54 protein-coding genes, 9 tRNA genes, 2 rRNA genes and 1 riboswitch (1 of these 66 only partly in view) are annotated in these 51606 nt (G+C 36.9%); of the genes, 27 read left to right on the forward strand and 38 right to left on the reverse strand.

What is annotated here, in order from left to right; translation table 11 throughout:
* From KHA96_RS17330 to KHA96_RS17350, 5 genes are all read right to left on the reverse strand, one after another.
* On the reverse strand, window positions 1-92 hold the 5' portion of the coding sequence (locus tag KHA96_RS17330) for a hypothetical protein (protein WP_213130555.1). Its footprint begins 49 nt before the window's first position; only the first 92 of its 141 coding nucleotides appear in the window; it begins with the start codon at window positions 90-92; its stop codon lies off the left edge, out of view.
* A 462-nt stretch (window positions 93-554) separates the two neighbouring features.
* On the reverse strand, window positions 555-1286 hold the full coding sequence (locus KHA96_RS17335) for a DUF1385 domain-containing protein (RefSeq protein WP_213130556.1): 732 nt from the start codon (window positions 1284-1286) through the stop codon (window positions 555-557).
* A 254-nt stretch (window positions 1287-1540) separates the two neighbouring features.
* Entirely contained in the window at window positions 1541-1876 is a 336-nt protein-coding gene (locus KHA96_RS17340; protein WP_213130557.1) for a hypothetical protein, read from the reverse strand.
* A 24-nt stretch (window positions 1877-1900) separates the two neighbouring features.
* Window positions 1901-2167, reverse strand: coding sequence for a helix-turn-helix domain-containing protein (locus KHA96_RS17345; RefSeq protein WP_213130558.1), 267 nt, complete (start codon window positions 2165-2167; stop codon window positions 1901-1903).
* Between the two features lie 398 nt (window positions 2168-2565).
* On the reverse strand, window positions 2566-2961 hold the full coding sequence (locus KHA96_RS17350; RefSeq protein WP_249315671.1) for a hypothetical protein: 396 nt from the start codon (window positions 2959-2961) through the stop codon (window positions 2566-2568).
* A gap of 955 nt (window positions 2962-3916) precedes the next feature.
* Here KHA96_RS17350 and KHA96_RS17355 point away from each other — a divergent pair.
* Together KHA96_RS17355 and KHA96_RS17360 are read left to right on the forward strand one after the other, a co-directional pair.
* Window positions 3917-4426 carry a GIY-YIG nuclease family protein gene (locus KHA96_RS17355; protein WP_213130559.1) on the forward strand — a complete coding sequence of 170 codons (510 nt, stop codon included), beginning with the start codon at window positions 3917-3919 and terminating at the stop codon, window positions 4424-4426.
* A gap of 133 nt (window positions 4427-4559) precedes the next feature.
* On the forward strand, window positions 4560-5345 hold the full coding sequence (locus KHA96_RS17360; RefSeq protein WP_213130560.1) for a TraX family protein: 786 nt from the start codon (window positions 4560-4562) through the stop codon (window positions 5343-5345).
* A 593-nt stretch (window positions 5346-5938) separates the two neighbouring features.
* On the opposite strand, the gene KHA96_RS17365 is transcribed toward KHA96_RS17360, so the two are convergent.
* The gene (locus tag KHA96_RS17365; protein ID WP_213130561.1) at window positions 5939-6367 is read right to left on the reverse strand and encodes a hypothetical protein; all 429 of its coding nucleotides are present in this window, start codon (window positions 6365-6367) and stop codon (window positions 5939-5941) included.
* A gap of 195 nt (window positions 6368-6562) precedes the next feature.
* Here KHA96_RS17365 and KHA96_RS17370 point away from each other — a divergent pair, with 195 nt between their 5' ends.
* Window positions 6563-6778 carry a hypothetical protein gene (locus tag KHA96_RS17370; RefSeq protein WP_213130562.1) on the forward strand — a complete coding sequence of 72 codons (216 nt, stop codon included), beginning with the start codon at window positions 6563-6565 and terminating at the stop codon, window positions 6776-6778.
* Between the two features lie 2 nt (window positions 6779-6780).
* The gene (locus KHA96_RS17375) at window positions 6781-7116 is read left to right on the forward strand and encodes a YolD-like family protein (protein ID WP_213130563.1); all 336 of its coding nucleotides are present in this window, start codon (window positions 6781-6783) and stop codon (window positions 7114-7116) included.
* A 429-nt stretch (window positions 7117-7545) separates the two neighbouring features.
* Here KHA96_RS17375 and KHA96_RS17380 read toward each other — a convergent pair whose 3' ends face one another.
* Window positions 7546-8022: a DUF3888 domain-containing protein gene (locus KHA96_RS17380; protein ID WP_213130564.1), complete on the reverse strand. Its 477-nt coding sequence runs from the start codon at window positions 8020-8022 to the stop codon at window positions 7546-7548.
* A 662-nt stretch (window positions 8023-8684) separates the two neighbouring features.
* Between KHA96_RS17380 and KHA96_RS17385 the strand changes: the two genes are divergently transcribed.
* From KHA96_RS17385 to KHA96_RS23290, 3 genes are all read left to right on the forward strand, one after another.
* On the forward strand, window positions 8685-9689 hold the full coding sequence (locus KHA96_RS17385) for a DUF3231 family protein (protein ID WP_213130565.1): 1005 nt from the start codon (window positions 8685-8687) through the stop codon (window positions 9687-9689).
* Between the two features lie 26 nt (window positions 9690-9715).
* Window positions 9716-10171 carry a hypothetical protein gene (locus KHA96_RS17390; RefSeq protein ID WP_213130566.1) on the forward strand — a complete coding sequence of 152 codons (456 nt, stop codon included), beginning with the start codon at window positions 9716-9718 and terminating at the stop codon, window positions 10169-10171.
* 234 nt (window positions 10172-10405) lie between these two features.
* A complete protein-coding gene (locus KHA96_RS23290; RefSeq protein ID WP_213130567.1) occupies window positions 10406-10582 on the forward strand; it encodes an aspartyl-phosphate phosphatase Spo0E family protein in 177 nt (58 codons plus the stop codon).
* A gap of 188 nt (window positions 10583-10770) precedes the next feature.
* On the opposite strand, the gene KHA96_RS17400 is transcribed toward KHA96_RS23290, so the two are convergent.
* The 8 genes from KHA96_RS17400 to glmS form a co-directional block, all read right to left on the reverse strand.
* On the reverse strand, window positions 10771-11208 hold the full coding sequence (locus KHA96_RS17400; RefSeq protein ID WP_213130568.1) for a DUF3997 domain-containing protein: 438 nt from the start codon (window positions 11206-11208) through the stop codon (window positions 10771-10773).
* Window positions 11209-11430: 222 nt separating this feature from the next.
* Window positions 11431-12282, reverse strand: coding sequence for an aldo/keto reductase (locus KHA96_RS17405; RefSeq protein WP_213130569.1), 852 nt, complete (start codon window positions 12280-12282; stop codon window positions 11431-11433).
* A 607-nt stretch (window positions 12283-12889) separates the two neighbouring features.
* Complete coding sequence (locus KHA96_RS17410) at window positions 12890-13435, reverse strand: hypothetical protein (RefSeq protein WP_213130570.1); 546 nt, start codon at window positions 13433-13435, stop codon at window positions 12890-12892.
* Between the two features lie 372 nt (window positions 13436-13807).
* Complete coding sequence (locus KHA96_RS17415) at window positions 13808-14146, reverse strand: NIPSNAP family protein (protein ID WP_213130571.1); 339 nt, start codon at window positions 14144-14146, stop codon at window positions 13808-13810.
* Between the two features lie 21 nt (window positions 14147-14167).
* Window positions 14168-14935 carry a DeoR/GlpR family DNA-binding transcription regulator gene (locus tag KHA96_RS17420; protein ID WP_213130665.1) on the reverse strand — a complete coding sequence of 256 codons (768 nt, stop codon included), beginning with the start codon at window positions 14933-14935 and terminating at the stop codon, window positions 14168-14170.
* A 656-nt stretch (window positions 14936-15591) separates the two neighbouring features.
* Window positions 15592-16398, reverse strand: coding sequence for a phosphotransferase enzyme family protein (locus KHA96_RS17425; RefSeq protein ID WP_213130572.1), 807 nt, complete (start codon window positions 16396-16398; stop codon window positions 15592-15594).
* 136 nt (window positions 16399-16534) lie between these two features.
* Window positions 16535-16969, reverse strand: coding sequence for a hypothetical protein (locus KHA96_RS17430; protein ID WP_213130573.1), 435 nt, complete (start codon window positions 16967-16969; stop codon window positions 16535-16537).
* Between the two features lie 1265 nt (window positions 16970-18234).
* A complete protein-coding gene (glmS, locus tag KHA96_RS17435) occupies window positions 18235-20037 on the reverse strand; it encodes a glutamine--fructose-6-phosphate transaminase (isomerizing) (RefSeq protein WP_213130574.1) in 1803 nt (600 codons plus the stop codon).
* 591 nt (window positions 20038-20628) lie between these two features.
* Here glmS and KHA96_RS17440 point away from each other — a divergent pair.
* The 6 genes from KHA96_RS17440 to KHA96_RS17465 all read left to right on the forward strand — a co-directional run bounded on the left by KHA96_RS17440 (window position 20629) and on the right by KHA96_RS17465 (window position 25187).
* Window positions 20629-21009 carry a CD3324 family protein gene (locus KHA96_RS17440; protein ID WP_481748247.1) on the forward strand — a complete coding sequence of 127 codons (381 nt, stop codon included), beginning with the start codon at window positions 20629-20631 and terminating at the stop codon, window positions 21007-21009.
* Between the two features lie 184 nt (window positions 21010-21193).
* Entirely contained in the window at window positions 21194-21346 is a 153-nt protein-coding gene (locus KHA96_RS17445) for a hypothetical protein (RefSeq protein ID WP_213130575.1), read from the forward strand.
* 144 nt (window positions 21347-21490) lie between these two features.
* A complete protein-coding gene (locus tag KHA96_RS17450) occupies window positions 21491-22048 on the forward strand; it encodes a TrmH family RNA methyltransferase (RefSeq protein ID WP_213130576.1) in 558 nt (185 codons plus the stop codon).
* Between the two features lie 73 nt (window positions 22049-22121).
* Window positions 22122-22985: a GNAT family N-acetyltransferase gene (locus KHA96_RS17455; protein WP_213130577.1), complete on the forward strand. Its 864-nt coding sequence runs from the start codon at window positions 22122-22124 to the stop codon at window positions 22983-22985.
* 94 nt (window positions 22986-23079) lie between these two features.
* Window positions 23080-24099, forward strand: a complete 1020-nt coding sequence (locus KHA96_RS17460) for a S66 family peptidase (RefSeq protein WP_213130579.1) — start codon at window positions 23080-23082, stop codon at window positions 24097-24099.
* A gap of 299 nt (window positions 24100-24398) precedes the next feature.
* The gene (locus tag KHA96_RS17465) at window positions 24399-25187 is read left to right on the forward strand and encodes an HAD family hydrolase (RefSeq protein ID WP_213130580.1); all 789 of its coding nucleotides are present in this window, start codon (window positions 24399-24401) and stop codon (window positions 25185-25187) included.
* Window positions 25188-25381: 194 nt separating this feature from the next.
* On the opposite strand, the gene KHA96_RS17470 is transcribed toward KHA96_RS17465, so the two are convergent.
* A complete protein-coding gene (locus KHA96_RS17470) occupies window positions 25382-25786 on the reverse strand; it encodes a VOC family protein (protein ID WP_213130581.1) in 405 nt (134 codons plus the stop codon).
* 72 nt (window positions 25787-25858) lie between these two features.
* Between KHA96_RS17470 and KHA96_RS17475 the strand changes: the two genes are divergently transcribed.
* The 3 genes from KHA96_RS17475 to KHA96_RS17485 are packed head-to-tail and all read left to right on the forward strand — an operon-like array spanning window position 25859 to window position 28130.
* On the forward strand, window positions 25859-26131 hold the full coding sequence (locus KHA96_RS17475; RefSeq protein ID WP_213130582.1) for a hypothetical protein: 273 nt from the start codon (window positions 25859-25861) through the stop codon (window positions 26129-26131).
* Window positions 26109-27134, forward strand: a complete 1026-nt coding sequence (locus KHA96_RS17480; protein WP_213130583.1) for a DUF2332 domain-containing protein — start codon at window positions 26109-26111, stop codon at window positions 27132-27134. Before KHA96_RS17475 ends, KHA96_RS17480 begins: the two co-directional genes overlap by 23 nt.
* A gap of 42 nt (window positions 27135-27176) precedes the next feature.
* Entirely contained in the window at window positions 27177-28130 is a 954-nt protein-coding gene (locus tag KHA96_RS17485) for a bile acid:sodium symporter family protein (RefSeq protein WP_213130584.1), read from the forward strand.
* Window positions 28131-28504: 374 nt separating this feature from the next.
* Here KHA96_RS17485 and KHA96_RS17490 read toward each other — a convergent pair whose 3' ends face one another.
* The gene (locus KHA96_RS17490) at window positions 28505-28936 is read right to left on the reverse strand and encodes a MarR family winged helix-turn-helix transcriptional regulator (protein ID WP_213130667.1); all 432 of its coding nucleotides are present in this window, start codon (window positions 28934-28936) and stop codon (window positions 28505-28507) included.
* Window positions 28926-29222, reverse strand: a complete 297-nt coding sequence (locus tag KHA96_RS17495; protein WP_213130585.1) for a transporter suffix domain-containing protein — start codon at window positions 29220-29222, stop codon at window positions 28926-28928. Before KHA96_RS17495 ends, KHA96_RS17490 begins: the two co-directional genes overlap by 11 nt.
* 310 nt (window positions 29223-29532) lie before the next feature.
* On the opposite strand from KHA96_RS17495, the gene KHA96_RS17500 reads away from it, so the two are divergent.
* Complete coding sequence (locus tag KHA96_RS17500) at window positions 29533-30279, forward strand: TerC family protein (protein WP_213130586.1); 747 nt, start codon at window positions 29533-29535, stop codon at window positions 30277-30279.
* A 51-nt stretch (window positions 30280-30330) separates the two neighbouring features.
* Here the strand turns inward: KHA96_RS17500 and KHA96_RS17505 are convergent, their stop codons facing one another.
* Both KHA96_RS17505 and KHA96_RS17510 read right to left on the reverse strand, forming a co-directional pair.
* Window positions 30331-30816: a GNAT family N-acetyltransferase gene (locus KHA96_RS17505; protein ID WP_249315675.1), complete on the reverse strand. Its 486-nt coding sequence runs from the start codon at window positions 30814-30816 to the stop codon at window positions 30331-30333.
* A 56-nt stretch (window positions 30817-30872) separates the two neighbouring features.
* Window positions 30873-31490: a hypothetical protein gene (locus KHA96_RS17510; protein ID WP_213130588.1), complete on the reverse strand. Its 618-nt coding sequence runs from the start codon at window positions 31488-31490 to the stop codon at window positions 30873-30875.
* Between the two features lie 202 nt (window positions 31491-31692).
* Between KHA96_RS17510 and KHA96_RS17515 the strand changes: the two genes are divergently transcribed.
* The 6 genes from KHA96_RS17515 (at window position 31693) to KHA96_RS17540 (ending at window position 36547) form a co-directional block, all read left to right on the forward strand.
* Window positions 31693-32247, forward strand: a complete 555-nt coding sequence (locus tag KHA96_RS17515; protein WP_213130589.1) for an RNA polymerase sigma factor — start codon at window positions 31693-31695, stop codon at window positions 32245-32247.
* The gene (locus KHA96_RS17520) at window positions 32240-33001 is read left to right on the forward strand and encodes a hypothetical protein (protein WP_213130590.1); all 762 of its coding nucleotides are present in this window, start codon (window positions 32240-32242) and stop codon (window positions 32999-33001) included. Before KHA96_RS17515 ends, KHA96_RS17520 begins: the two co-directional genes overlap by 8 nt.
* A gap of 1 nt (window position 33002) precedes the next feature.
* Entirely contained in the window at window positions 33003-33878 is an 876-nt protein-coding gene (locus tag KHA96_RS17525; RefSeq protein WP_213130591.1) for an ATP-binding cassette domain-containing protein, read from the forward strand.
* A gap of 3 nt (window positions 33879-33881) precedes the next feature.
* On the forward strand, window positions 33882-35144 hold the full coding sequence (locus KHA96_RS17530) for a hypothetical protein (protein ID WP_213130592.1): 1263 nt from the start codon (window positions 33882-33884) through the stop codon (window positions 35142-35144).
* Window positions 35145-35155: 11 nt separating this feature from the next.
* Entirely contained in the window at window positions 35156-36295 is a 1140-nt protein-coding gene (locus KHA96_RS17535) for a hypothetical protein (protein ID WP_213130593.1), read from the forward strand.
* A gap of 96 nt (window positions 36296-36391) precedes the next feature.
* Window positions 36392-36547 (forward strand): hypothetical protein, encoded by a 156-nt coding sequence (locus KHA96_RS17540; protein WP_213130594.1) that lies wholly within the window; start codon window positions 36392-36394, stop codon window positions 36545-36547.
* Here the strand turns inward: KHA96_RS17540 and KHA96_RS17545 are convergent.
* The gene (locus KHA96_RS17545; protein ID WP_213130595.1) at window positions 36544-37650 is read right to left on the reverse strand and encodes a GGDEF domain-containing protein; all 1107 of its coding nucleotides are present in this window, start codon (window positions 37648-37650) and stop codon (window positions 36544-36546) included. The two genes, KHA96_RS17540 and KHA96_RS17545, sit on opposite strands and share 4 nt — an antisense overlap.
* 195 nt (window positions 37651-37845) lie before the next feature.
* Window positions 37846-37950: riboswitch (SAM riboswitch) on the forward strand.
* A 70-nt stretch (window positions 37951-38020) separates the two neighbouring features.
* Here KHA96_RS17545 and KHA96_RS17550 point away from each other — a divergent pair.
* The 3 genes from KHA96_RS17550 (at window position 38021) to KHA96_RS17560 (ending at window position 41329) form a co-directional block, all read left to right on the forward strand.
* Entirely contained in the window at window positions 38021-39142 is a 1122-nt protein-coding gene (locus KHA96_RS17550; protein WP_213130596.1) for a methionine biosynthesis PLP-dependent protein, read from the forward strand.
* 78 nt (window positions 39143-39220) lie between these two features.
* Window positions 39221-40327, forward strand: coding sequence for a 5-methyltetrahydropteroyltriglutamate--homocysteine S-methyltransferase (locus KHA96_RS17555; protein WP_213130597.1), 1107 nt, complete (start codon window positions 39221-39223; stop codon window positions 40325-40327).
* A gap of 189 nt (window positions 40328-40516) precedes the next feature.
* Entirely contained in the window at window positions 40517-41329 is an 813-nt protein-coding gene (locus tag KHA96_RS17560; protein ID WP_213130598.1) for a flagellin N-terminal helical domain-containing protein, read from the forward strand.
* A gap of 408 nt (window positions 41330-41737) precedes the next feature.
* On the opposite strand, the gene glmM is transcribed toward KHA96_RS17560, so the two are convergent.
* From glmM to sigW, 5 genes are all read right to left on the reverse strand, one after another.
* Complete coding sequence (gene glmM / locus KHA96_RS17565; RefSeq protein WP_213130599.1) at window positions 41738-43087, reverse strand: phosphoglucosamine mutase; 1350 nt, start codon at window positions 43085-43087, stop codon at window positions 41738-41740.
* Window positions 43088-43121: 34 nt separating this feature from the next.
* A complete protein-coding gene (locus KHA96_RS17570) occupies window positions 43122-44366 on the reverse strand; it encodes a CdaR family protein (RefSeq protein WP_213130600.1) in 1245 nt (414 codons plus the stop codon).
* Window positions 44359-45189 (reverse strand): diadenylate cyclase CdaA, encoded by an 831-nt coding sequence (gene cdaA, locus KHA96_RS17575; protein ID WP_213130601.1) that lies wholly within the window; start codon window positions 45187-45189, stop codon window positions 44359-44361. The genes KHA96_RS17570 and cdaA overlap by 8 nt, the downstream gene beginning before the upstream one ends.
* A gap of 352 nt (window positions 45190-45541) precedes the next feature.
* Window positions 45542-46162: a zf-HC2 domain-containing protein gene (locus KHA96_RS17580; RefSeq protein ID WP_481748248.1), complete on the reverse strand. Its 621-nt coding sequence runs from the start codon at window positions 46160-46162 to the stop codon at window positions 45542-45544.
* A 17-nt stretch (window positions 46163-46179) separates the two neighbouring features.
* Window positions 46180-46743, reverse strand: a complete 564-nt coding sequence (gene sigW / locus KHA96_RS17585) for an RNA polymerase sigma factor SigW (protein ID WP_213130602.1) — start codon at window positions 46741-46743, stop codon at window positions 46180-46182.
* 206 nt (window positions 46744-46949) lie between these two features.
* Between sigW and KHA96_RS17590 the strand changes: the two genes are divergently transcribed.
* A complete protein-coding gene (locus KHA96_RS17590; RefSeq protein WP_249315676.1) occupies window positions 46950-47117 on the forward strand; it encodes an aspartyl-phosphate phosphatase Spo0E family protein in 168 nt (55 codons plus the stop codon).
* A 28-nt stretch (window positions 47118-47145) separates the two neighbouring features.
* Here the strand turns inward: KHA96_RS17590 and rocF are convergent, their stop codons facing one another.
* The 12 genes from rocF to KHA96_RS17650 all read right to left on the reverse strand — a co-directional run.
* The gene (gene rocF / locus KHA96_RS17595; protein ID WP_213130604.1) at window positions 47146-48042 is read right to left on the reverse strand and encodes an arginase; all 897 of its coding nucleotides are present in this window, start codon (window positions 48040-48042) and stop codon (window positions 47146-47148) included.
* A gap of 130 nt (window positions 48043-48172) precedes the next feature.
* Window positions 48173-48248: transfer RNA gene (locus tag KHA96_RS17600), tRNA-Ala, on the reverse strand.
* 72 nt (window positions 48249-48320) lie between these two features.
* A tRNA-Lys gene (locus KHA96_RS17605) sits at window positions 48321-48393 on the reverse strand.
* Window position 48394: 1 nt separating this feature from the next.
* Window positions 48395-48469 (reverse strand) — tRNA-Gln (locus tag KHA96_RS17610).
* Between the two features lie 67 nt (window positions 48470-48536).
* Window positions 48537-48621 (reverse strand) — tRNA-Tyr (locus tag KHA96_RS17615).
* Window positions 48622-48632: 11 nt separating this feature from the next.
* Window positions 48633-48708, reverse strand: a tRNA-Thr gene (locus KHA96_RS17620).
* A gap of 7 nt (window positions 48709-48715) precedes the next feature.
* Window positions 48716-48788 (reverse strand) — tRNA-Val (locus tag KHA96_RS17625).
* A 24-nt stretch (window positions 48789-48812) separates the two neighbouring features.
* A tRNA-Glu gene (locus KHA96_RS17630) sits at window positions 48813-48887 on the reverse strand.
* 19 nt (window positions 48888-48906) lie between these two features.
* Window positions 48907-48979: transfer RNA gene (locus KHA96_RS17635), tRNA-Thr, on the reverse strand.
* Between the two features lies 1 nt (window position 48980).
* Window positions 48981-49055: transfer RNA gene (locus tag KHA96_RS17640), tRNA-Asn, on the reverse strand.
* A 10-nt stretch (window positions 49056-49065) separates the two neighbouring features.
* A 5S ribosomal RNA gene (gene rrf, locus KHA96_RS17645) occupies window positions 49066-49181 on the reverse strand.
* Between the two features lie 260 nt (window positions 49182-49441).
* A 23S ribosomal RNA gene (locus KHA96_RS17650) occupies window positions 49442-51606 on the reverse strand; the annotation flags it as partial.

A 51606-nucleotide genomic window follows, 5' to 3' on the forward strand; every position in this document is an offset into this window, starting at 1 on the left:
TTGATACATCTAATCATCTGAGTTCTTCTCCTGCCGCCTATTTCTTGACTAATGGCAAAAAATGATTCATTTCCTTTATATCTTGCTCTCATTCTACCACCAATTCACATTTTAATAAAATAAATGCGATAAAAAATTCCCTTTTTTTCCCTGCAGCAACCATCTAATAGAGGAATGGCATTAACATTTCATTGACTAAGAAACTCAAAAAACGGGTGCTTAACTTCGGCATAATGAAAGCCTGTTTTGTCATCTTATTATTTAGACCATGTCTATTATGCTAGATCCATATCTTCTAATCAAGGAGAAATGTCTTTTAATCATAGGATCCAATCAATCACTTATTTTTGAGATATTATAGGGTTATGTTTCGGTCATCGTGTTTTTCAGTTTTGAAATGGTTCGACATAAGTGAAACTGTAAAGTACCAGGTGAATACTGAATACGGTCTTTATCTTTTCCTTTCACCCCGTTCTTTTTTATAAAGTCCCCTCAGAGGCCTTTATCCGAACTAAATACAGACTCTATTATGTTTTTACGGGGTAAGCACTTCATTATGTATTTGAATACTCTGCCTCTTCCAACTTCTTCATGGCCTCCATTGCCACAAGCAAATGTTTCTCTTCGGGTTTGGAGGTAAAAAGAAGATATTGTGCAGCTTTTCCGATAGCCAATACTGCATCCCAGAGTATTTTCGGTTCAGTTTTCCATAGTTCGAAACCAATGCTACAGGAAATAAAAAACACCCAAGATGCATTGCCAAACACCATCATTAGCAAAAAGAAACAGATGACAATGGAGATCACTAGATTTGTACCACAATCTTTATGTATCCTCGGCTGCTTTTTTACCTTTTCTAGTGTTAGGTGTGGATCTTTCACATAAGCATGGTAGACCATATGCTCCGCTCCGTGAAGTCTTCCCATTTCAGTTGCTTTTATAATTAAGCTGGCTATGACCAGAAACGACAGTACCACCACCAGAGTATTCATATTGATATTATGCAAAAAAGAATCATTTCCTTTTTCATTGAAGAAAAACTCTAAGAGAAACAAAGCTACCACTGTAGCTAAGTATAGCTTCCAATATTCGATGATGATTTCAAAAAACATAGCATAAACACGAATAAAAGGAATTTTGGAAAGTATGTCTGTTATTTTCATATGCTCCTTTTTTTGTCTAATCTCAGTTGTGATTTTTCCATCCTTTAACTTGGATATGGATTCATATTTCTCTCCGGTAAAACTTACAGAGTTAAATCCAGCTCTTCCTCCAAGTATTCTCACATTGCATCTCCCCTAATAGCTATAACAGCAATCATTGTATAAACTATATTTCAGCTTCAATATTCCTTTTTCATTAACCTCTGTCTCCCTCTACCAGTGACTATTGTCAAAAGCAAATAAAAAAGCCCGCACTTCCCTGATTGAAAGAATGCGAGCATTGATCATGGTATGGAATTTTTTTGAATAAATATTTTGGAGTCATCGTTTTTCCCACTTTCCTCTCTGTTATAAATAGTCGGTTGAACTTTGATAAATTAATTGCGATTCTTCAGACGTTGCAATTCATTTAAGAGTATCTGATTTTCAGCACGTAACCTCTTTGTGCTTTCAAATTCTTCTACAGTCGTTATTTTCCTATTTCTTTTAGTTTCATCATGTGAAACTTCTTGCTGAGGGGAAACCAAAATGCTTAGCCCAAGGTCCTCACCATAATCCCACATTTTGACCCACGGATATGTATTAGGCGGCAGATGAAAGACACGTTCTTCCAAAGGCTTAATGACATTCATATCACATTCGGTTCCATGGATTTCGGTAGCAGGGTGTATGCTTATCTCTCTGCCGGTATCATTGTAATACACAAACTTCAATGGCTTCGCCTTCTTTGCAGGGACTTATGTTTCTTCTCCATATTGGGCATTGAATTCATTTAGGTGCTGTTCAAAAGCCTTCCGCTTTCTTGCTTCTTCAAGGGAAATTTTAAAATATTTTTTCGGAATACGCCAACAGCCTCCAGTTTTTACGGCATCTGGGTATTTCCCTTTTTCACTCCAACGTCGTATGGTTTGATCGGATACACCGACAATTTCAGCGGCTTCAAGTGTAGTATAACTCTTCGTATAGTCCTCTTCTTCCCGCATTGGTATGTGTTCTTGAATCATTCGAATACACCTCCTAATCATAGTATATTCAATTCAGTGTTGGGTAAACAACAGCTATTATCAAAGGAAAAATAGACAAAATGGATTATGAAAGGTTGAAGAAAGACAATACGAAAAAAGATGAAATGTATCATTTTCGGGATGGTGTTACAGTTAGGAAACACACTGAATAGAGAGTATATAATCATGCAGATCAGTATGATAGAGTATAACCATTACATATTCAGTGTGTCTCTCCTTTTCTGTCGAGTTCTCCGATTGACAGAATAAAAGTAAATTCTTTAGGCTGTTTTCGCAAAGATTGTTGCTTTCTTGACCATATCCAATAAAGGTTATTAGTGGTTTAAGGAGACGTTCGAGTATGTGGAAAGAAGTAAATGAAGAGTTCAGCGAATAAATTACTCTTCTTTTATATCCAGGTTTGTATAAAAGTTATCGACAATTAGGAAAATATCGGGTTCTGTATGGTAATAGTGGTCATTTATTTGTGTTAAACCGAATGAAAAATCATCTACTCCGTTTTGATAAAGACCAATAGCATAATTAAATCCACTTCTTGCCTCTTGGTTTTCATCAGGAATAAACTTAATGTCTTTTATTTCACTTAGGAAACTTTCTATAGTTTTTTTATCTTCAATTGTCTTTTTGTATCCTGTGTTTCCATCCAATATCACTATTTTAGATACTTTATTTATGTCCCCTTCATAAAATTGGGTTAATGTTTTCGTCTCCAAGCCACATCCAGTTAAAATAACGAAGGAAAAAACAAAAATGAATACAACTAAACGTCTCAATATAAAACATCCCCTTTTATGTTCAGTCTTTTGAGTATCAGTTATAACAATATTAACAGACTATTCAAACATCGGGAATGTATTATTAAAAAAAACAATTTTTGGAAAACAGCCATTCTTTAAAAGTAAAAATTTGGAATCTAAACCACATGTCTACCTAAATAGGGCGTGAATGAAAATACTTGCCCTTCCCCCTCATCATTAGGCATTTATAGAGTGTTGCAACGAGTTCATCACTCTTTAACCTATATAGATAGACAAATCTACTAATAAATTGCTCCAAGTACACCCTAATTTTGTAGACATATATCCTTTTACCCTAAAAAGGTAGACATATAGTTGAGAAACACATAAATACCTTCCTCTCCAGACCCTAAGTAAGTAGACATATGACCATATCTCTTATTCTTAACCGCCCCAATTCCCCCAAAATACCTGTCCCTCTTTCCACTCCCGATGACCAGGGGATTAACAGCAAACACTTTTCTAACAAAGGAAATAAAATATAGAGCTACTCAATATAGCTACCTAAATAAGCTGTAATTAATATACTCGCCCGTCACAGCACGATATCATTAATCATTTTCAGCATATCTCCAACCAATCATCACTCTTAGCCATTTATTTGGAGAAACTATATACAGAAACCCTCTTTTTGTTTATTACTTCTGTTCCATTATTAGGGATTAATGGTACTATATTACTATTATGTAATTACTTTATGAAAAAAAGAACTAAAAAGTTGTCCATTGACTTTAATGATTTGAGGAATGAAATTCAGTTGTTTTATATAAACATTGATGGTATCTAACCCGAAAAACGAAGAAAAAGCTAGAAATGAATGCATTGAAATCCTTAATAATCTAGTTATTGATAAGTCAAAATCAGATGTTCAGAAGCTATTGAACGATATCAATAAGGTATTATAAAAAACAATCTACTACGGGAGCAAAATATGGAAATCAGAACAATAAAATTAATCCAAATTGATTGGCAAGGTCCATTTTCTTTAGATGAATTAAACCAATTAAACGATATTTACCATGACTACGGCATCTATCAAATATACGGAAAACATACCGTTTACGGAAAAGATGTCTTGCTTTACATAGGAAAGGCAGATCAACAAACGATCGGCAAGCGAGTATCGCAAGAAAACTGGTGGGATACAAATGATTCGGGGCATCTCAAAATCTATGCAGGACGACTAGCAGGAGAAAGCACTCCTGAAGAAGATATGTGGTCGAAAGAGATTGAGCTGGCCGAGAAACTATTGATTAACGTACACAAGCCTGCATATAATTCTAAAAGTCTTAGTTCTATTCCTGATTTTGAATTACAAGATATCCATATATTAAATTGGGGAGATTATCGGGATTTGCTTCCCGAAGTTTCGGGGCTACGATGGACAAGCAAATTAGACCATGTTGAATATGACACATATAGGATTGTTGTTACAGAGTAGTATGATACCAAGGCATTCCTATTAAGTGTTGTTCCTAACCATATAAAAAAGGATAAAAGATAAATTCCAAAGGTTAGAAGTGTCCTTCAATTGACACTTTTATCCTTTCAACAATAAATTTGGAGATCTTCATATGACGACTACTTTCCTTAAATTAATAGCTGTAGCATCTATGCTTATAGATCATACAGGACATTTCATCCCTAATACCCCGGAATATTTAAGGTATATTGGTAGATTAGCTGCTCCCATCTTTATCTATTTTGTTGGAATCGGGTACAGAAAAACTTCCGACAAAAAGAAATACTTGTTGCGTTTATATGTTGCATCTGTTGTGATGGCCTTTATTAATTTAATCATTAATCATTTTTATATTGATTCAGGGGACATTATTGCAAACAATTTCTTTTCAACATTATTTTTAATTGTGTTGTCTATTCACATTGTAGAAAAAAAACAAGCAAAACTTTTTGTGTATTTTATTTTATGGCAACTAACTAGCACCTTTCTATTAGTGCTTTTGGACCTAGAGTATATAGTTATAGTTAAGCAACATATATACGCAACTTCTCTTTTTTTGGCCACTATTTCGGGAAATATCTTTGTTGCCGAAGGTGGATTTTTCTTGGTCATGTTCGGTGTGTTGCTTTATTACAGCAATAATAAAATACGGCTTACTATAGCGTATAGCCTGTTTACTATATTCCTGTCTATTGGTACCAAAATGTGGGCATGGCAGTGGGATAATCCCTTATCAAAGTTTTTTCCATTTGCTGATTACCAATGGATGATGATTGGTGCTTTACCTCTATTATTGCTTTACAATGGAAAAAGGGGTGTTGGATTAAAATACTTCTTTTATTTTTTCTACCCTATTCATATTATTATTCTTTATTTTATTGGAGAAAGTCTTCGCTAACTTTGTTCTCAATATATATTTTTCAAAAAACACCTGCTGAGTAGGTGTTTTTCTCAACCATAATGAAGACTACCACTTGTTTAAACCATCTCAAAGGCTTTTTGGCCAGATTCTAGTTAATTAAGTATGTTTTTTCGATCTCACTTCTTAACTATTTACTAAGCAATTTTCGTGGCTAATATCAGTATTTGCAAAACCATCCTATTTAAGAAACTGGTGCCTTAATCATTCTTATTACTAGCACTCTATGTATGCCATAGCCTTTAGGATAAATCCAAATGTGCTAATCAAGGGTCTTTGCTTTATAAACTTTAATCCCTTAACTATTTTTGAAGTATTATAGGGTTATGTTTCGGTCATCGTGTTTTTTCAGAGTTATAGAATTGTAAAGTACTGTACGAGTACCGAATACGGTCTTTATCTTTTTCCATCATATTAAATTTTTTCATTCGGTCTCCATAGAGGTCTTTATCGGGTTCCAAAACAGACTGAATGAAGAAACTTTGATTTTTTTTAGCAAAAGGAAGAATTATATGTAAAAAACAAATTCATTACTAGACTTTGTATAATGGAGACAGTAAAACATACGTAATTTACTCGATTCTATTCTCTTCCTCATTTTCATGCCACTCAAAAATATCGTTTTCAAAGTTATGTTCCACCACATGCCATGTAGGAACGTCAGGTATCCAATCATATATAGCTACTAAGTTGTTTTGTCTAAGTTCTTCAACTTTTTGCTCAACATAATCCTCTTCAACAAAAAACTCACAAGTACCCGAGGCATAAAAAAACCCATCTCGATAAAAACTAAACTTTATCTCTACAAAATAAATACTATCGCCCTGATCACCTGAAAATTCCCTAATTGTGTACTCATATTTCCTTTCTTCATTTTTTAATGAATTTATCCGATATTCTATTGGTGTTTCCCATTTTCGTAAGGGAATAGGTCGTTGCTCCGTTATAATCGCTTCAGCTTCTTTGTAAATTTCTCCATAGGTTCCACCCTTTAATCCCAAAACCCACTTATCTCCCGCTTGATAAATTTGCGATTTTCTCTCCTCCGTCTTTCAAATTATTAAAAAATATTCTCGTTTACTCCGTTACTACGACTCTTCGACATATTGTGCAAAATACCTTCCTTTATTTTTCAGTTGCATAACAAACACACGTTCGCATATAATAAATAAAAACATTTGTTCGGAGTGATTGTTATGAAAGGTATCATCAACCGTGCATCAGGAACGGAACAAAAACTTGAGTTAATTTATATTAACAACGACAACCAAATATCACATCGTGTCATTAAAGTTCTGGCGGTTACTGATCATATGGTAAAAGCCTATTGCTACACTAAACGACAATTTCGTTCATTCAAAGTAGAAAATATCCTATCTGTTCGCATTTTTGGACAAAAGAGAGGTGCTTAATAATGGATTTAAAAGACAGGGGAATGAAGAAGTGGCATGGTTTCTTTATGCCAGAGCATGTTTCATCCCTAAAAGAGATGAGGCACAATGATGAAAAAGTAAAGAAGCCTGTACTCGACGAAAATCAGTTGCAAGAAATAGATGAAACACTGCATGTTGCAATTGAAATTAATTCGCCCATTATTATAACTCTTTGGATAGATGGATTTTTCAATAAAAAAGAAGGGTTCCTTCATCATATTCATAACTTAGATCGATACGTGCGAATCGTTGACAACCTTGGGAATGCTAGTAAGATTGATTTCGAAAACATTATAAAAGTGGAAATTGCAGATTGAACAGCTTTTATCTTAGAAAGGTGAATACTAAATGATGAAATGTATCAATTTTGGGATGATGTTACAGTTAGGAAACTAACCAACCGGAAAGGATCGGAAACTCATCTATAGATTGAAAAAATGAGATAAAAGTCCATATTGGACAAGAAATTAAGGACATATTGTACAATGGTAAAAAGATTGATACTGATACCAATCAAACGTTTGATTAATAAAAAAGAACCGTGAAGGACGTATCTTTAATACGCCTTCCGATTCATTCCGAACCATGACACAATTATCGTATCTCCCCTGTTCCTACGATTGCAAGTATAGATACTAAACAGTAGATATCGACTTTTTATCAGCAGCAATTCTTTATAAAGACCCGATCCCCAGTTACTTTAGGTTAAAATCCTTTATAATTTCCATATAGTGAAAAACTCACGTTTATTCTAATGGCTTCTTAATGATATGTTTCCACTTTAGTGGTAATTCATATGTTTTTAGTTGTTTAAATCCTTCAAAGAAAACACTATTTTCACCTGACCCTGATATCGGTCCTTTTACTCTAAAGGTTATTTGGGCATCCATAACAGGTACATTTCCCCCTACAAAACCTGTTGCTTCAATAGTTATCATGAATTCAAAGTTATTAAAATTACCTACTCTTTTTATTCTTACAATACGAATTAGTGAAGGTGAGGTGTTTAAAGTTTCTGTTAAGGAGTCTTTAGATTGATAGTGGCTATTAAGGGCTTCGTAAACATACGGACTGATGAATCGCACCATTACATCGTGATACATTTCATTTTTAATCTGTTGATGCTGTACAGACTGGACATTAGTTTGATTTATGCTTTTTTCATTAACTATTTCGTTTCTTATAAAGGAAAAAAGAAAACAAAGTATCATTAATCTCTTCATAAAAGAACCCCTTCTTATTTAGACTACGAATAGTTTGTGTAAAAAGGAGATAAAAATAATGATAACAACTGAAAACGGACAGGGCATCCCACGAATCCAGTATCTACAAGGGATTGGTGAAGTATTGGATAAAAAAAAGAACTGAATCACTATTGGATCCAGCCTATAAGACTGCTAGCCAGCTACTTTTCCCGTTCCCTTTGCTGTTTGGAAATACACTATTTAACAGTGTGTACTGACTTTTAGAAGAAAGAAGAGGATTTAGCAGGGATACACCCATAATACAGACCCTCTTTTCCTCACTATGAAGGTAAGACCCTATTTATATATTCCTGCCAGTAGTCTTCAAACGTTTGATTAACAACAAAACCGAGAAGGACGTGCCATAGGTACGCTTCTCCTTTTGAGCCATTACATAATTATTGTGTCTATATAATCCTTCCGGCTGCTTAGATACCAACTTATTTAAACAACAGATATTGAGGGAATGAGAATTTAGTAAGGAGACAATTGTAAGAAAAAGACTTTACTCCTTATTGAAGTAAAGCACCCGTTTGTTTAAGTGAAGTTGTTCGCAATCAGATTTGTTGTCGAGTAAAATAACATCTATAAAATTCATATCACTTACTAAGTTGGGAAACACTATCCAGGAGGTGATAAATATGGATGAGAATAAATTAAAACTTACATCTTCCGAAATAGGAACACTTTGGGGAGAGTATGTGAACGGCACTGCGACAGATATGGTAAATAAATATATGGTTTCTATTATTGAAGACGAGTTAATAAAAGCTATATTTGAGGAAGCTATTATTACATTTGAAAAACAAAAAAAACAAATCGTAACCTTTATGGAAAACGAGGGATTTCCAGTTCCAATTGGATTTACTGATTCTGATCTCTTTAAAGATAAACCGAGATTATTCACAGATATATTTTGCCTGAATTATTTACATATCATGACCTTACATGGTTTGCTAGGACACAGCACTGCATTAGCCGTTTCTGTTAGAAAAGACTTAAGAGATTTTTACGATTCATGTGATAATGATGCGAAAAAGATGTATCATCAAACCATTGAGTTATTGCTTGAGAAAGGAAACTTTCAAAGAGACCCTTTATTTTACCCAGCTAAAAACCCTGAATATATTTCCAGCCAAGATTTCACAGATGGATTATTTGGAAAGGGTAGAACATTATCAGCGACAGAAATCATTAGTATTTCTCTCAACCTTAAAAAGAGCATTATGGCTAAAACCCTTTCTATCGCATTCAGTCAAGTTGCTCAAACAAAAGAAGTAAGGAAATTTTTAACCGATACTGAGAAAACGTCTGATGGTCAAATAAAGACATTATCAAAAATATTGCAAGCAGATAATTTACCAGTTCCAAAATCTTGGGAAACAGAAGTGACAATTTCAACTGACTCCCCTTTTTCCGATAAGTTAATGATGTATCATATTGGTTTCTTGTTCCAAGCAGCACAAAACTATCACGGTGCAGGATTAGCATCAGCTATGCGAACAGACCTCGTAACTGCTTATGAAGGGACCATTCTACAAAATCTAATGGTTATAAAAAAGTGGTATAACATAATGGTTAAAAATAAATGGTTAGAACAGCCTCCACTTGCTCCTAATAGAAACGAAATTGCAAAAGAAGAATAGTAAAAACAATTGCTTGGTTGTGATCAATGGATAAAAATATAATTGAAAAACTAATGTGGAGCATCGCCCTTCCTGGGTTTGGACAGTTTTTAAACGGGAAATATTTTAAAGGTATAGTTTTATTGATCCTTGAATTTATTATTAATATACAAGCAAATTTCAATCAGATTATAATTATGAGTTTTCATGGGCAAATTGATGATGCAATAAAACATGCGGATTATCAGTGGTTGATGTTTTATCCTTGTTTATACTTTTTTTCAATATGGGATGCAGTTAAAGATGCAGGTGGAGGGAAAGACCCTATTTCTTTCCTTCCGTATGTTTTAACAGCATTTTTTGTGACAGTTGGTTTGATTTTTTCATCAAACCTAGTGATATTTGGAGTATTATTGGGTCCTATTTGGCTTCCAATGTTGTTTGTTTTTCCAGGGGTAGCATTCGGAATAATTATTAAGAAAATCATTAATAACAAGTTTTGAAAACCATCCCCTAATAAAAAAGGATGGTTTTTGTTTATTTCACTAAACTGCTCAATCAACTGTGCTTCATTCGCCTTTTGTAAAAGGTAGTTATTTTTTACATATTTTTTCTCATACTTTATATCTTCTTTTGACTTATTTTGTCGAAGGTCTTTTATTTAAGTAAAGAATTTTGCATAATAGAGTTTGTGTTTGTTTTAAGTAAAGCGTTAAATTAATAAAGAGGTGTAAAAATTGTTACAAGAAAGTACACAACTTAATAGGGAATCTCTTATTTTATCAATAGTCCAAAAAAGGGATGAAATGATCCGTCTTGCTACGTTAAATGGTATGTTAAACAGTAAGACGATTAAATGTAGTCAAGAACTCGATAGATTATTAAATGCTTTTAAAAAGTTTCAAATTCATTAATTTACTTAGAGGTGTCCTACGTCAGCAAGCAAATTTATTACAATAGTGACACCATTTTTTCTCACCTCAAAATTCTAAATAGCAATTTGCTTTTTACTCATTTCAACACCGCCTTTATGACAGTATTTCACCATAAAAACCCCTTCTCCTTATTGAAGTAATCTGCCCGTTAGCACAATTAAATAGAGCTATTTTATATCCCCGACCTTCTTCAAAACTACATCTTCAGATATATCCAATTCAACCTTTTTTTCTCTAAAATCTTTTTCATCCAAAGAACCAAATACTTCTCCAGTGTTAAAGTTTAATATCCAAAAATGAATGTCATCCTTATTAGGTATTTGATAACCATTCTTGCTATCGGAGTCTTCTTTTAATCCAAGTTGCTTTGCAAGGATATAATTATCATCCCATACCAATTCTGTAACTTTCGTGGGAATGATGTCTCTTCCCCAACTTGTCTCACTCTCTTTAGGTGCAATTGTAACCTGATGTGCTGATGTTCTTATTACAGAGTAACCCCCAGGGAGGTCAACACTATAATCTGCCAAACCTTCACAGCCTGTTAATATCAGTGAAGGTACTACAAGTAATAACAAATAATAGAACTTTTGTGTTTTAAACATTAGCCTCCCCCCATTTCCTATTTTAAGTAACCTGCCCGATAGCTTATTAACTTAACAAAAAAAGCCTTAATCCTTCTTAGATTAAACGCACCCGTTTATTCACAATTTGAAATTGGTAACACGCTATCATATTGTTTATAAAAGATAAAAGCCGATGTCCCTGAAAGGAAATCGACTTTTTCTTGATGAATAGTTCTTAATACCTTATTTGACGGCAATATGTTAAATATTAAGTTTACGGGTACCAATCCATTTCACCATTTCAGGATCTCTATGTGAAAAGAACAAGCTATCTTTTGTGTCTAGCGTAAGGATCTTCTCCATATCATCTTGGCTTAACTCGAAGTTAAAGATATTAATATTTTCAATTATTCTTTCCTTACGAACAGACTTTGGAATTGCAACGACTCCTCTTTGTATCAACCAACGTAAAATCACTTGGGCAACAGATTTATTATGTTTTTCGGCTATTGATACTAAAATTTCGTTCTGGAACATATTATTCTTTCCTTCGGCAAATGGTCCCCAGGACTCTATCTGCACATTGTTTTCTTTCATAAATTTAGAACTTTCGATTTGCTGATTGAAAGGATGCGTTTCAACCTGGTTAACAGCAGGAATTACTTCATTGTGAATGATTAAATCAATTAAGCGGTCTGGATGGAAATTACTTACTCCAATAGCCTTAATTCTCCCCTCACGGTTCAATTCTTCCATTGCACGCCAAGAACCGTATACATCGCCAAATGGCTGATGAATTAAATACAAATCCAAATAATCCAATTGCAGTCTTTCCAGTGATTTTGCGAATGCTTTCTTTGTGCTATCATAACCAGCATCCTGCACCCAGAGTTTTGTAGTGATAAACAATTCCTCTCTTGCTACACCACTCCTTTTAATTGCTCTGCCGACTGATTCTTCATTTAGATAAGACGCAGCGGTATCAATCAGACGATAGCCTGCCATAAGAGCTTCGTAAACAGCTTGTTCACATTCTTTTGGATCATTCATTTGAAAAACACCAAAGCCTAGTATGGGCATCTCAACACCATTGTTTAAAATTACTTTGTGCATACAAAATCCTCCTATTTGCATATTAATCTTCACTTCTTTGTGATAGTAAAGAGAGGTAGAACGGCGTATACTTATTATCCTTCAAACAAAAACGATACCGTTATCAAGTTTGTCTTAAATCATTGCCTAATCCTCTTAATACAATTTATAAATCGTATCAATATAAAGCAAGATTAAACTAACCCTTAACATGGATGGCTGTTGTCAAAAGAAAGAATGGACAAACGGATGATTAAAAGTTGAAGCAAAGAAGAAACGAAAAGAAATGAAATGTATCATTCTTGGAATAATGTTACAGTGAGGAATAACACTGAATAGAGATGGGAAATCCTGTGAATTTATGTGGTGGGGAAAATAATTAACACCCTTATTGGGCAAGGGATTGGCGGCTTATTGAACAAAAAAAGAATGGAAACAAAAACTAATCAAACGTTTGATTAACAAAAAAGAACCAAGAAAGACGTGCCATTGGTACGCATCCCGATTCTTTTGGAGCGATTTTGTCTCTCCACATTTCCTTCGTTCTTCTCTCCCCTTTTTTCCTTTCAGGTACCAACTAAGTTACAGGGAGATACTATGATGGTAGAAAAGAGTTACTCGTTTTTATCTAACTTTTTTTCATCCTTACAAACCATTCTTTGAATGAAAGTCTACTATTATCTGGAATATTTTTTTGATCCCCAATCAAAACAATTTGTTCTTTTTTTTCTGAATCCCATTCTGCTACAAATGATTTGTTCGGGTCATAAAATGGGTCTCTTAACTCTTCCTGAAATTCGGCAATTTTATCAGACGTAATCGGTTTGTTAAAAGTACTGAATTCTTTAGATCCGTCTCTTCGAGCAAGCTCGTAACAGCCGTACCCCTGGTAAGTTACCTCTTCTAATAGATAATTGCCGTTTTCATCCTTTATAGGGGTTCCATTCTCCTCCAATCCCTCAATTATTAAGTAATTAGCCTCACCAATTTCAACCTCTTTGGGAATATCTTTTATAGAGGGAGACTCATTCTTCTCTCTAATTATTGTAACTTCATGAAAATATCCACATCTGAAGCATTGTTCATCTCTCTCAACGACAATCGTGGGGTTATAATTAACCATCATAACGCCAGCACAATCTGGACATTCTTGATGTTCCGAAACTCTTTCCATACTACCACATCCTTTCTTATTTAATTCATGACATATCTGGTTTTATAGCGTTATTTTACTAGAAATCATGGTGCTATTTAAAGATTAAAAAAGAAATATCCCTATTGAACAAAAGATTGAAGTAATATTGAGCAAAAGAAAAAGACTGGAACCGTATTGGATTCAGCCTGAAATTGTATTGATTTTGGAGGGTAAAACCGATTGGGGAATGATTGATAACACCCCCAAATCGGATTGAATACCTTCGTTTTTCTCTCCCCTTTTCCCCTCTTGGTATCAACTTAGTTACAGTAGGGGAGAACAAACTTCCAAAGGTATCGACAAAGTTACAGGGGGATACCTTTATCTTAAATAAGGTGTTCATCAATACATTTATTTTACTGTTGACTTTAACTCCTCATTTCTTACCTCCAAAATATATTTTTTAAACACGTTATCTCTACCGCCATTTTTTTCATACCATTTATTTATTCGATTAAGATACTCTTTATCACTTCTAACATTGGCTTCAATCTCTCTATACTTCTCAAAACTATCATACTCCCAAATGGCGAATACTTCAGTGGTTATTTCATCATTAGGTATCATCCATCTACCTATTAATCGTGCACCATACTTAATTTGATTGGGTAAATTTGTTTCATTAAAATGTTTATTAAATATTTCAATAAATTCATTTTTTACAATGTAAAACTTCCTTCTATAAAACATATCTCTCGCTTCCCCTCTATTTTAATTATTTTTTGCTACAAGAATTTCAACACCTTGGTTTTTTACCATATTAATATCTTCTATCTTTGTTTCATTATCTGTGATTATTATGTTTAATCCATTGACTGGATAAAAATTTGAGAACATATCGTCTCCAAATTTAAAATGCTCTATCAAAGCAATAATCTTTCTTGAATTATTAAATACTGTTTTATGAAAAATCGAAACTTCTGGTGTAGCAGTACTTAATCCTTTTAATGATAGTGCCCCAGCAGTTGCAAAACATAAATCAAATGTAAATTGCCGAGCGAATGCATTAGCTAAAGCATCTGTAATATTCCCTGAACTCTTTACAAATCCTCCAATTAAATATACTTGTATATTTCCTAAATCCCTTAGATAGTAAGCAATTTCAACAGAATTAGTAACGACGGTATATGAAATATCTTTCGGAAGATATTTCATCATTACAAAGTGAATAGCAGCTCCCCCAATAAAAACAGTTTGGTTTTCTTTTATATAAGTGACTGCTAACTTAGCAATATCATTTTGATAAACGCTTCCTTCTCCATAGCGTATTGAACGAGGTTGAGCCATATTTCTAACTTTGGTAATAGGAATAGCTCCTCCGTGAGTTCTCTTTAAAAGACCTTGTTCTTCCATAATAGATAAATCTCGTCTAATCGAATCAATTGACATTTCAAATTTACTTGCTAGATCCTTTGCCCACACACGACCGTTTTCTTCCAACAACTTTGATATTTCTTGCCTTCTTTCGTCTGAAAACAAATTCATCACCTCAGAATATGGTTAATGGTAGCATTTCCCATATTATTGCACGTTTATTCTGTTATTGTCAATTTCTCGTTCGCTTTTATTCTTTTTTATTAATGTTTATTAATGTTTTAAGCTGCTAAATAATGTATCCAAGATAAAAGGACCCCCAGGTCCTTTTTTGGCACAGCTTGTTCAATTAAACTTCATATAGTGCAGATAATACACCTATTGTATAGATTTGAATTATTGAAATGTAAATTTTAGGTTGGTGTTACAGTTAGGAAACATACTGAATAGAGAGTAGAAATCATGCAGATTAATATGATGGAGAAGAGCAAACGGATCCCTTCTGGGACATGGGATTGAGGAGGATATTGGATAAATTAAACAAACGTTTGATTAATAAAAGACCGAAGGAATACCGGAACTGAACCGGGAAAAACCTTCGGAACGTGGAAACTTATATTTTTCTAAGGAACGTAAATTTTTATAGAGACACATTTGCCTAAAGTCCATTTTTTCATCCCCTTCTAACAATCTTATATAAGTTCTGCCAGATGGTGCTTGTGGTAGAAAGGTTTAAAGGAAAAGTTAACTTGTCTATATTAACACAGAAAGTAATTTATCTTTATTATTTAAAGCAAACTTTAATATTTTCCACATATCTTCTACTGCTTCCTCTCCATAACTTGGCATGTACATAAGCTGCATAAATACTGCTCCATCAAAAATGAATTCTTTTTCTTTATACTCATTTCCATACCTGAAAAATATCCTTCAAAAAAAGCACGTGCATTCTCAATATTAAAAGCAAGTTCTCCACTATCCTTATACCTAATAAATTGAGTAATTAACGGATATCCAACGTCTATTAAAGTTGATCCGTTCCCAGCGTCATCTAAATCAATAAAAATCACCTTACCTTCGGACGTCTTTATTGCATTATGAGGGCCAATATCAGTATGAATGAATGATTGGCGTAAAGAGTTGAAATTAGGCAGGGATTTTATTATTTGATCGTATTCTTTTTTAAACGAATATTTATGGAACCTTCTATACATGTTTTCAATTCTTTCTTCAACATTTAAACCTGACTGAGTAGGATAATTATGTATTTTGTGAAGTAATGCTGAAACCTGCCCCAGTGCAAATTCATCTTCGCTATTTTCTTGCAGTTGTTCGCCATGTATATACTCCATAATATACATATACCTAGAGTTGTGTTTCTTATATAATGCACCATCATTAGCCATCAAGATATTTGGCGAAAGTCTATATTGACTTGCTCCCAAATAGGATAAAGTATTAGTATATTGAGTTATTTGTTGATCGCTTAATGACGGGTCAAAAGATTTTAAAACGAACCACCCTTCTTTAGAATTGATTATCTTAACAATTCTGTTGCCTTTGGCTTTTATATCATGAATGGTAGAAACATTTTTTAATCCCCAAAACTCTTCAATAAAATAATTCATTAATATCCTCCCATTCAATCAATTGCCAATCCTCCTCGCAACCAGGGTACCGCCAGAGAATTTTTCAATTTCGAAATACTGTCATGTTGAATTAATGCACCCTTACTTTAAGTACAATTCTTCACATTCTTTTTATTTAGGTAGTCTTAATCGTTTTATCATCATTTGTCATCATTCCAAAGAAATTTAGAGTTGCTATATAAAACGGATAGACTATCAATACTCCTATTGCTAAAAGTCCAGTAACAGGATTGGGAACATCCCCACCATATGTTATCGGAAATAAAGATGCAAATACATAAACAAAAAGAATAAAATAGGCTACCCAAAGGATGGCTGTCCAAAAGTTTGACTTTCGACTCCCCAGCCACTTTTTTGTTAAGAAGAGGAGTAGCATTGTACCACCTATAATTTCAACAATTAGCGTTACGACAGTCAAAATATTTACCGTATCAATTTCCCAATTTGTTACTCTGCTAATTCTATACACATTTATCATAAGTTCCAGAGGAACAAATACCATAAAAGCGTATAAAATACTAACAACATTCAACTTCAAGAAATATTTCATTAAATAAGCCCCCAAGAATAAATACCTCTTATTCAACTCTTCTGCCCGTTAGCTTAATAATTTCAACAAAAAAAGCGTTAATCCTTCTTTGATTAACGCCACCCGTTAACGGAACTATAACGATAGGCTTTGAAAAAGCGTAATGGTTATAACTAATGCAGATAAAGTTCCCGCAGACAGTAATGTTATCATTTTCCGCCAGTTTATCTCTTTTGAAGGTTTCACAGCCTCTCGAGACACCGTAATCCATATAGCCATAGATACTATAACTAAGAAGAAAATAACTTCTTTAGACACATTTGACACCTCCATAATTTATATTAATACCTTGTATACGAATTCAGAAAAATTAAAGTTTCACTTTTAAAGGAATCTGCCCGTTAGCCATCCATGAAGCAGAAACCACTGCTTCACCACAGAGAATGAAAATATATTGGTATGACCATACTGTTTATTAATCCAGTCAACCAATCAATAGATCAATATCTGTAGCTCCCTCATTTTTAACACATGAGGCGGGTTTTCTTTGGTATTGTCTTTTTTCGGAGATACAGAAGTTTATTTTCATGGTAGTATAAGTACATTTTTTCACAAACTCTTAAATTCTCCTTATTTTACCATATATTCTAAATATTTATAAAATAAGTATTTCCTCTCCCTCTAATGTCCATTTCTACTACTCGTCTACTATATGTATCTGTAACTTAGTTGGAACTTCCCCAAATCCTGCTCCACCCCTTCTCCCTCTTGGCTTCACGCCCTCTTTTAAGCCTCTTGGCAATGGAACTAAGTTCGTACCCAAAATGCTCGTTTTTGCCCTCTTTTTTCCACTCTGGCTTGTATAGAATATTCTGCCATTGTAACTAAGTTCTCCCCTGGAATCGAGGAAAGAATCAGGAGAAAAGATTGGAAATGTAACAATTTTGGGACGGAGTAGAGTAAAGAAAAAAGCCGAAGAAAGATTGGAAATCCTACGGGTTTATGGAGTGGGAAAGAAACTGAAAATCCTTATTGGGCAAGGGTTCTAGGGCATATTGGATAAACTAATCAAACGTTTGATTAACAAAAAAGAACCGAGAAGGACGTACCATCGGTACGCTTCCCGATCCTTTTTCGAGCCATTTTTTCTCTCCACATTTCCTTTGTTCTTCTCTCCCCTTTTTTCCCTCTCAGGTACCAACTTAGTTACAGCAGGGGAGAACAAAGTTACATGGGTACCGAGAGAGTTACAGGGGGATAACAACTACAACCATAACATATTCTCCCTACTCCACCGTCACACTTTTCGCTAGATTCCTAGGTTTATCAACATCACAGCCTCGATGCAAGGAAGCGTAATAAGCGATCAGTTGGAGTGGGATGACAGAGATAAGAGGTGTTAGTAATTCATTTACGGCTGGTAGGACGAATCGATCTTCATTTGTTTTGAGTCCTGCCATTGAGATAATGCATGGGTTGGCGCCACGGGCGACGACCTCTTTGACATTGCCGCGGATGCTCCAGTTAACGTTTTCTTGGGTTGCTAAGGCGATGACAGGTGTGCCGTCTTCAATCAAGGCGATGGTTCCGTGTTTGAGTTCGCCGCCTGCGAAGCCTTCTGCTTGTATATAGGAAATTTCCTTTAGCTTTAAGGCACCTTCTAGACAGACGAAGTAGTCAAGGGAACGTCCAATGAAGAAGCAGTTGCGTGTAAATGGAAGAAATTCACTGGCGATTTTTTCATATTCTTCTTTTGAATCGCAAAGGATTTCCATGGCGTTCGCGATGATTCCGAGCTCATGGATAAGATCAAATCCAGTATTCAAACCACGGGACTGTGCCGTCACATTTGCTAGAATGGCTAATACAGCAATTTGTGCTGTGTAAGCTTTCGTTGAAGCTACGGCAATTTCTGGTCCTGCATGAAGAAGCATTGTGAAATCTGCTTCACGTGACAAAGTCGAGCCTGGAACATTAGTGATAGTTAAGGCCTTATAGCCCATTTCTTTCACTTGAACTAAAACCGCTCGGCTATCCGCTGTTTCACCGCTTTGAGAAATAAAAATGAACAACGGTTTTCCAGATAAAAGTGGCATGTTGTAGCTAAATTCACTTGCAACATGAACTTCTACTGGAATTTTTGCCATGCTTTCTATGAATTGTTTTCCGACAAGACCTGCATGGTAGCTCGTTCCACAAGCAACAATATAGACACGGTCACATTCCTTAACGGCTTCTATAATGTCTTCAGCAACTTCCAGTTGTCCTTTTTCATTCTGGTATTCTTGGATGATTTTTCTCATCACTAAAGGCTGTTCGTCGATTTCCTTTAACATATAGTGTGGATATGTGCCTTTTTCAATATCGCTCGCATCAATTTCTGCTTTATATGGATTACGATTGACGATTTCACCAGTAAGGTTTTTAATCGTCACTTCATCTTTTTTCAACATGACCATTTCTTTATCCATTAATTCGATATACGTATCGGTTACTTGAATCATGGCCATGGCGTCACTTGCCACGACATTGAATCCATCCCCGACACCAACGAGTAAAGGACTCTTATTTTTCGCTACGAAAATTGTATCTGCGTTTTCTGTGTCGATAATCGCAATTGCATAGGAGCCTTCCAACAATGTCAACGTTTTTCGGATTGCTTCTTCTGCGTCCATGCTCTCTTCCGCAAACTGTTCAATCAATTGGACAATCACTTCAGAATCCGTGTCACTTTGAAATGAAACATCTTGTAAGTATTTCTGCTGCAATAGTGTATAGTTTTCAATGACTCCGTTATGAACTAAAGTAAAGCGGCCTGAAGTACTTTGATGCGGATGTGCATTGGAACGACTTGGCACTCCATGCGTCGCCCAGCGGGTATGTCCGATTCCAGCCTGTGCAAAAATTCTTTCGTCTACGGCACTTCTTAAATCGGCAAGCCGTCCTTTTTCTTTAAAAATATGGACAATGCTATCGTTGCATAGTGCAATCCCTGCAGAATCATACCCTCTATATTCAAGCTTTTCCAAGCCTTTTAATAAAATTTCTTTCGAATCATGATTTCCAATATAACCTGTAATGCCGCACATAAGTTTTTCCTCCTATATAAGGAGGCAAGCAAGCACGGGGGCATACTTGCCCCCTTATCTCTGTTTTATTTTTCTTTATGTGCACATTCTCTTTCTTTTGTCCACCGAGTCGCCTCTGGTGATTTGAGAAAGAAACTTCGACTGTGTGTCAACAGTCGGGAGGTATCCGCCGAACGTTCGATAAACCTCCACCTCGTCAACTAATCTAACGAACAGATTAGTTCTGGCGCTTGAGTAAATAATGTCCAATGCTCCTTTCTATTCTTGACTAAAAAAACGAAACAGGAATATCATACTATAAATATTTTTCTCTGGTCAATATATAATATGAAACTATTTGTAGAATGATATGATTCACAAAAAAATATGCAGCTTACCATTTTGACAATGACACCAATGACGGTCCTTCACGAGTCTTCCATAAGCTACCACTATACTGTATAGTGAAATTAAGCAAATACTCAAACGCTAAACGTTTGCATGTGCCAGAGAGGGGAGAAGGACATGATTAAAAGATCGAATCTTTTACATTTCATTTACTTAGGCAAGCTCCATGCAAAGTCTATATTATAAACAATTGCGGTTGTTTGCATGGAGCTACTTTTTGTAACCGCTTATTTCATTCCAACCTGTATGGTGGATACTGTTGATAGTATAGGCTTTGCTTCCTTAAAATCCGATCATTATTTTAAGGGGCGGGCACGAATGAAATATATTAAAGCACAGGCTGTTTTTCCAAAGGAACTATTGAAGGAAATTCAGAAGTACGTTCAGGGTGAGATGGTTTATATTCCAAATCCTGATGGGGTTCGGAAACAATGGGGCGAGGATTCAGGATATCGAGAATTCCTGAGGCAGCGAAATGCTACTATTCGTCAAAGATTTAGTGAAGGAAGCACCATTGATCAGCTGACCATTCAATATTCCCTTTCCTACGACAGCATCAAAAAAATAGTCTATTCGAAAAGGTAATCATCAAGCTTACGTGTTATGAAACTCGTAAGCTTTTTTAACGTTCTGAAGTAGCTTTCCTTGCTCCATATGTGATGAACTGTCAATCGATCAGGATTATGTGCTGAAAACAATTAAGATTTGTTTTTTATATATAATCCCGACTATACACCCCCTATACTTACCGTTAAAAGGGGAACATCCTATGACATATTTGGACACAAAACACTTACTAGAAAAATATAAAACGAAGTTACAAGCGATTGGCGGACAAAATGCTAAAATTAAGCAAATAAAGCATATCCAAAATGGCAAAAAAACAGATTCTGATGTGCTTTTTGCTATTGAGGGCATCTAGGCTCATCAAATCCTAATTAAAACAAACATAGAAATTGATTCCTTTCTTTTTTGCCCTGAATGCATGTATAGTGATGAGGCTTTTCACATAGCGGAAGAGTTTTTCAAAAGAGCCAAGAAGATTTATCTCATCTCAAAAAAAGTAATGGAAAAACTCAGTCAAAAGGAAAAGCAAGATGGACTGCTATCAATCGGAACATTACCATCTTATAAAATAGAAAATCTGCAGCTAAAAAACAATGCGATCATTGTGATATTAGATGGCTTGGAGCAAGCCGGCAATATAGGTACTATTTTACGAACTAGTGATGGAGCTGGGGTAGACGCTATTTTCATTTGTAATAAAAGAGTAAAACAAACCAATCCCAAATTGATCAAAGCGAGTATGGGTGGTGTATTCACGGTACCAATCATAGATTTTGTTCATACTTCAGCTTGTATAAGCTGGTTAAGAAAGCATCATTTTAATATATATCTAGCAGATACCCGCGCGGAACGAACATATAAACAATATGAATATGAAGGGAATACCGCTTTGGTGATTGGGAGTGAGCGATATGGAATTTCGAAGGATTGGTATGATTTCCCCAATCAGCAGTTGTTTATCCCAATGCATGGGATATGTGATTCATTAAATGTTGGAACAGCGACTGCCATTATGGTATATGAAATAAGCATGAAGAAGAATGTATCCACATTATAGAGTGGGCAAGACTTGCCATTTTTGAACCTTCGTCATTTATATCTTTAAATCGAATAAGGACGGTGCCATTTTTATGGAATTGGAAAAGTACTCCATCATCACAGCAGACCCTGTAGTATTTTCAAAGTATTATGCTACGTATCGCCAAAATGTATGGTTCAGACCAAGTTGGAATGTATTGAATGAAATGTTACGTTCTTCAGAAGATTGTTACTGGGTCATGTTAGGAAATGAAAGAGTTGCAGGTGCTTACTTACCGGATGGATCGATTGGATTGTTGATTCAATTGCCTTTTCATCCGATCACAGCGCAGCTTGTCCGCGATGTAAAAACTTATATATTGAATACGTCAAATCAATCGACGGATTTATATGCCTATAATACACCGCCTGAACAGCAATCTTCCTTTTTGGATGAGGGGTTTGTCCATGTGGAAACGAGAGAATGCATGATACGTCCAACGGAAGAAAGGTTCTTATCATTAGATGAGCATTTTTATTATAAGGTCCCATGCAAAGAGGATCTACCAATGTTAGTGGCATTATTAGAGGAAGCTTATGTTGAAAACAACCATGATAGACGGGATGTAAGGACTTATACAGACGAGACTTCATATTATTTTCAACAAACGGAATCTGAATTGTTACAAACTGCAACCATCCTCTATCATAAAAAGACTAAAGAAATCGCTGGTTTGTGTTTAGTTTCACTCTGGGAGGAGTTGCCTCTCATATACGATATAGCTGTAAGACCTAAATATAGAAGAAGCGGCTTAGCCTCTTTCATGTTAGATCGAGCGATAAGTATGTTAGAACCTCTTTATCCTGTCATTCGTTTGTTTGTTACGACCGGTAACAATGCTGCTCAACTCTATACAAAAAAAGGATTCCTTTCTGGGGGAGAAACCTCTACCTTAAAATATATAATAAATCGATAGGCAATGAGTCTCACTATATAATGTTTTTTGTTAACGCCTTTCTTTTACTCCGATAATACTCTAAAATAGTCTCAATTAGAGAGGAGAGATTTCGATGATACGTTATCCGAAACCGTTAAAAGCGGGAGGCACAATTGGCATTACTGCTCCCTCTTCTGGAGTACCGAAAGAACTGCACCCGATTTTGACTGGCGGCATTGAGCAATTTAAAAAGCGTGGATTTCAAGTCGAGGTTGGAAAAACGCCATGGACCCAAGAAAAGGCCGCTTCAGCGGAAGCGAGTATTCGCGCAGCAGAATTGAATTCCATGCTGCAAAATCCTCATATTGATGCGATTATTCCACCGTGGGGTGGAGAGATTTTAATGGATTTACTTCCTGACATACAATGGGATCAAATGCAGCCAAGTTGGATATTAGGATATTCTGATACTAGCACTCTATTATTTGCTATCACTGTAGTAACAGGAATTGCAACTGCCCATGGTGTAAATTTAGTAGATTTACGGAGCGATGAATGGGATAAGACGACGAAAAAGTGTTTGGATGTACTAATGAGCACGGAAGGCGATACCATCAACCAATTTTCTTCTGAAAAATATCAATCGGAATGGAATCATGATAAAGAGCCCGATCCTTATGTTTATAAGTTGAACACACCGACAATTTGGAAAACGTTGGATGGAAAGCCGCTGGAATTGGAGGGCAGGCTTCTTGGGGGATGTATCGACACGCTTCAAAATTTAGTCGGAACGCCATATGCAGATATAAAGGCTTTTCGAGAAAAATATATTAACAACGAAAAAATCCTTTGGTATTTTGAAATCTGTGAAATGACGGCGACTGATTTTTATCGTTCGTTGTTGCAGCTGCACTATGCTGGTTGGTTCGAACAATCAAGCGGTATTATCTTTGGGAGAACGTCTGCGGGGGAAGAAGTTGAAGGTTTTACTACTTTTGATGCAATGGAACGCCTTTCTCAAATAACTGGTCTCCCTATCGCTTATGATGCGGACATCGGTCATGTTCCACCGCAAATCACCCTAGTCAATGGCGCAAAAGCAGAGGTAAAAGTCGAAAATGGGCAGGCATCTGTTAAAATGGAATTAAAATAGTTGGCTCTGTTAAAACTGAATGTTGATTTCACCATATTTTAAAAAATAAATGGATTAATTCCGTTTAAATTGGAAAAACCCATAATTTCTTAGAAATAAAGGAAGTTTCTCCGTTTATATAATCCAAATCATTGGATTTTGTCTTATTTAGAGCAGTTAATCGGAATAGTTCCGCTTATATCTGCTTCTTTTACTTCCTTTAAATAGAGCAGCAGGAAATTCTCCGCCTATGAATGCTCATACCTAAACGAAAATCGACAATTAATAATAATATAGCTAAAAAGCTAAAGGAGAAACGAATGACAGACTATAAAGCATTGTTTTTAGATATTGATGGGACGATTTTAAAATTGGACCATACTTACGAAGAGTCCACTAAACAAGCCATTTTACAGGCTCAATCAAAAGGCATTCAAGTTTTTCTAGCAACTGGAAGACCGCTCCATGAAATTTCCGATTTAGCAGAGGAACTAAATGTTGATTCCTTCATTGGCTACAATGGTGCACTTGCTAAATACCACGGTGATACGATCGTAGATGAACCGATGAGCCGTAAAATTGTAATGGATTTTGTGGAGATTGCTAAAAAGCATGGACATGAACTCGTCTTATATACGAGCGAGAAGAATTATTTTACATCGATGGATTCACCTCATGTGGACCTTTTCATTGAAAAATTTCAAACAAAATATAATGAGTTGTTCACAATAGATGTGGCAGATCAAATATTAGGAGCAACGCTGATTAATTTAAAGCCAGAAGAAGTAGAACTATACGAGATTGATTCAAGCTATCACTTTTCACAAGTAAATGTCGATGGGTTGAGGCACTGCTATGATGTGATTCGGGATACGGTTAATAAAGGTGAAGCCGTAAAGAAAATACTGCATGTGATGAATATTGAAAAAGAGGCGGCGATTGCGTTTGGTGATGGGATGAACGATAAGGAAATGCTATCAGCAGTCGGGGAAGGCTTCGCAATGGGAAATGCAAATCCGGATTTATTTGCATACGGAAGCAGGAGAACAACAGCGGTCACGGATTCAGGAGTTTATAATGGACTAAAAATAATAGGGGTTGTCGATTAATCGACAACCTCAAGTCATTTTCTCTTCGATTAGATTTACTCTTGATAACGAGACCAGACATTTTTACTCTCGGATAAACGTCTGTTACTTTCGGATAACGGTACTAAACTCTCGCATAATGTAGTTACTATCTTAAATGTGCCTCTTATTCATCACTCGCCGAAGGCAATGTTCAATATTCTTCCCCTGCTGTTTTATTTATTTTCTCCTCCACTTCCTGGTGCTACAAGTTCTACTTTTACCCGATCTGGATCTTCAAAGTAGACCGCATAATGTTGAGGCCCTCCTGAAAATGGATGATTATCTTTATAAAGAATTTGGACTTCCCTTTCTTCCAACTTGGCTGTCATTTCATCTACATGCTTTTGAGACTGTGCGTGAAACGCCAGATGGTTCAGCCCAACACGGCAGCGATGATACGGGATATCTAAAAACCGCTCCTCTGTCTGTACGAAAACGATATACGTTTCACCCAGCTTCCAGCTTTGACCCTGATCCCATTTTTGATAAACACTATATCCCAACTCTTCAAGGAGCCATCCCCAAAATTCTATAGACTTTTTCAAATTGGAAACATATAACTCAATATGATGAATCATCTTTTATCACCTATTTTTTCTTAATATTGAATATTATACTAGAGATAAATCATTTCGAAAGGTAAATTTCATATGAAAACTTTTATTCAAGCATTACTTATATCTTTAACGCTTCACTTATTATATTTTGGCGGGTCTATTCTATATGGCTATATCCTTACTATGAATTATACTCCTGATTTTGAAAATGCAGTTGCATTCGATTCTAAAGTTGCCTTTGGGTACGCTGTGGACCCTTTCTTTTTCATATTGACCTTTTTAGGCGTTACTTTCTTTTGTGGAATTCTCATCCTCATTTTTAAAAAATATAAAGGAGACAAAGATGGAGATCACTCAACTATCTAACCGATTTAAAGCCTTTGCAGAAGGTGAGTGTAAGGACTCAAGTCCTTTGTATGAGCATTTATCGTTAAAAATTTCTGAAGACCATGACTTGCTTGAACTAAGCTCTCATGCCCAAGAAGGTCAACCGATCCCAAATTTATTTTTAGGGGCTGTCCATTATCTTTTACAATCAGGGTGCAACCATCCATTGAAAGAATATTATCCTAGTATGTTGGAGTCCCCGTTGAATCTAAAAAGCATTTTTTCTCATTTTAAGGATTTCTGCCTAGCTTTTAAAAGTGATATTATTAATCTACTGCAAACAAAGCGGGTGCAGACAAATGAAGTACGACGCAGCGCTTATTTGTATCCAAGCTTTTGCTATATGTATGACAAAGTGAAAAAGCCATTGTCCTTAATAGAAATTGGCACGAGTGCCGGGCTTCAGTTGCTATGGGATCAGTATGGCTATTCCTATCGTAATGGCCATCATTATGGAGACAAGACATCCAAAGTGCAGGTCACTGCGGAAATTCGTGGTAAACAATTTCCTGCCCGCTTAGAAAAAATTCCACCTGTCGCATCGAAAGTTGGATTAGATCTCCATGTTTGTGATATTACAAATCCGAAAAATGCGCTTTGGCTTAAGTCACTCATTTGGCCTGAACACCGGGACCGGGTTTTGCTATTTGAAAAAGCTGCCCAGCTTTTTATTGAAAATCCAGTAGAATTAATCGAAGGTGATGGGGTTACGTTATTACCTGATGTTGTCGAGCAGGCTCCTGCAGATAGTGCCATCTGTATCTTCCATACCCATGTGGCGAATCAAATGCCTGAAGAATTAAAGCATAAACTCATAAAAATTATTAAAACACTTGGTGCTCAAAGAGACGTATTTCATCTCTACAACAATATGTGGGACCGCAAGCTGCATCTCGATTCCTACCTGAACGGTCGTGAAGAACAACATGTCATCGGGGAAACAGATGGACATGGGAGATGGTTTGAGTGGAATTTACACTAAGTAATCGTCGAGCTAAACCAATGAAAGAAGAAGGAATTGCCTGTGTTAAACAACTTAAATAAATGGCTTCAAAAATGGATGCCGATATTGACACCTCTAAGCTTAGTGGTAGGTGTATTATTTCACAATATTGGTGTGCATCTATTATTTTTAGTTTCGTGGTTATTTGCATTTATGACGTTCTCCAGTAGTTTAAACATGAACGTTAAAGATGTTAAAAGTTTTTCGAAACACCCGGTCATGATTTTAGGCAGCATCGCCTTTTTGCATATCATCATGCCGATTTGGGCGTATTTTTTATCAACCATTATTTTTGACGATCATCTACTGACGATTGGTTTTGTTATTTCAGTAGCAGTACCAACAGGCGTTACGAGTGTAATTTGGGTAAATATTTGTCGGGGCAATCTACCTCTATGCTTATCGATCATTTTAATCGATACATTGTTATCGCCATTTTTGATGCCCGGGTTACTGCATATAGCGGTCGGAGAGTCCATTGCTATTGATACTTCCTCACTCATAATGGATTTACTTTGGATGATCGTATTGCCGACTGTAATGGGTGTTCTATTAAACGAGCTGACTAAAGGCAATATAAAAGCGACACTTGGCAGAAAGCTTGCTCCATTCTCAAAGCTATGTTTGTTTGGCGTGGTCATGATTAACAGCAGTGCCATTGCTCCTTATTTGAAACAAGTTACTTGGGAATTATTTGGTGTCATTCTTCTCGTCCTTTTCATAGCTGCATCCGGTTATGCCATTGCTTTAATCATTGGGCATTTTGTTTGGAAAGATACAAGTATTGTCACAACTTTTGTTTTTATCGGCGGAATGCGAAACATAGCTATTGGAGTCATTATAGCCACAACTTATTTTCCTGCAAAAGTGGCGATGCCTGTTGTATTCGGCATGCTGTTCCAACAAGTATTAGCATCCTTGTATAGTAGAGTTATTGAAAAATATAAAATGAAATATGAAGCTCCATCTGTTTAGCCTAAAGGAATCATTCGAATAGCCACTCGCATTTTCCCGTGAAGAAATAAAGAAAGTGAAAAGCTGAAACCTGGAACAAACTATTAAGAATGGAAATCAGAGATCTGACCAACACTATGAAAGTTATTATTAGTAGGTAATACATCTTCAGAAAAAGGCTATCTTCTCTTCTAAATATTAGAAAATGGAAATTATAAATGCTAATGGCCTTACTACATTCAGTCTATACGTAGCAAGGCTCTATAAAAATTATTTCAAATTACATTCATCTGCTTATGTAATACTTAATAGATCTATTTACTCCTTATTTAACTGGCACACCGTTGAGGTTGGTTTTTCATAAGCATTAAATACTCCATTTGTCGAAAGGGTATCTATAGTTTATCAATTACTTTTGTTAGCTTTTGAAGTGCGGATAAAAAGTTTGTTAATTCATCGGTTGATAAACTCGCATAATATTTTTCAGAAACCTGCTGCATAAATCTTTCCATTTCCTTTTTATAAAGCAATCCTTTTTCGCCTAATTCAACTGAAATTGTACGCTTATCTTCTGAATGTTGCTTTCTATAAATATAACCTTCAATTTCAAGCTTTACTAACTGTTGGCTGATAGCACTTTTAGTAATATTCATTTTTTCTGCTAAATCTGTAGGAGTGGATGATGGATGCCGAATAATTAATGTTAATAACGCATATTGCTGATTATTTAATTGGAAATTCGTATAAGTTCTTTCTTTTGTTTCTAGTAACAGCCATAGTTCTTCTAGTGTATGATTAATTTCCTCAGCTAGGTTTTCATTCTTCATCTTTTTGTTTATCACCTTTTCTCCTCCAATTTTTTGGATTTAACTTACTTTTATATTTGGTCACCACTTCTTTCCCAACAAAAGCTGCACCTATCAAAAATAAGATTTCTCCCACTACTATACATACTGTAATAACAGTCGCTTTTAAGTGAGTTGGAAACGGGGTGAATGGTACGATAGCTGCAAATCCCCATAGGATAGGATAAAGAATTAGAAGCCCTATTCCAAGTTTAAAAAGGAATGACTTCTTTTGCTTGTCTCCGTTAGAAACTATATCTTTTTCCAATTTCAATCCCCCTAATTTAGTTAACTTAACTAAATTGTATAACGCGACCTGTATGATTACAAGATTTTAAAATGTATTTACTATTAATCAATTGATAATATAAAAAACTTGCCCTATAAATTCGTTACTGCTTTAACAATTCCTAAGTGAGCTATCCCGCTCTGTTAGTGGAAGAAGAATTTTTAAACAACTTTATTATCTTCGTACAAATTAGAATATATTAGTCGTTTTACGGACAATATATTTTAGATATAAAATCTGTTAAAATGTTAATACAAACTATGAATAAAATATGATTTCAGGTGGACATATGGAGATATCTTTATTATTAGAATACGGCTGGGTTTTAATGGTTTTGATTTTATTGGAAGGCTTACTATCTGCTGATAATGCTCTCGTTCTAGCGATTATGGCAAAGCATCTACCAGAAAAACAGCAAAAAAAAGCAATTAATATTGGATTGTTACTCGCTTTTATCTTTAGGATTGGTGCTATTTTTGTTATTTCGATTCTTTTTCACGTATGGCAAGTTCAGGCAATTGGGGCTGCCTATTTAATTTTTATCGCTTTAAAGCATCTCTTTAAAAGGGATCACGGAGATAAAAATAAGCAGGGTAAGAGTTATCGGATGACAGTAGCTCAAATTGCATTGGCAGATATAGCATTCGCTATTGATTCCATATTAGCTGCAGTGGCTCTTGTCTTGGCATTACCAGATACCCCTTTAATTCAAATAGGCGGTATAGATGGGGCCAAGTTTATCGTCATTTTAATAGGAGCGATTGCAGGTTTAATCGTTATACGATTTGCAGCAGGATTTTTCGTTAAAATATTGACGAAACGCCCTAGTTTGGAAACTGCAGCCATGTTAATTGTTGGTTGGGTTGGGATTAAGTTATTAATACATACCCTTGCGCATCCATCCTTGCACATCATTTCGCATGAATTTGTCGAAGGTCCTATATGGAATACAATCTTTTGGTCAGTTATGCTACTAATTGCTATTGGCGGATGGTTTTTATCAAAGGAGAAAACAGGCGATAGTAAAAAAGATTGAGTTGTACTTATACATACAAAAGGGATAAAAGCTTATACCTCTTATCCCTTCCTACAACCTCTTATACAAAAATTCACGATATTTTGTAAAGCCTTGCTTCTGATAAAGTTTCTCCGCTGCTAGATTACTAGCCCAATAATCTAGCTCAACTAATTCAATTTTATGGTCTCTAGCAATATCATAGATTTTATCCATTATTACGGAACCAAGTCCACGATTAGGCTTTAGAACATTCAGCTGATGAACATACACCGATCGATATCCTTTTTTAAATACATTTTCGGGATATTCTTTTATTTCAATCCATGCATACCCTACAGCTTCATCTTCAATTTTTAGAAGCAAAAATAGCTGATTGTCCTTTTGGATAATGCCTTCAAAGAAGCTCCTAACCTTATGATAATCATATTCTTTGAAATGGTCAGGGTACAACTGGACGTGAAGTTCATGGACCGATTTATTTAAGATAGCAATTTGTTCATAATCCCTTGTAATCATTACTTCCATTTTCTCAACTTCTTTCATGCAAAATGCCATAGTATAAGTTAATACAATAATTTAAAAATCTAGCACTTTGCTTTTACTTATCGTTTCTATTCTTGACTCAACGATTTAGTTAATTCCGCTATTTTTACTCTCTTTTCTTCGAATTCCTTTGACTTCGAGTAATTCGAGAATTCCTGTAATACTTTCATCCAACTATCTTTATTTCCCTGGTCGCTATTAATAATATTTGAAAAGTCCTCCATTGTTTCCTTTATTATAACAATTCCCTCTAAATCATTTGGATCTAAATCAATATATTGATCCGAACCATTTTGATTTTTTTCATGTCGTTTATGTAATGACTCCAAAAATTCAGAGTAGGAATCCAATATATCTCTTAATGGTGAAACATTAAGAGCATATGCTGAATTATGATAATAAGATAAATCTAGAAAAGTACTAGATATTTCCTTCAAGTCACTTTCAATATAATCTTTTACAATTCCATTTTCTCCTATATATATCTTATTATTTGAAATAGATGTATTCACTGTTTTTAAAACGGAATGTATATTCGGAATTAAACCAGTGAGTATCTTTTCATTGTTTATGTTAAGTTCATTCTTCAATTCCTTCCTACTTTCCAATAGTTTTACATTAATAAACAATGAAATGATTAGTAGTAAAACAACTATTTTAATTGATATCCCTTTAATATTCTTCATTTTCCAGCTCCTTTAATCGGACATTCACTTTATGAGATGTTTCCTTACCTTTGTATTATTAAAATAGTAACACTTTATCAAAAGTTTACTACTTCTTTTTTGACAGCTTTGTTTTTAATTATGGCTACGATAAAATTTATATAATTTAATTAAAACTTTTTTCCCACGGCTTACGAATATATGGTTAGAAGGCAGTGAGACAATGAAACAAGAACAGCGCTGGATTATGAAAATAAAGAAAAACGGAAACCACGAAGCCGCCAATGAGCTCATTTCTAAGTACTATCGGGAAATGTATGCATTTGTGTACAAACAAACGATTAATTCCGATCTTTCTCTCGATCTGACTCAGGAAATTTTTATTAGCGTACTAAAATCAATTAGATTATTTGATGATAAAAAGGCTTCTTTTCGAACATGGCTTTACAAAATTGCTTCTAATCGACTGGTGGACTACTTCCGCTCGAAAAACTATCAATATCGGAAGCTGACAGAGTCATTAGAAGGGCATGATTTTGAAGGTTCCGAAGATATGGCAATCTCATTTGAATACAAAGAGGATGTTGAACAAATCACCTCAATTATTAACCAATTAGAGACGAGCACACAGCAAATTATCCGTCTGAAGTTATTTGGAGAGTATACATTGCAGGAAATTGCTGAAATGGTACAAGTCCCGCTATCTACTGTCAAAACAAGGTACTACGCGGCAATCAAACTTATAAAAAAAGAAATGCAGGTGCATCAGCATGAATAAAGATAAATTCCAAATTCCTATGCCTGATGATGAGATCATTCAAAAAGAAATCAATACGATTGTCAAAGCTGGAATAAAAAGAAAAGAAACCTTTCCTACATTTTTGTGGAATCTTTATAAAGACATCGGATTTAGATATCTTTTTACAAATCCGAGGGATGGAATTTTAATTACTTTATCCGTAATCGCTGTCCTGATTTTCTTATTTATGACAATTACTGAGCCATCTAATGTAAATGAAAAGGATATATATGGGTTTGTCTTTTTAATTTCTCCTCTTCTTTTTATGGCATTATCCCTTTATGACCTTTTCCATAAGAAGCATAGTGAGACCTTTGAAGTGGAGATGGTATCAAAATATAACTTATATCAAGTAGCTGCCTTTCGTATGTTCAATTTCAGCGTGATTGCCATTATCGTAAATACAATAAGTGTTATTTCTCTTGTTTCTTTTTACGATACTCTACAGTTTTTTAGAACATTCATGATCTCAACGACGGCTCTATTTTTATTCTCGGTTATTTTTCTAATGGTCTTCATGAGGGGTCGTTCTGGATTTACTGCTCTTCAAGTGGGGACCGTCTGGATGGGGCTTAATCTCATCCTCAGTTTATTAAACAATAAAGCTTATATTTATTTTTTGATGACCATTCCGATTTTTGTCTATGGAATTGTCCTTGCTGGCAGCGTGATTTTGTATCTTCTTTACTTAAGTAAGCTGGTTCGAATGAAACCAGCGGAGGGAGTTTTTTAACATGTTGGTTGTAAAAGATGTACGTAAACAATATGGAGATTTTACTGCTTTAAAACAGATTAATCTCGAGTTTGATAAGGGAATATATGGACTTCTTGCCCCAAATGGTGCCGGAAAAACGACGTTGATTAAAATGCTTGTGACGCTCATTTCCCCAACGAAAGGAGAAATCCTTTATAACGGAACAAATATTGTTGAACTTGATGAGGATTATCGTGATATTCTTGGTTATTTACCGCAAAACTTCGGCTTTTATAAGCATTATTCACCAAAACAGTATTTAATGTATCTCGCTGCTCTAAAAGGGATAGATAAGAAAGCGGCACTGTCTAAAATTAACGAGTTGCTCGAAAAAGTAGCGCTTCGTGAGGTCGCCAATAAAAAAATGAGGAAGTTCTCTGGTGGGATGATCCAGCGGGTTGGCATTGCTCAAGCATTATTAAATGATCCGAAAATATTGATTTTGGATGAGCCGACTGCTGGTCTTGATCCGAAAGAACGAGCCAGATTCCGTCAGCTTTTAACAGGGCTATCAAGGGATAGACTGATCATCATTTCCACCCATATCGTTTCAGATATTGAATCGATCGCCAATCAAGTAATCATGATAAAAAATCAGGAGATCCTATTTAAGGACACTGCTCAATCTATATGCGATACGCTCGATGGGTTCATCTACGAAACATCCATCTCGAACGATGAATTAGAAGCTTTTCGTAAAAAATTCATTCTCATTGGCGAAAAGCAGGAGCATGAAAATGTGTTAGTACGTTTCGTTCATAAAGGTGAAATGGACAGAGATTGGATTCCAGTTATTCCACATTTGGAAGATGTGTTCTTATATGAATATCGCGATAATTTACAAGCGGAAGTGTGAGCTATGAGAATTACTTTTTTAGAGTGTAAAAAAGCACTCTCTTCACCGATTATCCTTTTTCTCCTGCTCTTATTCACAATTTGGAATGTCTTTTTGGTTTATAACTCTTCTGATTTTAAAGAAGAATTGGAAGTTGTGAATCAGATAGCACAGGAATATGGGATTGCTATTACAGATGAATCCCTATCGCGCATTCAAGAAGGTTTTGCGGCGGATCTAGCCTATTTAAATTCCATTACGGAAGAAAAAGGCGGACAAACGTTTGAACACGCAGCTGATTTTTTTAATCAATTAAGTTATGAGAATCACGATCTATATACAAATTCAGAACTGCAATCCTTTTACGAATTACAGTTAAAAGAAATGTATGTTGAGAATGCCAAGTCTTTAGATTATGAATATGGAAAGTTTGATATAAAAAAGATCGGGGAAGCTACAATTGAAGGATATCGTCTCACTGGAGCCGCAGCTGAAACCCTTAGACAAGAATATACAACATTCTCTACTCGATTTGAAGAATTGAAACAGAATGGAGAGCATAAACAGTGGTTTTTTGCCGGAAAAGTATATCGCATGCATAGTCTTTTATTTTCAACTTTTTTCAAACATATCTTAATTGAAGCAATGATATTAATCGTCCTTTCTACTGCCTTGATTACTAATTTTGAATATGAAAATCGAACACAGCTTGTCATGTATACTGCTCGTCGAGGGAGGAAGTTAATGGTGGATAAGCTCCTTGCTTCTTTAATCACTACCTCCATTATTACGATCTTTTTGCTCATCGTGACACTTGGTTTTTATTTTTCCGTGTTTGACTATTCCCATTTATGGAATAGTTCGATTAGCAGTGGTTTTAATTGGGAGTATAATTTCCCTTATGTATCATGGTGGAATTTCTCATTTTTGACCTATTTACTTTTAGCGGTAGTCGTTTCATATGTTAGCATGCTATTATTTTCAATCTTTACTTTTAGCCTTTCGGTTTTGTTGAAAAATAGTTATTTCACCTTTATTGTATTTTCTGTTATTTTTATTGCTTTTTTTATTTTGCCATCCTTTCTACCAGGCTCTATAAACTTAAAATTACTCGCGGGATTTAATTTGTCTAGTCTTGTGTTAAATCCTCAACAATGGTGGATGGGGTCAAGCGGGCTGACGATGTTTAAATACTATGAGGTCGGCACCATCTTCGCCTGGAGTGCCATCTTTACTATTCTTTGTTTCTTGTCATTAAAAAAATTTACGAAACAAGACATCTCGTAAGGAGAAATTTTATGCATATCTTACTATTAGAAATTCGAAAGATCTTAAACTGGAAAATACTGTTCGTTTTAGCTTTCGTTAATTTGATTTTGTACTACTTTTTGATTGATTTTAATATTGAACACTTTCCTAATGGAAGGCCTGCCTTGGATTCCTACAGGATTGGTGCAGAAATGGTTCAAAACTACGGCCCCGAAATGGATGAGTCTGAAAAAGCGGATTTTAAAAAGAAATACGAAGAAGAAGTGCGAAAAGCAAACGAATTCTTTCAATCAAGGGAGGATTTTAAAAAGGTTGGAATTCAATCTTATGAGGAATTCGAAAATATAGACCGTGAAAATGAAACCCAAATGAAACTTCGTGATAAGGTTGTTTTTGACGAAGAAATCGATTTGTTCTGGGAACTTCAAGAGCGAGAAAGATTATTAGAATACCATCATGATCAGGACATGATAATCGAAAATGAGATAAGTAGGGCTGATTCTATTGGACAGAAACGTTTAAACGAATTAAAAAAGTCGGGACAGTTCGATCTTTACCCGGAAGTTTCATTAATGGATTTTAATGATATCATTTCGAATATTGCGATTGCTGTTTTAATCAGCGTTGTACTCGTCATCTCCCCTACTTTTCTTAGTGATCGAACAAGAAATCTAGTTGATTTGCAATATACTTCAAAAATAGGAAGATCCCTTTTTAAAAGAAAACTCGCTGCTGGACTCATTTCTGCATTTATTGTTATGACGGTATTGCTTGCCATTTATTTAAGTATATACTCTTTAAATAATCCTGCAGTTTTCTTTGAAGTACCCATTAATTCCTTTATCGGTCACACGTACTGGTATAACTTAACGTTTTTTCAATACATCGTGCTTTCTACGGTTGCTATTTATATGTTAGGATTCCTATTGACATTCATATCCATGGCTGTTTCCACTCTCGTTCCAAGTTATATTGCACTAATTGGAATTCATGTTCCAGTCATATTGGCGCTGCTTATTTTCGGAATACGCTATTTGCTTTTTGCAATCATCAGCATGTGGCTGCCCATATGGATTGTACCGCTTTGTTATATCGCACTGATCACAATCGTAATAGGCTTTATTATATTCATATGGATAAGAGAAAGAAAATTAGATATTGCCGCATAAATTAAATGCCAAGAGGAATAATTCCCCTTGGCATTTTTACAGTTTTTTCATAAAATATAGAATAGTGTACTAACTTTATATTTTATGGAGGTCATTATGAAGTTAGATAATAAGAAGAAAAAAATCCAATTGGATTATAGGGAAAAAATGCAACAAAAGAAAAACTCTAAAAAACAAACAATAGAAGCGATTATTATTGCTGCTATTATTTTCACATTCATCTTTCTAAATACATTTTTTAAATCTTTTTAAACTGCACCTACTGGCGTTCGTTCACCTAAATTCATAATCACCTTATTTTTCCCGGACTTTTTAGCAATATATAATGAAGTGTCTGCCCCGTTAAACAGGAGGTCCTTACCCATCCCTGGCAATAATTTTTGTAATCCGACACTCACCGTCACACGCTGCCCCTTTAATTCCTCCATGCATACATTCGAAATGCCCATTCGAATGTTTTCCATTTTTTCTAAAAATTCTTCAGTCGTTAATCCAATATTGATGATAGCAAATTCCTCACCGCCGTAACGAAAAGCAAAATCATCATTTTCCAAAAAAGATTTAATTTGCTTCGCCACTTCTACAATGACCAAATCACCCATTTGATGGCCATACGTATCATTTACCTTCTTAAAATTATCGATATCCAAGATTGCAATATGTAAGTATAATTCATCAATTGTGTCCATTCTTAATAACGTTTCTAAATATTCGTGAAAGGAGCGATGGTTGTAAAGCTCTGTAACGGGATCCATCCGCGTAAGCTTTTCCATCTGGATATTTTGTGAAAATAAATCTTGCTTTTCTTTAGTCGTTTTTAAAAGCTCATTAGCCAATTGAACGCTATGCTTCATCAAACTGTTAATAAGCAAAGATATCCCTATTATTATAGCAATCATAATAATAATATCGGAGTGCATCATATGGGAACGGACTGGATCTGACAGTATATAGATAAGGAGACCCGATAAGATTCCGGTAATACAAGCAAATTTTAATAGCTTTAATTTATAAAAATATAATGAAACCATGACAGGGAAAATTAACAGAAAAATAAGGATAGGTTTTTCATATAGCGTTAAAATAATGATACTTGCCACTATATTAATACCTAAAATCAAAATGTATTCTATATGGGATTTTATTTTTCGTAGACAGACTTCAAGTGTTCCGATCGTAATTACTAAAAAGATAGAGGGATAGATGATCACATATTGAACAAATAGCCACGTATCCTTAGTAGTGAAAACAGCATCCACACTTGTGGCAATGATATATAATCCGATAATAATCCAAAGTGTATTTAAAATATCACGAACTAAAGATGCAGCGTGAATGACATTTTCCTTTTTCAATGTACTCTCTCCTATCCCACTAGGTAAAAAGTCTATGAGTATTATTACTCATTGTATCGAATAATAGAAAATAAGAAAAGTTCTTATTTTATACTTTCAATAAATTCATACATTTTTTATTATTTTTCCCTTGCACTTTTTCTTCGTCTATATTAAAGTAAGATACATTAACCAATTCAAAAACTTTATATTCTTTTCTTATCCAGAGAGACGGAGGGATTTGGCCCTACGAAGTCTCAGCAACCGGCCTACATGGCACCGGTGCTAATTCCAATAGGTTTTTAACCTAGAAGATAAGAAGATGTTTTCTTTTATGAGGACCTTCTTTTTTCTAGAAGGTCCTTTTTATTATGGCTGGAGGATGAACAACATGACGGTTAAAAGTTTTGAGACGAGATTAGTCCAGTTAGGTAATAGATATGATTCAAAAACTGGCGCTATTAATCCCCCTATCTATTTATCGACTGCATATGAGCATCCTGGGCTTGGGGAATCAACAGGTTATGACTATACACGAACTAAAAACCCAACACGAGCTATTCTTGAAGAAGGAATTGCCAATTTGGAAGGAGGCGATCAAGGGTTTGCGTGCAGTTCCGGAATGGCCGCCATCCAATTGGTACTATCTCTCTTCCAAAACGGCGATGAATTAATTGTTCCTGAGGATATTTACGGTGGAACATATCGCTTACTAAAACATTTTTCAGAAGTTTATGGAATCAAGACTACTTATGCGAGATTTCAGGATGTAAAGGGGACAGAAAAAAATATTACACGCAGCACAAAGGCCATTTTCATTGAAACTCCTACTAATCCTTTGATGGAAGAAATTGATATTAGCCAGTATTCATATTTAGCTAAAAAGTATAATCTTTTACTGATTGTGGATAATACATTTTTAACTCCATATTTTCAGAGACCAATAGAATTAGGTGCCGATATCGTTATACATAGTGCGACCAAATATATTGGAGGTCACAATGACGTATTGGCTGGATTAGTCACAGCGAAAGGGAATGATCTTTGTGAAAGATTGTTTACTTTACATAATGCAATCGGCGCCGTTCTTTCACCAACAGATTCATGGCTGTTGATTAGAGGATTAAAAACCCTTCATTTACGTATGAAGCAACATGAGGAAAATGCGAAGAAAATAGTGAAGTTCCTACGAAATGAACCGTTTGTTACAGATGTTTTATATCCTGGAAAGGGCGGCATGCTCTCGTTTCGTCTTAAGGAGAGTAAATGGGTTGACTTCTTCTTACGGAATCTCAAGCTAATTTTCTTTGCAGAAAGTCTTGGAGGGGTTGAAAGTTTTATCACGTACCCGACAACCCAGACTCATGCAGATATTCCTGAAGAGGAACGGATAGCCCGCGGTATATGTGACCGACTCCTGCGCTTCTCGGTAGGAGTTGAAAATACAGAAGATTTAATAGCTGACTTGGAACAAGTCTTTTCAGCAATTAGGGATAAGGCAACACAACATTAAAGGAGGTGATGGTCGCTAATTGCGGCTAGACCGGTTTTAATCGTCATTTAATTTTTATAAAAAAAGGAGAGTTTAACCATGACAAAAACAATTACAAAAGCACCTTTTAGAGCAGATCAAGTAGGGAGTTTATTAAGACCCGAGAACCTACATAAAGCAAGAAAGGATTTCAAAGAAGGCATCATCTCAGCAGAACAACTACGTGAAGTGGAAACACAAGAAATTAAACGAATTGTTGACAAGCAAATTGAAGTTGGACTAGAGGCCGTGACGGACGGGGAATTTAGACGCAGATTTTGGCACACTGATTTCCTTGAGCATTTGAACGGAATTGAAGGATATGTGCCTGAGGTTGGATATATTTTTAGCGGAAATGAAGAAACAGAAAGATACAATATCCGCAACATCGGAAAAATTTCATTTAATCAAGATCACCCTCATGTAAAGGATTTTACCCTGTTTAATGAAATTGTTGGAGGGCGAGCGGTTGCGAAACAAACGATTCCAAGCCCTAACCAATTATTTAATATCGGAATCCGTGATGAGAACATTTACCCTGACATTGAAGAATACGCGAATGATATTATCCAAGCGTATCGTGATGCGATTAAGGCTTTTTATGATGCTGGAGTTCGCTATTTACAATTAGATGATGTGTATATCGCGGGACTTTCCTCTCCTGACATCCCTTTTAACGATGGGGCTTTTTCAAGAGACTATTTAATTGATTTGGCTCTCCGTGTCGTAAATGGTGTATTGGAAGGAAAACCCGAAGACTTATTTGTTACAACCCATCTTTGTCGTGGAAACTATCGATCCAATTGGGCATTTTCTGGAAGCTATGATTTAATTGCACCAACTTTATTAGCAAAAGAAAAAGTCGACGGCTTCTTCTTAGAGTATGATGATGAGCGCTCAGGAGACTTCAAAGCTTTGGAATATGTCCCTAGAGGAGGCGCAAAAGTTGTTCTTGGTGTCCACACATCTAAAAAAGGTGAATTAGAAGATAAAGATACAATTATTTCTCGTATTAAGGAAGCTTCCAAGCATATTCCACTCGAGCAGCTTTGCCTAAGCACGCAATGCGGATTTGCTTCAACACACCATGGGAACCTTTTAACAGAAGAAGAACAATGGGCAAAATTGAAGTATATCGTGGAAATTGCGAAAGAAGTTTGGGGATGATTGCAAAAGCGTAGGCGTTGGAACTAGACGGGAAAACAATTAAGAAATCCACCATTATTCCAACTGATTACTTCCTGTGATTTAAATGATTGAACCTGGAGAAAGATATATTCTCCAGGTTTTTCTTTACTTTCTTTATTAATTGCCGATATTAATCAAAATGCCATTTAGATGGAAGGAGTGAAAAGGATGCTGGGAACATGGTATAGTTCTGGATTAACGATGATTAATCAAATGAATCGGCATCTTACTATATCGCGGCAATCATTAGAGCGAATTTCATCGGGGATGAGGATTAATCGTGCAAGTGATGATCCTGCAGGACTTGCGATATCCGAAAAAATGCGCGCGCAAATTCGCGGTCTTCGTATGGCTGGGCGCAATATTCAAGATGGAATTTCCTTGTTGCAGACAGCAGAAGGCGGATTGAACGAAACACATGCTATTTTGCAAAGAATGAGAGAATTAAGTGTCCAGGCTTCGAGTGATACTTATACAGATGCGGATAGAGAAGCGCTGGCTTTGGAATTTGAAGAGCTGAAAAAAGAAATACAACGGATTTCTAAGGATGTACAATTTAACTCCATGTCTTTACTTGATGGCTCAAAAAGTTCATTCCGCATACAAGCTGGGGCGAACGCCGGACAGTATATTGAATTATCGATTGGAGATATGGGTGCTGAGGAAATTGGAATTCATAATTTATCAATTGATACAAGAGAAAATGCGAATGAAGCCATGTCAAAACTTGATGATGCCATCCGAAAGGTTTCCTCAGAACGTTCCAAAATGGGTGCATATATGAATAGGCTGGAACATGCTTATAATAACACGATGACCATGGAGGAAAACCTTGTTGCGGCGGAATCAAGAATACGAGATGCGGATATTGCAAAGGAAATTATGAATTATACGAAAGCAAATATTTTACTGCAGGCGAATCAATACGTTATGAGCCTGCATATGCAGCAAGCGTATTTGATTTTGCAGTTGTTGAAGTAAAGGTACAATACGCATTATCCTTTGTTTAAATTCGATGAATAAGGTATTAATATAGTGATTGCTTTCCTTCACTATGGTTTTTCCAACGTCGAAGGGCATTAATACGACGATTGATTTCCTTCACCTTGATTTTCCAAACGAGAAAGGGCATCAATACGGCGATTGATTACCTTCACTTTGAGATTCCAAACGAGGAAGGGCATCAATACGGCGATTGGTTACCTTCACTTTGAGTTTCCAAACGAGGAAGGGCATCAATACGGTGATTGATTACCTTCACTTCGATTTTTCCAACGACGAAGGGAGTCAATACGGTGATTGATACCTTCTACACCATTTTTCCTACAATTAAAAACAAAAAAGATGCAACCAAGTATAACTTCGCTCAGTTGCATCCTGTATAAACCTTTATTCCGTCAATCCCATTTCCGCTTCTACTACGGCTGAAATTCTGTCGACATAATCTTCGCATGCTTCTTTTGAAGGGGCTTCTGCCATTACGCGAACAAGCGGCTCTGTTCCTGAAGGGCGAACGAGAATTCGTCCATTTCCATTCATCTCTGATTCTACTTGTTCGATAATTTCTTTTACCTTTTCATTATCCGTTACGTGGTATTTATCTGTTACACGGATATTCACTAGCTTTTGCGGGTATTTTTTCATACCTTTTGCAAGTTCGGAAAGCGGCTTTCCCGTGAGCTTCATAATGTTAATGAGTTGAAGCCCTGTTAAAAGTCCGTCTCCAGTTGTGTTGTAATCAAGAAAAATGATATGGCCCGACTGTTCGCCACCAAGATTGTAATTATTGTTTTTCATTTCTTCAACGACATAACGATCACCAACAGCTGTTTGAGCACTATTGATGCCCAATTTTTCAAGGCCCTTGTAATAACCAAGATTACTCATGACGGTCGAAACGACTGTTGATTGCTTAAGGCGGGCTTCTTCATTCATATGTTTTCCACAAATATAGAGAATATAGTCGCCGTCCACGATGTCTCCATTTTCATCGATCGCAATGACACGATCTCCATCTCCATCAAAGGCTAGTCCTACATCTGCCCCTTTTTCTTTAAGGAAAGCAGCTAGCGCTTCAGGATGTGTCGATCCGACTCCATCATTAATATTCAAACCGTTTGGAGACGAGCCCATCGTTGAAATATCTGCATCCAGGTCGGCAAACAAATGTGTTGCCAATGAGGAAGTAGCTCCGTGTGCACTATCAAGTGCAACATGTATACCAGAGAAATCCTCATCAACCGTTTGCTTAAGGTATTGTAAATATTTTTGTCCGCCTTCAAAATAATCACTTACAAGTCCAAGATCTTTTCCAACTGGTCGAGGTAGGGTATCCTCTCCTAAATCAAGTAATTCCTCTATTTCTTCTTCCTGCTCATCTGACAGTTTAAATCCATCTGGTCCAAAAAACTTAATTCCGTTGTCTGCGACTGGATTATGCGAAGCTGATATCATGACCCCCGCTTGCGCTCCTAGTGCTTTTGTTAAGTATGCAACCCCAGGTGTAGAAATCACACCTAAGCGCATGACTTCTGCTCCAATAGATAGCAATCCCGATACAAGAGCTCCTTCCAGCATATGACCGGAAATCCGGGTATCGCGGCCGATGAGAATTTTAGGGCGTTCAGAGTTTTTCGTTAAAACATAACCTCCAAAGCGGCCCAATTTAAATGCCAACTCTGGCGTCAGCTCCGAATTTGCTACCCCTCTTACTCCATCAGTTCCAAAATATTTACCCATTGTATCTATCGCTCCTTCTTCGAACAATGTTCATTTAGACATTTTCCTTTTCTGTTAAGCGTATTTTCACTTTTTTTGTTGATAATTCCCATTGCACATCTTTTGGACCATCCACTACAAGATCCACTTCGTGCTCTCCGGCTTTAAGGCCTTCTAGATTTAAAAGAACATGAAATTCACTATCTTCGGCTTTTTCTAATTTGTTCTTTTCGCCAGTAACCTTAAGCGAAACTGTTCCGTTCGCGGGTGATAATAACTCCATCTCCAAATCGGAACTAAGCCCTTTGTTTTCTATTTTTATATCCTTTAATGTCTTTTCTTCCAGCTTTTTCTCAGCTAGAATTTTAACTTTTATTTTATCTGGTGTAATTTTATTTACACCAAGTGGATATTTTATTGGAACTTCAATCTCAGTGTCTTCATGAATATCACTGACATCCACTGTGACCTCAAGTTCATCGACGCTTTGTAAAATCTCAGTTCTACCGAATATCATCACTTCTGGCGTGACAGTGCTAACGGTTTTAATATTTATATCATCTGGTGGTGTACCAGTTGTATTGATCTTAATAGGGACGTTTTTTCTCGGATTCGTTACTGGAATTGTGACCAACACAGATTCCGGCTCTACTAAAACATCAAGCTTGTTCAATTCTCGGTCAAGAACCGTTACTTTTGCATTTTGTTTGATGGTGTCACTAATTAAACCACTTGCATCAATTGTTGCTTTCACATAAGAAATTCTTTCAATAGCATCCTTTGGGCCAGTAATTTTCACTGTTTTCGGTTCAACTTCCGGACGCTCTGCTTCAAATCCTTCCGCAAGGATACTGCGGTTAAATTCAGCTTCAACTCCGAATTCTTTCGTTACTTTTTCTTGCAAAGATATATCCACGTAAGATGGTTCAATTGTAACTTTTAACTTTTCAGATATATCCTTATATAAAATTGGAACCCGCTGTTTTCCGATTTCTTCGTCGGATAAATCAATATACACAGTAAAATCTCTTTGCCTTTTCGCAGCTTCTACAAATCTTTTTTGTCCTTCAATTTTTACATCAACCGTTTGCGGAATACCTGAAACGACAAGGTTTTCAGAATCATAATATACCTCAACAGGTACATTTGTTATCGTTTCAGTATTTGCATTTTCCATATCATTGGGAGTTGTTCCAGACTTTTTGCTCCCAAAATAATCGTTTGCAGTGACAAAAAGTAAGACGGCTAAGAGCATCGATATAATTCTAATAAACCAGGGATTTTCCATAAATTTATCCATTTTTTGTCTTCTCCCTTCTTTTCCAGATCGATGAAGAAGACTGTTTTGATTTACTTTCGTCTGTAAGTTCTTTTTCTAATACTGCCTGGAATTGCTCCATCGATAAATCCCGTAGTAATTCACCATTTTTTGTAACAGATACTCCGCCCGTCTCCTCCGAAACCACTATCGTTAAGCTATCAGTCACTTCGCTGATACCAAGCGCCGCTCTATGCCTTGTCCCTAGTTCTTTGGAAATAAAAGGACTTTCCGATAATGGCAAGTAACACGCGGCCGCAGCAATTTGCGTTTTTTGTATAATGACAGCTCCATCGTGAAGAGGAGTATTCGGTATAAAAATATTAATTAATAGTTCGTGGGTCACATTAGAATGAAGGGGAATTCCAGTTTCAATATAGTCCCCCATCCCTGTTTCTTTCTCAATCGAAATAAGTGCACCGATTCGCCTTTTTGCCATATAATTAACAGCATTTATAATAGCATTCATTCGTTGCTTCTGTTCTTCCTCTTCATGGATTCCACTTCTAGCAAAAAACTTTCCGCGTCCGAGCTGCTCAAGGGCACGTCTCAATTCAGGCTGAAAAATGATAATAATCGCTAAAAATCCCCATGTTATAGCGGTTTCCATTAACATGTTCAAGGTATTGAGATTAAGGACATCACTTAAGATCCAAACAATGATGATCACAAATATCCCTTTTAACAGTTGAACGGCTTTTGTACCGCGGATGACCATAATCAATTTATATATAACGAACCAAACGAGGAAAATATCCACTACGTGGGATAAAACACCCAAGATGGTAAGGTCTTCAAACGGCATGTTCTTTCCTCCATCTATTTATTCAAATTATGAAGTGCTTTACATTTAAGGTATGGATAATAACTTATCCATTATAACATATATTTGTTTAATCCAACTACAAGGGAAGTAAGGAACGAAATAATTAGGCAATGGCAGTCACCTTGAGATTTATCCCAAATGAAGATGAAAAAAGGATTGCATGATAACTGCAATCCCGTTCTTCTCTTTTATTCAAGGCTTCTTAAATATGTTGTTTTATAAAATCCCAAAATCTGACTTTTATGCTTAATAAGGCAGTTAGCTGTTATTTTCTTTGTAGCACAATTGATTAGATTTATGTCCTATATCAAAAGTATTCTAGAAAAGAGCTTTATTCTTCTTCAAATAGGTTAATTACCCTTTTACTGCCATCTTTTATTTTATACCAAAGCCATTCAAAGATCTCATTGATTTCTTCAATATCTCCTGTAACATCTCCTGCGGATGCTAAGTATTGTTTCCCATTGATAATCGTTACATTCCCATTGACCTTTCCCTCAATTCGGAGATTCCCATTTTTCACTGTAATGTCACCGTTCACCACTTCTCCTTCTGGTACGATCACGGTATCATTTTCAACTACTAAATTGGGTTGTTTTGTAACGGAAAACTTTTGATCATCATTCCATATATTCAGTACACTGCCGGCCATAAGAAGTAAAAATAAAGAGGCAGCTGCTAATATTGGGTGGTTGCGAAACCAGCGCTTTACACTTGCACTTCTTTTTTCTTTCGGTAATCTAGCCATTACATCAGCAGTAAATCCGCTGGAGACTCGTATATGTGACGGGCTCTTTATATAAGCAACCGTTCTTTTTAATTCTTGAAAATGTTTTTGACATTCAGGGCATCTTTGCAAGTGGTCTTTTAATACTTGCTCTTTTTCATGAGACAAGTCACTATCTAAAGATTCTTGCATATAGAGAATAATCTCTTCTGGACATGCCTTCACTTTCCTTCTCACCTTTCCTACAAATTGTTCAACTGTTTTCGAAGTGCTTCCCGCCCACGGTGTATTCGGGTTTTGACCGTTCCAAGCGGCATTTCTAAGACCTCGCTAATCTCATTCAAAGATAGGTCATCGATATATCTTAATACGATGACAACCCTATATTTATCAGGGAGTCGCAGTATTTCTCGTTGAACAATTTCTTGAAGTTCCATCGTCTCCACTTCAGAATCAGGAGATTTCCCCTCAGCGGCAATTTGGGAATACATCGTCAAACCTTCTGTTCCAGCTACCTCTGCATCAAGAAAATAATCCGGCTTCTTTTTCCTAATACGATCGATGCAAAGATTGGTTGCAATTCGATAAAGCCATGTAGAAAACTTCCTTCCTTGATTAAAACTATGGATGTTCACATATGCTCTAACAAACGCTTCCTGTGCTATATCTTCCGCTTCATGTCGATTCCCCAACATACGAAAGCATAACTGGAACACTTTATCTTTAAATAACTCAACGATTTCCCCAAACGCTTCCTGATCGCCCTTTAATACATCCCTTATTCTTTGATTAATAATTGCATCCATTCTCTCTATACCTCCCGCTCCATGCGGTTATCCATTCATACGTATGAATATTAAAAAGGTTTCACGTAATATGATTGACCTTACATATTTTTTCAATAAAAATCACACTATTTCTATCTTAACAAATTTTGTTAATGCTTGTTTAATATTTCGTAAAAAAGGATATACAGATGTTAAAAAATATTTGGAGGAGGCTTAAGATCGATTTGAATGCAAAGGACTTATTAGTAAAAATTGAAGATAATCGTAGAAAGATGGTTGAACTTGGTTTATCTTCATCCTTCTTAGATGAACGCGTTGTAAAAATGAGCTATGAACTAGATAAACTTTTAAATAAATATGATGAAGTGGCTTACAGGAATGGAAAGCGATAACCAAACCTATGCGTCACTAAATTATTTTTTATAATAATTTTTCTCCGAATAAGGAACCCATTAAGGCCACGGCCACTTCAGCCGTCTTATTTCTTTCATCTAAAATTGGATTTACTTCAACGAATTCGGCAGAAGTAATAAGCTTAGTTTCTGCGAGCATTTCCATAGCCAAATGGCTTTCACGATAACTAATACCCCCTAATACTGGTGTTCCAACTCCTGGTGCATCATGGGGGTCAAGCGCATCTAAATCAACGGATAAATGGACACCATCCGTTCGATTTTTTAGGAAGTGAATGGATTCCTCCATTACTTTCGTCATTCCTAAACGGTCAATTTCATGCATCGTAAATACTTTAATATTTTTACTTTTAATGAGGTCTCTTTCTCCTTTATCAAGATCTCTCGCGCCAATGATTACAATATTCTCTGGACTTACTTTCGGAGAATATCCTCCAATTCCGGTAAGCACTGAATGACCCAAGCCTAAACTTGCAGCAAGAGGCATACCATGAATATTCCCCGATGGCGATGTTTCCTCTGTATTCAAATCCCCATGAGCATCAAACCAAATGACACCAAGATCTTTATAATACTTACTAATACCAGCAATCGTACCAATGGCTATACTATGATCCCCGCCAAACACAAGCGGGAATCTTCCGTTCTCAATTACTTTATTAATTGAATTAGCAATTTCCCTACTAATACTTGCAATCGCTTTCAAATTTTTCAAGTTCGTATGATGATCTTCCACTGAATTATTTATTTTTACTACAATATCCCCAATATCTTCCACATCATAACCTAGTTTCTCCAAGCGCTTCAAAACTCCTGCATACCGAATCGCACTTGGCCCCATATCCACACCTCGGCGCGTTTGCCCAAGATCCATCGGAACACCTAAAATGGATAACTTTATCATAGGTTTTCCCCCTAGCCTTTTTATTTTCATCATAACGATTTGGAGACTTTGGCTCAACTCAACATTTTTTTGTATATATATGCAAAAAAGCCCTAGACAAGGTCTAGGACAAGTTAATTATGAAAATGATTGGTGGAGCCTAGCGGGATCGAACCGCTGACCTCCTGCGTGCAAAGCAGGCGCTCTCCCAGCTGAGCTAAGGCCCCATTTAAAAAGAAAGTGCATGAAATGAAAAAGAAGCCTTGATTAATCAAGACAACTGTTCACGAGATAGAAAATGAGCCATGTAGGATTCGAACCTACGACCCTCTGATTAAAAGTCAGATGCTCTACCGACTGAGCTAATGGCTCATGGCTGGGCTAGCTGGATTCGAACCAACGAATGACGGAGTCAAAGTCCGTTGCCTTACCGCTTGGCTATAGCCCATCGGATGAAAAGTACACTATGTATAATACCCGTTAATCAGAGAACTATCCATCTTTATAAAATGAAATGGTGGTGGGGGACGGATTCGAACCGCCGAACCCGGAGGGAGCGGATTTACAGTCCGCCGCGTTTAGCCACTTCGCTACCCCACCAAATAAAAAAATGGTGCCGGCCAGAGGACTTGAACCCCCAACCTACTGATTACAAGTCAGTTGCTCTACCAATTGAGCTAGGCCGGCACAATGATGGAGGATGACGGGATCGAACCGCCGACCCTCTGCTTGTAAGGCAGATGCTCTCCCAGCTGAGCTAATCCTCCATGTGCACAAAAATAAAATATAAATGGTGACCCCTACGGGATTCGAACCCGTGTTACCGCCGTGAAAGGGCGGTGTCTTAACCGCTTGACCAAGGGGCCATATATCATTCTCGTTGGAAGCTTCCAACCGGGCTTGAACCGGTGACCTCATCCTTACCATGGATGCACTCTACCAACTGAGCTATGGAAGCATGGCTCCGCAGGTAGGATTCGAACCTACGACCGATCGGTTAACAGCCGATAGCTCTACCACTGAGCTACTGCGGAATGATAGGTCGCCTGGCAACGTCCTGCTCTTGCAAGGGGAGACCCCTTACTACCATCGGCGCTGAAGAGCTTAACTTCCGTGTTCGGGATGGGAACGGGTGTGACCTCTTCGCCATCGTCACCAGACAAATCATAATCGACATACTTTATTATAATATGTTTTATGTATTTTTCAAGAGAAATCTTTCATTCCCTCAAAACCAGATAATAGAGAAAACAAACCTTTTTCGAATCTAGCTCCAGCGCCTATCGACTAGCCAACTTCCGGGTCTTTTCCCTACGATAAGTCAACATCGATTCGCCTTACGGCTTATCGTGTTTCCTTTATCTCAGTCAAAGCCCCTGCAGTTTGTACGTCGATGAACAGGCGCTTCCGCTTTTTAATTTAGATTAAGTCCTCGATCGATTAGTATCCGTCAGCTCCATGTGTCGCCACACTTCCACACCGGACCTATCAACCTGATCATCTTTCAGGGATCTTACTCGCTTGCGCGATGGGAAATCTCATCTTGAGGGGGGCTTCATGCTTAGATGCTTTCAGCACTTATCCCGTCCGCACATAGCTACCCAGCGATGCCTTTGGCAAGACAACTGGTACACCAGCGGTGCGTCCATCCCGGTCCTCTCGTACTAAGGACAGCTCCTCTCAAATTTCCTGCGCCCGCGACGGATAGGGACCGAACTGTCTCACGACGTTCTGAACCCAGCTCGCGTACCGCTTTAATGGGCGAACAGCCCAACCCTTGGGACCGACTACAGCCCCAGGATGCGATGAGCCGACATCGAGGTGCCAAACCTCCCCGTCGATGTGAACTCTTGGGGGAGATAAGCCTGTTATCCCCGGGGTAGCTTTTATCCGTTGAGCGATGGCCCTTCCATGCGGAACCACCGGATCACTAAGCCCGACTTTCGTCCCTGCTCGACTTGTAGGTCTCGCAGTCAAGCTCCCTTGTGCCTTTACACTCTACGAATGATTTCCAACCATTCTGAGGGAACCTTTGGGCGCCTCCGTTACTCTTTAGGAGGCGACCGCCCCAGTCAAACTGCCTGCCAGACACTGTCTCCCACCCGGATTACGGGTGCGGGTTAGAAGGTCAGTACAGCAAGGGTAGTATCCCACCGATGCCTCCACCGAAGCTGGCGCTCCGGTTTCCAAGGCTCCTACCTATCCTGTACAAGCTGCACCAACATTCAATATCAGGCTGCAGTAAAGCTCCACGGGGTCTTTCCGTCCTGTCGCGGGTAACCTGCATCTTCACAGGTACTATAATTTCACCGAGTCTCTCGTTGAGACAGTGCCCAGATCGTTGCGCCTTTCGTGCGGGTCGGAACTTACCCGACAAGGAATTTCGCTACCTTAGGACCGTTATAGTTACGGCCGCCGTTTACTGGGGCTTCAATTCGCACCTTCGGTTTGCACCTAAGCGCTCCTCTTAACCTTCCAGCACCGGGCAGGCGTCAGCCCCTATACTTCGCCTTGCGGCTTCGCAGAGACCTGTGTTTTTGCTAAACAGTCGCCTGGGCCTATTCACTGCGGCTCCCTAGGGCTATTCACCCCTAGGAGCACCCCTTCTCCCGAAGTTACGGGGTCATTTTGCCGAGTTCCTTAACGAGAGTTCTCTCGATCACCTTAGGATTCTCTCCTCGCCTACCTGTGTCGGTTTGCGGTACGGGCACCTTTTACCTCGCTAGAGGCTTTTCTTGGCAGTGTGGAATCAGGAACTTCGGTACTACATTTCCCTCGCCATCACAGCTCCGCTTTAGGATGAAGGATTTGCCTCCACCCCAGCCTAACTGCTTGGACGCGCATATCCAACAGCGCGCTTACCCTATCCTCCTGCGTCCCCCCATTGCTCAAATGGTAAAAAGGTGGTACAGGAATATCAACCTGTTGTCCATCGCCTACGCCTTTCGGCCTCGGCTTAGGCCCCGACTGACCCTGAGCGGACGAGCCTTCCTCAGGAAACCTTAGGCATTCGGTGGAAGGGATTCTCACCCTTCTTTCGCTACTCATACCGGCATTCTCACTTCTAAGCGCTCCACAAGTCCTTCCGGTCTTGCTTCACCGCCCTTAGAACGCTCTCCTACCACTGACATCAAAGATGTCAATCCGCAGCTTCGGTGATCCGTTTAGCCCCGGTACATTTTCGGCGCAGAATCACTCGACCAGTGAGCTATTACGCACTCTTTAAATGGTGGCTGCTTCTAAGCCAACATCCTGGTTGTCTAAGCAACTCCACATCCTTTTCCACTTAACGGATACTTGGGGACCTTAGCTGGCGGTCTGGGCTGTTTCCCTCTTGACTACGGATCTTATCACTCGCAGTCTGACTCCCAAGGATAAGTCATTGGCATTCGGAGTTTGTCTGAATTCGGTAACCCGATGAGGGCCCCTAGTCCAAACAGTGCTCTACCTCCAAGACTCTTCTCCTTGAGGCTAGCCCTAAAGCTATTTCGGAGAGAACCAGCTATCTCCAGGTTCGATTGGAATTTCACCGCTACCCACACCTCATCCCCGCACTTTTCAACGTACGTGGGTTCGGGCCTCCAG

Origin of the sequence: Bacillus sp. FJAT-49711, assembly GCF_018343715.1 — a bacterium.
Classification (GTDB): domain Bacteria; phylum Bacillota; class Bacilli; order Bacillales; family Bacillaceae_C; genus Lederbergia.

What these genes read in the sequence shown, in the direction of transcription:
- KHA96_RS17345 (WP_213130558.1), bottom strand. Translation starts at nt 2,167, where the DNA reads ATGATTCAAGAACACATACCAATGCGGGAAGAAGAGGACTATACGAAG.
- KHA96_RS17355 (WP_213130559.1), top strand. Translation starts at nt 3,917, where the DNA reads ATGGAAATCAGAACAATAAAATTAATCCAAATTGATTGGCAAGGTCCA.
- KHA96_RS17360 (WP_213130560.1), top strand. Translation starts at nt 4,560, where the DNA reads ATGACGACTACTTTCCTTAAATTAATAGCTGTAGCATCTATGCTTATA.
- KHA96_RS17370 (WP_213130562.1), top strand. Translation starts at nt 6,563, where the DNA reads ATGAAAGGTATCATCAACCGTGCATCAGGAACGGAACAAAAACTTGAG.
- KHA96_RS17375 (WP_213130563.1), top strand. Translation starts at nt 6,781, where the DNA reads ATGGATTTAAAAGACAGGGGAATGAAGAAGTGGCATGGTTTCTTTATG.
- KHA96_RS17380 (WP_213130564.1), bottom strand. Translation starts at nt 8,022, where the DNA reads ATGAAGAGATTAATGATACTTTGTTTTCTTTTTTCCTTTATAAGAAAC.
- KHA96_RS17385 (WP_213130565.1), top strand. Translation starts at nt 8,685, where the DNA reads ATGGATGAGAATAAATTAAAACTTACATCTTCCGAAATAGGAACACTT.
- KHA96_RS17390 (WP_213130566.1), top strand. Translation starts at nt 9,716, where the DNA reads ATGGATAAAAATATAATTGAAAAACTAATGTGGAGCATCGCCCTTCCT.
- KHA96_RS17400 (WP_213130568.1), bottom strand. Translation starts at nt 11,208, where the DNA reads ATGTTTAAAACACAAAAGTTCTATTATTTGTTATTACTTGTAGTACCT.
- KHA96_RS17405 (WP_213130569.1), bottom strand. Translation starts at nt 12,282, where the DNA reads ATGCACAAAGTAATTTTAAACAATGGTGTTGAGATGCCCATACTAGGC.
- KHA96_RS17410 (WP_213130570.1), bottom strand. Translation starts at nt 13,435, where the DNA reads ATGGAAAGAGTTTCGGAACATCAAGAATGTCCAGATTGTGCTGGCGTT.
- KHA96_RS17415 (WP_213130571.1), bottom strand. Translation starts at nt 14,146, where the DNA reads ATGTTTTATAGAAGGAAGTTTTACATTGTAAAAAATGAATTTATTGAA.
- KHA96_RS17425 (WP_213130572.1), bottom strand. Translation starts at nt 16,398, where the DNA reads ATGAATTATTTTATTGAAGAGTTTTGGGGATTAAAAAATGTTTCTACC.
- KHA96_RS17430 (WP_213130573.1), bottom strand. Translation starts at nt 16,969, where the DNA reads ATGAAATATTTCTTGAAGTTGAATGTTGTTAGTATTTTATACGCTTTT.
- glmS (WP_213130574.1), bottom strand. Translation starts at nt 20,037, where the DNA reads ATGTGCGGCATTACAGGTTATATTGGAAATCATGATTCGAAAGAAATT.
- KHA96_RS17440 (WP_481748247.1), top strand. Translation starts at nt 20,629, where the DNA reads ATGGAGCTACTTTTTGTAACCGCTTATTTCATTCCAACCTGTATGGTG.
- KHA96_RS17445 (WP_213130575.1), top strand. Translation starts at nt 21,194, where the DNA reads ATGACATATTTGGACACAAAACACTTACTAGAAAAATATAAAACGAAG.
- KHA96_RS17450 (WP_213130576.1), top strand. Translation starts at nt 21,491, where the DNA reads ATGGAAAAACTCAGTCAAAAGGAAAAGCAAGATGGACTGCTATCAATC.
- KHA96_RS17455 (WP_213130577.1), top strand. Translation starts at nt 22,122, where the DNA reads ATGGAATTGGAAAAGTACTCCATCATCACAGCAGACCCTGTAGTATTT.
- KHA96_RS17460 (WP_213130579.1), top strand. Translation starts at nt 23,080, where the DNA reads ATGATACGTTATCCGAAACCGTTAAAAGCGGGAGGCACAATTGGCATT.
- KHA96_RS17465 (WP_213130580.1), top strand. Translation starts at nt 24,399, where the DNA reads ATGACAGACTATAAAGCATTGTTTTTAGATATTGATGGGACGATTTTA.
- KHA96_RS17470 (WP_213130581.1), bottom strand. Translation starts at nt 25,786, where the DNA reads ATGATTCATCATATTGAGTTATATGTTTCCAATTTGAAAAAGTCTATA.
- KHA96_RS17475 (WP_213130582.1), top strand. Translation starts at nt 25,859, where the DNA reads ATGAAAACTTTTATTCAAGCATTACTTATATCTTTAACGCTTCACTTA.
- KHA96_RS17480 (WP_213130583.1), top strand. Translation starts at nt 26,109, where the DNA reads ATGGAGATCACTCAACTATCTAACCGATTTAAAGCCTTTGCAGAAGGT.
- KHA96_RS17490 (WP_213130667.1), bottom strand. Translation starts at nt 28,936, where the DNA reads ATGAAGAATGAAAACCTAGCTGAGGAAATTAATCATACACTAGAAGAA.
- KHA96_RS17500 (WP_213130586.1), top strand. Translation starts at nt 29,533, where the DNA reads ATGGAGATATCTTTATTATTAGAATACGGCTGGGTTTTAATGGTTTTG.
- KHA96_RS17505 (WP_249315675.1), bottom strand. Translation starts at nt 30,816, where the DNA reads ATGGCATTTTGCATGAAAGAAGTTGAGAAAATGGAAGTAATGATTACA.
- KHA96_RS17510 (WP_213130588.1), bottom strand. Translation starts at nt 31,490, where the DNA reads ATGAAGAATATTAAAGGGATATCAATTAAAATAGTTGTTTTACTACTA.
- KHA96_RS17515 (WP_213130589.1), top strand. Translation starts at nt 31,693, where the DNA reads ATGAAACAAGAACAGCGCTGGATTATGAAAATAAAGAAAAACGGAAAC.
- KHA96_RS17520 (WP_213130590.1), top strand. Translation starts at nt 32,240, where the DNA reads ATGAATAAAGATAAATTCCAAATTCCTATGCCTGATGATGAGATCATT.
- KHA96_RS17525 (WP_213130591.1), top strand. Translation starts at nt 33,003, where the DNA reads ATGTTGGTTGTAAAAGATGTACGTAAACAATATGGAGATTTTACTGCT.
- KHA96_RS17530 (WP_213130592.1), top strand. Translation starts at nt 33,882, where the DNA reads ATGAGAATTACTTTTTTAGAGTGTAAAAAAGCACTCTCTTCACCGATT.
- KHA96_RS17535 (WP_213130593.1), top strand. Translation starts at nt 35,156, where the DNA reads ATGCATATCTTACTATTAGAAATTCGAAAGATCTTAAACTGGAAAATA.
- KHA96_RS17540 (WP_213130594.1), top strand. Translation starts at nt 36,392, where the DNA reads ATGAAGTTAGATAATAAGAAGAAAAAAATCCAATTGGATTATAGGGAA.
- KHA96_RS17550 (WP_213130596.1), top strand. Translation starts at nt 38,021, where the DNA reads ATGACGGTTAAAAGTTTTGAGACGAGATTAGTCCAGTTAGGTAATAGA.
- KHA96_RS17555 (WP_213130597.1), top strand. Translation starts at nt 39,221, where the DNA reads ATGACAAAAACAATTACAAAAGCACCTTTTAGAGCAGATCAAGTAGGG.
- KHA96_RS17560 (WP_213130598.1), top strand. Translation starts at nt 40,517, where the DNA reads ATGCTGGGAACATGGTATAGTTCTGGATTAACGATGATTAATCAAATG.
- glmM (WP_213130599.1), bottom strand. Translation starts at nt 43,087, where the DNA reads ATGGGTAAATATTTTGGAACTGATGGAGTAAGAGGGGTAGCAAATTCG.
- KHA96_RS17570 (WP_213130600.1), bottom strand. Translation starts at nt 44,366, where the DNA reads ATGGATAAATTTATGGAAAATCCCTGGTTTATTAGAATTATATCGATG.
- cdaA (WP_213130601.1), bottom strand. Translation starts at nt 45,189, where the DNA reads ATGCCGTTTGAAGACCTTACCATCTTGGGTGTTTTATCCCACGTAGTG.
- sigW (WP_213130602.1), bottom strand. Translation starts at nt 46,743, where the DNA reads ATGGATGCAATTATTAATCAAAGAATAAGGGATGTATTAAAGGGCGAT.
- rocF (WP_213130604.1), bottom strand. Translation starts at nt 48,042, where the DNA reads ATGATAAAGTTATCCATTTTAGGTGTTCCGATGGATCTTGGGCAAACG.